Below are 57,671 nucleotides of genomic sequence, written 5' to 3'. Positions count from 1 at the left end.
GACGCCGAGGCCCTCAAGAAGCAGCTCGCGGGCTGACCCGGTAGCGCCGGTCCCGACGGCGGAGGGCGCCCGGACGACGGCGGTCACCGTCGCTGTTACCGTCCGCGCGCCGGGGCCCTGGACGGAGGACCCGGCGCGCGGGCGCTGCCGAGTCGGGGCGGCGCCCCGCGATCTCCAGCGGCAGCAGGATGTTCTCCGAGCCGTTCAGCTCCGGCAGCAGGTGGTACTGCTGGAGGACGAAGCCGATGCAAAGGGGCCAACGGCTCAGTTCTGGAGGTGGATGGAGCACGAGACGATGCCCTTGTCGTCGGGCTCCTTCTGCTCGTCCTTGAGCTTGCCGTCGACATAGATGCGGCAGGCGGTGCCGGGGGGCGCGTCCTTGATTCCCAGGTCGTTGAAGCCGAATCCGACGTTCTGCGCCTTGGACCAGGGCAGTTGCTGCCCCGCGGCGGTCTTCCCGTCGTTGTCGCCGGAGAAGCTGTAGCTGATGTCGGCGGCCCCGGCTCCCGTCACCTCCAGCTTCACGTCCCAGCTTCCGCCGAACAGCCCGCACCCGGTGAGCGACACGGCCGCCACGGCCGCGGCGCCGGCGGCCCCCAGCGACCTGAGGTACGTACGGGAGGAAGGACGGGAAGGCTCAGGGGACGCCTTTCCGGATGCCTCGGGGGATGCGCGGAATGTGGGGAACTGCATCTCGACTCCTGGTGCATGGCCGGGGAGTTGGTCTCGGACGTGGCTCATTCTGGTAGGCGGCGCGGGGCCCCGCTGCCGCCGAAAGTCTGCATTCGCCGCGGCGGCATCGGCCGAAAGTACGTATCCGCCCGCCGCCACGGCCGGCCCCGCGAACGGCCGTCTATCCTCCTCGTCATGCCTCCCTCCCTTCCGCGTCCCGCACCGGAGGCCGTCGCCGTGGCGGGCGTCTGCGCGCTGCCGGTGGTGCTGGACACGGGCGTGGTGAGCCGCAGCGACGTCGGGCTCGCGGTCGTCGCGAGCGGCGTCCTGGCCCTGGGCGCGGCCGCCGCGGTGCCGGCGGCGTACCGGGCCGGCCGGCAGTGGACGGTGTGCGTGCTGTCCGTCACCGCGGCGGTCGTCTCGCTGCTGACCACCTCACTGGTGGAACGTACGGTGCTCCAGCGCACCCCCGGATGGTCCGAACTCCTCGGGCTGCTGGTGCTGTTGTGCCTGGTCTGCCGGTACGGGCGGCCCCTGCCGCTCACCGTGGCGGCGGTGCCGACGGCCGCGGCGGTGATGCTCCTCGAAGGCCGTGCTCCGGCGCTGTCGGAACTGCCGCTGCTCGACGGGGTCGACCGGCTCTTCACCCTGCTCGCGGTGGGCTTCGCGCTGCTGGGTGGCTATCTGCGGACCGAGGACGGCAGACGCCGGGCGGCGGCCGACCGGGTGCGCCAGTCCGAACGCCTGGACCTCGCACGCGACCTGCACGACCATGTCGCCCACTACGTCACGGCCATGGTCGTCCAGGCCCAGGCCGGGGAGCACACCGCAGGGCGTGACCCGGGCACGGCGCGCGAGCTGTTCTCCAACATCGAGCGGACCGGGCAGGAAGGGCTGGTGGCGATGGGCCGGATGGTCCGTCTGCTGCGGGAGACCGGCGACCCCGCGGCGCCCGCACCGGTCACGCCCGTCCTGACGACGATCGAGAACCTGGTCCACCGCTTCCCCACGCCGGGACAGCACGCCTGGCTGGACGTGGCCGACGGCGTCGACAGCGCCGCCTGGTCGCCCGGGCTGGCCAAGACCGTCGAACGGCTGGTCCAGGAAGGGCTGACCAATGTCCGTAAGCACGCGCGTACGGCCAGCACCGTGCACGTCCTGATGGAAGAAGAAGGCGAGGAGTCCGGCCACGCCCTGCTGACCGTCCGCGTACGGGACAACGCCACCGGACCGCAGCGGGTCCGGGGACGGTTCCGGCACAGTGGCTTCGGCATGATCGGCCTGTCGGAGCGCGTGGCCGAGCTGGGCGGCGAGCTCACCAGCGGCCCGATGCCCGAGGGCGGCTGGGAACTGGCGGCCTCGATACCCGTGAAGTGAGGAAGTGGGGAAGCGCGTTGAGCATCTCAGTGGTGATCGCCGACGACCAGGAGATGGTACGGACCGGCTTCCGGCTCATCCTGGAGAGCCAGGAGGACATCTCCGTGGTCGGTCAGGCGTCCGACGGCATCGAGGCCGTGGAGACGGTACGCCGGCTGAAGCCCGACGTCTGTCTGATGGACATCCGCATGCCGGGGCTCGACGGCCTGGAGGCGACGAAGCGCCTGCGCCAGGACCCGGGTGCGCCGGAGTCCGGTACGAAGATCGTCGTCGTCACCACCTTCGATCTGGACGAGTACGTCTACGGTGCCCTGCGCGCCGGCGCCAGCGGCTTCCTGGTCAAGAACTCCGGCTCCCGGCTGCTGATAGAGGCGGTGCGCGCCGCCGTGAAGGGGGACTCCCTCATCTCGCCGTCCGTCACGGTCAGACTCCTGGAACACCTCAGCGGGCCCTCCCGGGCCGAGACCGCCGAGGCCGCCGCGCGCCGCCTCACCCCCCAGGAGCTCAAGGTGGTGGCCCAGGTCGCCCGGGGCCGTACCAACAACGAGATCGCCGGTCAGATGAGTCTTTCGCTCAGCACCGTCAAGAGCCATCTCAGCCGGATCCAGGACAAACTGCCGGCCCGTAACCGCGTGGAGATCGCGGCCTGGGCCTGGGAGCACGGCATCGTCCGCTGACCGGCCGTGACTCCCTGACGCCGTGCGGCCTGGAGCCGGGCGGGCAGCCGGGTGCGGGGCGGATACCCCTCCGAGGGAAACGCCGTGACGCCCGACCTCTGTCGGTCGGTCAGTCGGCCGTCAGATAGTCCCGGAGCACCTGGGAGCGGGAGGGGTGGCGGAGCTTGGACATGGTCTTGGACTCGATCTGGCGGATGCGCTCGCGCGTCACCCCGTACACCTGGCCGATCTCCTCCAGCGTCTTCGCACGGCCGTCGGCGAGGCCGTAACGGAGGGAGATGATGCCGGCCTCGCGCGGGGTCATCGTGGCGAGGACGGCGTGGATCTCGGCCCTGAGGAGCAGGAACGTGACCATGTCCGAGGGGGAGGCCGACTCGACGTCCTCGATCATGTCGCCCAGTTCGGTGGCGGTGTCGTCGCCGAGAGGGGTGTGCAGGGAGATGGGCTCCCTGGTGTAGCCGTCGAGTTCGATGATCCTCTCGACGGACACCTCCATTTTCTCCGCCAGTTCCTCCGGGGTGGGGTGGACCCCCAGATCCTGGAGCAATTCCCGGCGGACCCGGGAGAGCCGGTTGATGACCTCCACCATATGGACCGGGATACGGATGGTCCTGCCCTGGTCGGCGAGGGCCCGGGATATCGCCTGGCGGATCCACCAGGTCGCGTACGTCGAGAATTTGAAACCCTTGGTGTAGTCGAATTTCTCGACGGCCCGGATCAGTCCGGTATTTCCCTCCTGGATCAGGTCGAGAAACATGAGGCCGCGCCCGCTGTAGCGTTTGGCGATGGAGACGACCAGCCGGAGGTTGGCCTCGATGAGGTGGGATTTCGCCCGGCGGCCGTCCTGAGCGAGGATGTCCAGCTCCCTCCGGTACGGGGCGTCCAGGCCCGGGTCCTCCTCCGTCTTCTTCTCGGCGAGCAGTCCGGCCTCGATCCGCTTCGCCAGGTCCACCTCCTGCTCGGCGCTGAGGAGACGGACGCGGCCGATGCGCTTGAGGTAGTCCCGTACCTGGTCGACCGAGTCCCCGCCGGAGGGCAGCCGGAGTGCGGGGGCGTCGGTGTCCTCATCCCTGTCAGTGGCGCGGGTGGTGCCGGGTTCCGTCTTCATCGCGTCAGCTCCCCGTCCCCGGCGCGGTGCGGGGGCCGTCCAGCAGCGGGCGCAGGAACCGGCCGGTGTGGGAGTGCGGCTGCGCCGCGACCTCTTCGGGGGTGCCCTCGGCGACGACGGTGCCGCCCCGGCGGCCGCCCTCCGGGCCCATGTCGACGACCCGGTCGGCGGTCTTGACCACGTCGAGGTCGTGCTCGATCACCACGACCGTGTTGCCCGCGTCGACGAGCCGGTGCAGGACGGTCAGCAGCTTCCGTACGTCGTCGGTGTGCAGCCCCGTGGTCGGCTCGTCGAGTACGTACAGGGTGCGGCCCCTGGTGCGCTTCTGCAGTTCGGCGGCGAGCTTCACGCGCTGCGCCTCGCCGCCGGAGAGCGTGGTGGCGGCCTGACCGAGCTTCACGTACCCCAGTCCGACCTCGTTCAGGGTCCTGAGGTGACGGCCGATGATCGCGTGCCCGGCGAAGAAGTCCTCGCACTCCGCGATGGTCAGGGCGAGGATGTCCGCGATCGACTTCCCCTTGTAGTGGACGTCCAGGGTCTCGCGGTTGTACTGGGCCCCGTGGCAGACCTCGCACGGGACGTGGACGTCCGGGAGGAAGCTCATCTCCACGCGGATGGTGCCGTCGCCGAGGCAGTTCTCGCAGCGACCGCCCTTCAGGTTGAAGGAGAACCGGCCCGGCTGGTAGCCGCGTACCTTCGCCTCCGCCGTCTGCGCGAACAGTCGGCGCAGATGGTCGAAGAGCCCTGTGTACGTGGCGGGGTTGGAGCGGGGGGTGCGGCCGATCGGCGACTGGTCGACCCTGACCACCTTGTCGATCTCCTCGGCGCCGGTGATCGTACGGTGGCGTCCCGGCGCCCGGTGGGCGCGGTGGACGCGCTTGGCCAGGGCCGTGTAGAGGATGTCGTTGACCAGCGTCGACTTGCCGGAGCCCGAGACGCCGGTGACGGCGATGAACTGGCCGAGCGGGAACGAGACCGTCACGTCGCGCAGATTGTGTTCGGCCGCGTCGTGCACGGTGATCTCGCGGCCCTCGGTCCGTGGCCGGCGCCGCTCGGGCAGCGGGATCCGCCGGCGCCCCGAGAGGTACGCGCCCGTCAGCGACGTGGGGTGGTCCAGCAGCTCCCGCGCCGTGCCGGAGTGCACCACGTGCCCGCCGAGCGCGCCGGCCCCGGGACCGATGTCCACCACCCAGTCGGCCACCCGTACGGTCTCCTCGTCGTGCTCGACCACGATCACGGTGTTGCCCCGGTCGCGCAGCCGCAGCAGCGTCCCGATCAGCCGCTGGTTGTCCCGCTGGTGCAGTCCGATGCTCGGCTCGTCCAGTACGTAGAGGACGCCGACCAGCCCGGACCCGATCTGGGTGGCCAGCCGGATCCGCTGCGCCTCCCCGCCGGAGAGGCCGGCGGCCGGGCGGTTCAGCGTCAGATAGTCCAGGCCCACGTCCAGGAGGAAGCGCAGCCGCTCGTCGATCTCCGCGAGGACGGCCTCGGCGACCCGGCGCTCCCAGCCGTCGAGCCGCAGGTCGCGGGAGAACGCGGCGAGTTCGTCGAGCGGCAGTGCGGTCAGCTCCGCGATACCGCGTCCGCCCACGGTGACCGCGAGCACCTCGGGCCGGAGCCGGGCGCCGCCGCAGGCCGGGCAGTCCACCTCCCGCATATAGCCCTCGAACCGCGACGGGGAGGCGTTCTCCTCGGCCTCCGCGTGGCGGCGCCGGATGTGCGGGATGACGCCTTCGTACGGGGTGGTGTGGGAACGGTCCCGGCCGAAGCGGTTCGTGTACGAGAGGCGGAGCCGCGTCGGCGTGCCGTGCAGTACCACCTTCCGTACGGCGGCGGGGAGTTCGCGCCACGGCGTGGCGGTGCTGAAGCCGGTCTCGGCGGCCAGCGCGTCGAGGAGCCGGGAGAAGTACTCGGCGCCGCTGGTCGAGGTCCAGGGGGCGATGGCGCCCTCGGCGAGCGACTTCCCGGCGTCCGGGACGACGAGGCCGGGGTCGACCTCCGCGCGCGAGCCGAGGCCGCCGCAGTCGGGGCAGGCGCCCCAGGGCGCGTTGAAGGAGAACTGCCGGGGCTCCAGCTCCGGCAGGTCGATGTCATGGGCCCGGGGGCAGGCCATCGTCTCCGAGAACGTCAGCTCGCGCCCGGGGTCGGTGGCGGCGAGGTCCACGAACTCGACGGCGATGGCGCCGCCCGCCAGCCCGAGGGCGGTCTCGACGGACTCGGTGAGCCGCTGCCGGACGGCCGGCTTCACGGCCAGCCGGTCCACGACGACCTCGACCGAGTGTTCTCTGCGCGGGTCGAGCGCCGGCGGCCTCGTCAGCGGAAGGACCGTACCGTCCACCCGGACCCGGCTGAACCCGTCGGCCGTCAGCTGCCGGAAGACATCGGCGTGTTCCCCCTTGCGGTCGCGGACGACGGGGGCCAGCACCTGGAGGCGTACGCCCTCGTCGTACGCGAGCAGGCGGTCGACGATCCGCTGGGGCGTCTGCCGGGTGATCGGCTCCCCGCACTCCGGGCAGTGGGGGCGGCCGACGCGCGCGTACAGCAGGCGCAGGAAGTCGTAGACCTCGGTGAGGGTGCCGACCGTGGAACGCGGGTTGCGGCCGGTGGTCTTCTGGTCGATGGCGATCGACGGGGATATCCCCTCGACGGAGTCGACATCGGGCTTGTCCAATTGGCCGAGAAACTGACGGGCATATGCGGAAAGCGATTCGACATAGCGCCGCTGACCCTCGGCGAAAATGGTGTCGAAGGCCAGGCTCGACTTCCCCGAACCGGATACTCCGGTGAAAACGATGAGCGCGTCCCTGGGCAGGTCCACGGAAACGTCGCGGAGATTGTGCTGGCGGGCACCCTTGATTACGAGACGGTCCATCACGAGTTGAACCCTAACCCACCCGGGGCCGTGGCGTTATGGGATCGTTATGGGTTTTTTCGTTGCTCACGCTTTCATGGAAAAAGCAAGTGCCGTGAAGGGGAAAGGCGAAGGGGGAAAAGGATGTGCCGGATCCCGCCGGATCCGGCACATCCCTATTCCGGCCTGTTCCGGCCGCCCGAGGGCGGGGGGCGCTCCCGGCCGGCCGGTCAGAGGGGGACGGCCACGGCGTTGAACGTCGTCTCGGGTGTCTGCGGCGTGGTGAAGCGGGCGTTGACCAGATAGAGCCGGTCGCCCCAGCGCGCGACGGTGGTCGGCACGTCGAAGCGCGGGTCGGTGATCGTCCGGCGCAGGGTGGCGGAGCGCAGCCCCGCGTCGAGTTCGAACACGCTGATCACGTTCTGCCGGTTCTGGACGACGTACAGCGTCCGCCCCAGCCGGAGGAGGCCGTCGCCGTTGGAGACGTCGGCCGCGCCGTTCAGCGCGAGTTCCGTGGCGTGACCGGTCTTCAGGTCCACGTGGTAGAGCCGGCCGGGCTGGCTGCTCACGACGATCAGTCCTCGGCCGCCGGGGGCGGAGACGATGCCGTTGGCGTTGTTCACATCGGGCGTCTGCACCCAGTCCCCGCCGAGGGGAAGGCTGCGGATGTCGGCCTTGTGGCCTGTCATCGCCGCCCGGCCGCGCGGTATCCCGTACAGCACGCTGTCGCGCGAGTCGGTGAACCAGGCGCGGTCGCCGAGCAGGATCACATCGTTGACGAAGTGACCGGTCGCGGGCGTCGGTCGGTACGTGGCCACGAGCCGGCCGGTGCGGGTGTCGACGACCCGCGCCGTCCCTCCGCCGCCCCCGGCGACGTAGAGCAGCCCGTCCTCGTCCAACTTGACCCCGACGGCCGCCGTGCCGGCCTCGCCCGGGTGGACGACCGTGCCCTCGCCGGTGCGCAGATCGGTGCGGAGGATCGCACCGTTGGCGCGTGAGCCCATGTAGGCGTACGGGCGGCCGCCGATGGTGATCCCCTCGGGGAGGAAGCCGTCCGGCAGCGGGAACTCGGTCGGCCACGCGCCGCTCGGCCGTACGCGGTCGGGCTGTGCGGCGCCCGGCCGCGCGGCACTCGGCCGGGCGGCGGCGCTCGCGGGGCCGGCGCCGGCCGCGAGGGCGAGGGCCGCGAGGGCGGTGGTGCCGAGCACGACGCGCCGGGACGGCGACTCCGTGGCGCGGGCGTGGGGGTGGGGGTGGTTCCGGGTCATGGTTCAGGGCCTCCGTGAGCGGGGGTGGGGAAGCGGGAACGCTGCGGACTCGGTGACTCCATGGACGCGATCGGCGGAGCGGGCGCGACGGGTGTAGCGGGCGCGGATCCGGCGGGACGCGCGGCTTCCGGGCCGTGTCAGCTCGATGTCAACTCGCCTTCTCCTGGCGTTGGTTGCTCTGCTCGAAGCTCCATTTCGTTCGTAACGAGCTGCCATGTGCCGGAGTTCCCCGCTTGTGAAGTGGGCATGCCAATACCGCCGTCGGCCCCACGTCGCGGTCCACCAGGAGGACGCAGTGAAGAAGAGCTCGCGCATACGTAAGGCCGCACTCACCCTCGGCAGCGCCGTCGCGCTGGTCGTCGCCTTCCCGGGCAGTGCTTTCGCCGCGCCTCCGACGGCCCTGCCGGGGAACGCGGACGAGTTGGAGCGTACGTACCAGCCGGCCTACGACTACGACACCGACGGCTGCTACCCCACCCCCGCCATCGGCCCCGACGGCACCCTCAACGGCGGCCTCAACCCGTCCGGGGCGCCCCAGGGCGAGTGCCGCGACCAGTCGGACCTGGACAACACCAACGGGTACGCGCGGTCCAAGTGCAACAACGGCTGGTGCGCGGTCATGTACGGCCTCTACTTCGAGAAGGACCAGGCCACGATCGGCGGGCACCGTCACGACTGGGAGCACGTCGTGGTGTGGGTACAGAACAACCAGGCGCAGTACGTCTCCACCTCGGCCCACGGCGGCTTCACCGTCCACGGCCGGGACCAGATCCGCTGGGACGGGGCGCACCCCAAGATCGTCTACCACAAGGACGGCCTGAGCACGCACGCCTTCCGCGCCGCCAACGCCAACGACGAGCCGCCGGAGAACCACTACCGCGTGTGGCAGTACCCGACCCTGGTGGGCTGGAACGGGTATCCCGCGGGCCTCCGCGACAAGCTCGGCCAGGCCAATTTCGGCAGTGCCAACTTCGGCCTCAAGGACGGCAGTTTCAACAGCCACCTGGAGAAGGCCAAACCGGCCGGTATCCCGTTCGACCCCAACGCCTGACGAACGCCCCACGCTTGGGGCCCCATGCCTGGGGCCTCATGCTCGGGGCCTCATGCTTGGGGCCCGGACAGCGGATGATCTCCGGCCGTTGCAACGCGTCCCGCCGGTCGGATCGCTTTCGGGTCGCTTCGCATCACTGCGCATCACTGCGCATCACTTCGCGTCGGAGTAGCGCTCCACCGTCGCCGTCGTGAACGAGAACCGCACCGGTGTCTCGCCGAAAGCGATCCTCCCAGCCAGCTCGCCGGCCGCGCGGATCGCCGCCGCCACCTCCTCGGCCTCCTCCAGCGGGCAGTGCACGATCACCTCGTCGTGCTGGAAGAAGACCAGCTCGGCGCGCATCCCCGCGATCGCCCGGCGCAGCGCCGCCAGCATCAGCAGGGCCCAGTCGGCCGCGCTGCCCTGGACGACGAAGTTACGGGTGAAACGGCCCCGGGCCCGGCCGGCCGACGACGCGTATCCGGGGGTGAACTCCCCGCCGGAGAAGCCCCCGGAGCCGCTGGGCGCCGGTCCGTCCGGCTCCGGTGTCTCCTGCGGGATTCCGGCCTCGTCGTCCTCCGCCCCGGCCGCGCGCGGGCTCGTCCGCCCGAGCCAGGTCCGTACGATCCTGCCCTCCTCGCCCGCCCGGGCCGCTTCGTCCACATACGCCACGGCGAGCGGGAACCTCCGGCGCAGTGCGGCCAGATTCTTCAGCCCGTCACCGGACGTCTGTCCGTAGATCGCCCCCAGCAGGGCGAGCTTCGCGTGCTCCCGGTCGCCCGAGAAGGCCCGGTCGGAGAGCGCCGTGTACAGATCGCCGGGGTGCCCCGCCACCTGCATCAGCCCCGGGTCGCGGGAGATCGCGGCCAGGACGCGCGGCTCCATCTGGTCGGCGTCCGCGACCACCAGCCGCCACCCGGTGTCGGCGACGACCGCCCGGCGGATCACCCGGGGGATCTGCAGCGCCCCGCCGCCGTTGGTGGTCCAGCGGCCCGAGACCGTACCTCCCGGCTGGTACTCCGGGCGGAACCGGCCGTCCCGCACCCAGTCCTGGAGCCAGCTCCAGCCGTGCGCCGTCCAGATCCGGTACAGCTTCTTGTACTGGATCAGCGGCTCCACCGCCGGATGGTCGATCTCCTGCAGCTCCCACCGCCGGGTCGACCTCACCCGGATGCCCGCCTGCGCGAACGCCTTCACCACGTCCGCCGGCAGGTCCGGTCGCACCCGCCGGCCGAACGTCTCCGAGACCGCGTCCGCCAGCTCCGCCAGCCGCCGGGGCTCGCCCCCGCCCGCGTACCGCTCGCCGAGGAGTTCGTGCAGCACCTCCCGGTGCACGTCCGCCCGCCAGGGCAGCCCCGCCCGGTGCATCTCCGCGGCCACCAGCATGCCCGCGGACTCGGACGCCGTGAGCAGCCGCAGCCGCCCGGGATGCCCGGCCGCCCCATGCCTGCGCTGCTGCTCCGCGTACACCTCCACCAGGTCCTCGAAGGGAATCTCCGCCCCCGCCCGCGGCTCGAAGAGCGAGGACTGGGAGCCCGGCTCCGCCGAGCGGGGCGGCGGATCGGGCGGCACCGGCCCGTTCCGCAACCGGGCCAGCGCCGCGGCCGCCGACCGGGGCTCGCCCAGCCGCCCCTCGTGGGCCAGCAGCAGGGACTCGCTCGCCTCGATGTCGTAACACCGCTCGACGCGGACCCCCGCCGCCAGCAGGCGGGGATACACCGCGGAGGTGGCCCGCCACACCCATCGCCCCACCTCGGGCAGGCGTGACCCGACCGCCGCGACGAGATCCGGCTCCCGCAGCACGGGACCGGCCGCCCGGCCGTCCTCGCCCAGCGGAACGAGCAGCGCGCCACCGCCGTCCGTCGGAGCCACCGCCCATCGTTCGGTCATGGGAGCGAGTCTGGCAGGAGGGTCTGACAACGGCCTGTGACGACGGCCCGTCACCGCCCGCCGTCCGCCCGGGAGGCGGGCACGGCCGGTCGCCGGGAGGATCGGTCCTGAAGCCGGAACAGGGAAGCCCGCCGAGGTGTTGATGGCTCCCGGGCCCGGGGGACCCGTACGGCACGCAGGTCACGTGAAGAACATGAGATCTCTGGAGGTTGAGATGCGCGCGGTCGTTTTCGAGGAGTTCGGCGGTCCCGAGGTGCTGCACGTCAAGGACGTGGACGAGCCTCACCCGGGCCCCGGCCAGATCCGGGTGGCCGTACGGGCGGCAGGCGTCAACCCGATGGACTACAAGATCCGCCACGGATGGATGGACGCGTTCGTACCCACGACGTTCCCCGCCGTCCCCGGACTGGAGCTCTCCGGAGTCGTGGACGAGACCGGCGAAGGGGTGACCGACTTCGCCGTCGGCGACGAGGTGCTGGGCTGGTCCGCCACCGGCGCCTACGCCCCCTACGCCCTGGCCGATGTCGTCGTCGCCAAGCCCGCCGGTCTGAGCTGGGACGAGGCCGCGGCGATCCCCGTGGCCGGCGAGACCGCGCTGCGGGTCCTGGACTTGCTCGGCGTCCGGGACGGCGAGACCCTGCTGCTGCACGGCGCGGCGGGCGCGGTCGGCGCCATGGCCGCGCAGCTCGCGGTGGCGCGCGGCGCCACCGTGATCGGCACGGCCTCCCCGGCCAACCACGAGTACGTGGCCTCGCTGGGCGCCGTCCCCGTGGCGTACGGCGACGGCCTGGTCGACCGGGTGCGCGCGGCCGCGCCCCAGGGGGTGGACGCGGTCTTCGACACCTCGGGCAAGGGGGCCCTGCCCGACTCGATCGAGCTGCGCGGCGGCACGACGGACCGGATCATCACCATCGCCGACCCGGCGGCCGGGGAACTGGGGGTGACCTTCTCCTCCGGCGGCACGACCCCCGAGGCGAAGCGCGCGGGGCTGGCCGAGAACGCCCGGCTGGCGACGGAGGGCGCGCTGCGGGTGCGGGTCGCCGGGACCTTCCCGCTCGCGGAGGCGGGCAAGGCGCAGCAGACGAGCGAGGAGGGACACGCGGGCGGAAAGCTGGTGATCACCCCTGAGGGCCGCTGACAGGGCCCGGAAACGGTGATGTGGCACGGCGGCACTCCTCTCGCGCACGCCGGAAGCGGCCCGGCGGGCCCGCCGTCACACCCGCGAGGTGCTCGCGCTGCGCCGGGTGGGCGGCGGGTCCGCGGCCACCGCTGAACTGGCGGTCGGCGAACTCGTCGCCTACCGACCTACCCCCTGCTCCGTCTCCCGCGGCTCCGGCCGCTGGTCCGACGCGGTCAGCTCGCGTATCACCCGCGCCGGATTTCCCACGGCCAGCACGCCCGCGGGCAGGTCCTTCGTGACGACCGATCCCGCGCCGACCACCGTGTTCTCGCCGATCGTGACCCCGGGGCAGACGATGACCCCGCCACCGAGCCAGACGTTGTCCCCGATTGTCACCGGAGACGCCTTCTCCCAGCCCGCGCGGCGGCGCTCCGTGTCCAGCTCGTGGGTGGGCGTGAGGAGCTGGACGTTCGGGCCGATCTGGACGTCGGAGCCGATGGTGATCGGCGCGGCGTCCAGGAAGACCGCGTTGAAGTTGACGAACGTACGGGCCCCGATGGTGATGTACGTCCCGTAGTCGCACTGGAACGGCGGCCGTATCCGGACGTCCTCGCCCACCGAACCCAGCAGCTCCGCGAGGATCCTGGCGCGATCGCCCGGCGCGGCGCCGCCGTTCCCGTTGTACGCCGCGCAGAGCGCGAAGCGGCGCTCGGTCTCCGCCCCCAGCTCCTCGTCGTCGGGGAGATACCACTCTCCGGCCAGCATGCGCTGCTTGTTCTCGCCCATGGGCGCCCCTCCGCGGATGAATGCCCTCGCTCATCGACTGGAGGCACCAGCCTAATCCCGGCACACGGACCGGCAGTTCGCTGTCCACAGGCTGTGGACAGCGAGGCCGAATGGCAGGGCGGATGCGATCGCCCGGCCCGGACCTGGGACCATCAAGGGCGCGAGACGGAGGAGACGCACCCATGGCCATGGAGCACCGCGAGGCCGCGGCATGAGTGAGAAGCGTGCCGCCGGCGACCCCGTGCGCACGGTCGAGCGCGCCGTGGCCGCGATGCTCTCCACCGGCGCCGGAGTCCCCGGTCCCGACGGCATCGACACCGGCGCCTCCCTTCTTGCCGCCGACCCGGCCGCCGACCCGGAACTCCGGCGGCGCGGTGAGCGGTTCCTGCGGCTGGCCTGGGAGCGGGGCTGGCAGCCCGCCGATGTCGCCCGTCTCGTCCGCCGCGACCTGGGCGCCCCCCACCTGCGGATTCTCGCCGAGCTGGCGACCGGGGAGGCACGGCGCTACGAGCGGCTGACGCCGCGCTGGAAGGCCCAGCTGGCCGAACTCGACCAGGAGTCGGGCCCGGAGGCGGGCGGCGGTCCGCACCGGGCCGACCGGTTCTCGTACGCCACCACCGTTCTGCAGCTGTATCTGCTGCTCGCCCGGCTGCCCGCGATCGAGCCCGTCGGGCCGGTGCCCGGCGCGCCCCTCCATCTGCCGCCCGCCGAGGGCGAACCGCGCATGCTCACCCGGATCCGCGCGCTGCTCGCCAAGGCGGAGGCGACCGGTTACCCGCAGGAGGCCGAGGCGCTCACGGCCAAGGCGCAGGAGCTGATGGCGCGCCACAGCATCGACGAGGCGCTGCTCGCGGACCGGACGCACCGGGGCGATGTGCCCGGCGCCTGCCGGATCGGCGTGGACGCCCCCTACGAGACGGCGAAGGCGATTCTGCTCGACGCGGTCGCCGCCGCCAACCGCTGCCGCGCGGTCTGGAACAGCGCGTACGGTTTCTCGACGGTCGTCGGGTTCGAGCCCGACCTGGAGGCGGTCGAACTGCTCCACACCTCCCTGCTGGTGCAGGGCACCTCGGCGATGACCCGCGCGGAGGCGGCCCAGCGCGCGGGCGGCCGCAAGCGGACGAAGACCTTCCGGCAGTCGTTCCTGATGGCGTACGCGCACCGCCTCGGCGAGCGCCTGGCGGCGGCCACGGAGCAGGCGACGGAGCAGGCCGCCGACGAGGCCACCGAGGGGCGGGCGGAAGGGGCCGCGGCCTCGGGCGCCGGCTCCGGACTGCTCCCGGTCCTCGCGGCGCGGGAAGCCGCCGTGGCCGACCGTACGGACCGGATGTTCCCGGAGACCGTCGCGACGCGGGTGCGTGGGGTGACGGACGTGGAGGGCTGGACCCACGGCATCTCGGCGGCGGACGCGGCCCATGTGCCGGGCGGCGGCACGGGAAGCGCCCGCGGTACGGGCGGCGGTGCGGGCGGTAAGGACCGACGCGGCCGCATCCGCCCCGCCTGACCCGCCCGTACGCGGACCCGCTGATTCCCGATCCGCTGATTCCCGACCCGTTGATTCCCGATCCGCTGATTCCGGAACCGTTGATTCCGAAACCGCTGACTCCCGCGTCGTTCCCTCCCTTAACGCTCTCTTCCGGGAGTAATCGCTACCCTCACCCCATGAGCTGGCTCCGGGCGTTGAAGGTGGTCGTGTTCGGCACGCTCGCGCTCTTCGGGCCGAGCGTCGCCGCCAGCGCCGCGTTCGGCGCGTTCCAGGCGGGGATCGCCACCTTCCAGCGCAGTTGGCGCCCCCGGCCGGTGCTCGCGCTCGCCTCCGGGGCGAGCCTCGGCGTCAGCACGTTCCTCGGCTATCTCACCGGCGCTCACTCCGGGCTGTTCCTCGCCCTGCTCGCGCTCTGGACCTTTCTCGCCGGGCTCGCCTGGACGGCCGGGCCGACCGCCGGGGTCATCGCGTCCTCCAATGTCGCGATCATGCTGGTGACGGTCACGCTGCCGACCTCCGTCGCGACCGCGGCGGGCCACGCGGCCGTGATCGCCGCCGGCGGTCTCGTCCAGGCAGGAATGATCGTGCTCTTCCCCGTCCGGCCCTGGGGGCTCCAGCGCGACGCGCTCGCCGACGCCCTCGCCGCGCTGGGCGACTACGCCCGCCGGCTGCGCCAGGACCCGACCGCCCCCTTCGACCCGGAACCGCTGATGACGGCCCGCAGCGCCGCCGCCGTCACCGCCTGGCAGGCACGCAGGCGCCCGGCCGAACTGCACGGCGCGCGCGGGCTCGCCGAGCGGATCAGGCCCGTACTCGCCTCGCTCGCCGATCCGGAGGTGGGCGGCGCGGCCGAGGGCCCGGAGCGGGACCGGGTGCGGGAACTCCTCGCCGCGGCCGGTTCCGTACTGGACTCCACCGCGCGCGCCGTACGCCACGGCACGCCGGTCCATCTCGCGCCGGCCGCGGTCGCCGTTCTGCGCAGCCCCGACACCGAGGCGCTGCTCAAGGGCCCGGCCCGGCGCGCCGCCGCCCGGCTGGCCCCGCTGCTCGACCTGCTGCACGACGTGGTCGAGGCCGACGTCGTCGCCGTGGACGCGACCCCGACCCCGCCCCCCGCGCCCTCCGCGCCGCAGCGCCCGGGCGCGGAGCCCGGTCCGGATTCCGGTGGCGGCGACCGCGGCGCCGCGTACCGCGACCGCCCCGGTCTGCTGCGTCTCCTCCCGCTCGTCCTGCGCGACATACGGGGCGAGCTGCACCGCGACTCGCCGATCCTGCGCCACGCGGTGCGCGTCACGGCCGTCACCTGCGCGGGGGACGTCCTCGGCGCCGCGTTGCCGCTCGGGCACGGCTACTGGGCGCCCATGACCGTCGTCATGGTGATGCGCCCCGACTTCGCCCAGACGTACGGGCGTTCCGTGGCCCGCTTCGGCGGCACCCTCGTCGGGGTCGCGCTGGCCACCGGCATCGTCCAGGCGGCCCATCCGGGCGGTTACGTCTCCGCCGCGTTCGCCGTCGTCAGCGCCGGCCTGATGTATCTGCTGCTGCGCACGGGTTACGCGATCAGCCAGGTCTTCGTCTCCGCCTATGTCGTCTTCCTGCTCGGCATGGCGGGGGCCGGCGTCTCGCAGACCGTACGGGAACGGGCCCTGCTCACCCTCCTCGGCGGGCTGCTCGCGATGATCGCGTACGCGGTCTTCCCCGCCTGGGAAACCCCGCGGCTGCGCGCCCGCCTCGCCGACTGGCTGCTCACGGACGGGCGGTACGCCGCGGCGGTCGTCGGCCACTACGCCCGGCCCGGCGACCGCGGGGGGCCCGAAGGGCGCGAGGTGCGCGAGACCCTCCTCGCGACACGTACGGCGCGGGTCGCCTGGCACACGTCCGAGGAGCAGGCCGCGCACGAACCGGTGCGGCACCGGGGCCTGTCGCACACCACGGCCGACCGGGCGGAGCACGCCCTCGCCCAGTTCGCGCGGGTCGCCATGCTGATGGAGGCGCACCTTCCGGGGCGCGGCGTCACGCCCGTACCGGCGGCCGCCGGGCTCGCCGAGGTGCTGCGGGAGACCACGGAAGCGGGCGCGAAGGCCGTACGGGAAGGGCGGGTTCCGCGCTGGGACCGGCTCCGCGACGCACTGGCGCGCTGGGACGGTGAGGGCGTACCCGACCAGGTCGTACGGAGCGCGGCCGACCGGCTGCTCGAAGCGCTGGAGGAACTGTCGGCGGCCCTGGAGGAGGACAGCGGCGGGCCGCGGTCCCCTGGGGGATCCGCGGCCCGAGCACCGGAGCAGGGCCCGTCGGCCTGATCCGTCGGCCTGACTCTTCGGCCTGACCCTTGGGCCTGACCCTTCGTCCTGATCCGGCGACCGGCCGTGCCAACTGCCCGCGGCCGGTGTGCCGTCAGCCGGTCGGAAGCTCGGTCGGCAGGCCCGACGGGAGGTCGGTCGGCAGATTGGTGGGCAGCGCGTCGGACGCCGTCTTCTTCAGCGTGTCCTTCGTGCCGCCGGTCCAGGAGATGACCAGCGTCTTGCCGTCGTTGGACTCGATCGAGCCCATGGTGCGCTCGGTGTCGCCGTCGCCGCACTTCAGCGCGAACATCGGCGCACCGCTCATCTCCTCCACCGCGCCCTGGCAGACGTGTTCGGCGGCGACGAGCGCGACCTTCCCGGAGGCGACGGCCAGCGCCACCGACTTGCCGTCGGTCAGCCCGGCCCACGTTCCCTCGACACTCGCGGCGTCCGCGCCCGAACCGGAGCCGGAGGCCGGACTCGATCCGCTGTCGCTCGGCGCGGTGGCGCCGGTCTCCTTGTCCGAGTCGCCCTTGTCACTGTCACTGCCGCACCCCGTGAGCGCGAGTGCGACGACGAGCCCGGCCGCCGCGGCGCCGATTCGTACGAGCTGGTGCACGTTCATGTCCCCCTAGTCGGTAGCAGACCGCGCCAAGCTACCAGGACGACGTGCGCGCACCTCGGGCAGGAATTCCAGGTGCGAGGCGTCCGCCCTGCACCAGGACGGGATCGGGCGGTTGCCCGACTCCTGGAGTCTTCCGTGCGGACCGGGGTAGCCGGTGCCAGAGGTGGCCCCGGTGCGGCGGACTGGACCAATACCTGGAGACTGTGCAGGAAGAGGGATCCTTACGGCCCTGTTTCGCGTCTCTCTCCATAGAAGGGGACGCACGTCTCCGCACGCGGGCGCGGGTGTTCATGAGGGCACCTGTAACCGAGGGGCCACCCCGCGTGCACGTGCATCTGCTCATGCATCGGCACATGAAACACAGCTATGATCCGAGACAGTTGACACCTGCACCTTGCAACTCGGGGAGCGACCTGTGCACCACGTGTACAACGGCATAACGGCCACAGAGCTTCACGGAGTCGTCTGGCAGAAGAGCAGGCACAGCAACTCCCAGGGATCCTGCGTGGAGTTCGCGAAGCTGCCGAGCGGCGAGGTGGCGGTACGCAACTCACGCCACCCCGACGGACCCGCGCTCGTCTACACGCTCGCCGAGATCGAGTCGATGCTCATCGGCGCCAAGGCGGGCGAGTTCGACCATCTGGTGGCGGGCGCCTGAGGGCCCTTGGCTCCTATGGCCTGTTACCGACGGTCGCACCCTCTGTCGACGGTTCGTCGCGCATCAGTGCGATCAAAACGCGCCATTTTCTGCTGCGTTATGGCCGGATAATCATGGATCAGGTCTGGACCATCCGGGATTTTGATCATGGGATATGACTTACCGGCGACGATTTTCGGCCACTGGCCGGCTCATGAGTCGACCGGTCCGGCCCCGGGTTCGCGTCAGACTCGCCTCTGGTCTGCCTCGGGCCCGTCGCCGGTCCGCCTCAGGCCCGGTCGGTCCCCAGCTGGAACAGGGCCCAGACCACTTTGCCGTGCAGCGATCCGGCCAGCGGGTGCCACCCCCACGTGTCGCTGAACGACTCCACCAGGAAGAGCCCCCGGCCGGACTCCGCCGCGCAGTCCTCGTCCGCGTCCCGCGTCGCGGGGCTCATGAGGCTGGGGTCCCGTACCGCGCACACCAGCCGCGACGACCAGCGCATCAGGTGCAGGCGGACGGGCGGCTCGTACGGCTCGCGCGGGGTGTCGGCGGGCAGCGCGTGCCGCAGCGCGTTCGTGACCAGTTCGGAGACGACCAGGGCGACGTCGTCGAACCGCTCGCTCAGCTCCCACTGGGAGAGTGTGGTCCGGGTGAACTGCCGGGCCCCGCGCACCGCCTCGTACCGGGCGGGCAGGGCGCACGAGGCCGAGCCGGCCGCTCCTGCGGGATCGATCGGGGGGAGCCCTTGCCTCAAGGGCTCCAGCATGGTCGATCCATTCATCCCCATGCGAGCACTCCCGGGGTTCGCGGCCGTAGCGATACTGCGGGTGGTTCAGCGGCACAACGCGTCAAACACGATCCAGCACGCAGGTGCGCGGGGCCCATGGTTCCGAATGCGTACGGCAGATGCAAGGGCAGATGCACGTGCACGTGACTGCCTTCACCCCTATCATGCCGGTTATGGCGCATTTCTTCCTGTGACCAGTTTCGCCCTCTCCGCAAAGCCTTCTTATTTCAGTAATCGAATGAGTACGGGGCGAAGCGTTTTGATGGCAGAATCCGGCACTTGGAGTTCGGGGGTGCTCCGAGCGAACCACATGCGATGGGGAGGGTTGGAGACGTGACCGCAGCCGAATCGGGCGGTTCCGTGGTGCGGCGCATCCTGCTGGGCTCACAACTGAGACGGCTGCGCGAATCGCGCGGCATCACACGTGAGGCCGCGGGCTACTCGATCCGCGCATCCGAGTCCAAGATCAGCCGTATGGAGTTGGGACGGGTGAGCTTCAAGGCCAGGGACATCGAGGACCTGCTGACTCTCTACGGGGTCGCCGAAGAGGGCGAGCGCGCAGCCCTTCTCGGCCTCGCCCGGGAGGCCAATGTCGCGGGGTGGTGGCACAGCTTCGGTGATGTGCTGCCAGGCTGGTTCCAGACATACATCGGTCTCGAAGGCGCCGCCTCCCTCATCCGCATCTACGAGGTGCAGTTCGTGCACGGGCTGCTCCAGACCGAGGCGTACGCGCACGCGGTCGTCACCCGCGGCCAGCCGGACGCGCCCTGCGCCGAGGTCGAGCGCAGGGTGGCCCTGCGGCTGGAGCGGCAGAAGGCCCTCGTCTCCGAGCGGGCGCCCCGCTTCCACGCCGTACTCGACGAGGCGGCGCTGAGACGGCCCTACGGCGACCGCACCGTCATGCAGGGGCAGCTCAAGCACCTCATCGAGATCTCCGAGCAGCCGAACATCACGCTCCAGGTGATGCCGTTCAGCTTCGGCGGTCACGCCGGCGAGAGCGGTGCCTTCACCATGCTGAGCTTCCCCGAGTCCGATCTCTCCGACGTCGTCTTCCTGGAACAGCTCACCAGCGCGCTCTATCTGGACAAGGGCGAGGAGGTGGCTCAGTACGAACGCGTGATGGAGCGGCTACAGGCCGACAGCCCGGGGCCGGAAGAGAGCCGCGATGTCCTTCGCGGACTGCTCCAACTGATCTGAATACATCAGTACGATGACATCACATCAGGAGTTCGCACCTGCCGTAAGGGATCGCACCGTAAGGGATCGCATGTCCTACTTCACCGACCTGGCCCACCAGTACATCGACGGCGAGTGGCGGACCGGCAGCGGCTCGTGGGACATCATCGACTTCAACCCGTACAACGGCGAGAAGCTCGCGGCCATCACGGTCGCGACGTCCCTGGAGGTCGACGAGGCGTACCGCGCCGCCGAGCGCGCGCAGCGCCTGTGGGCCGGCACCAACCCGTACCAGCGCAGGCCGGTCTTCGAGCGGGTGCTCAGACTGGTCGAGGAGCGCGAGGACGACATCGTCGAGGCGATCGTCGACGAACTGGGCGGCACCCAGCTCAAGGCGCGGTACGAGGTCGGCGCGGCACGCGAGTTCCTGCGCGAGGCCATACAGCTCTCGCTGCGCCCGGAGGGCCGGATCCTGCCGTCCCCGGTCGACGGCCGGGAGAACCGGGTCTACCGGCTGCCGGTGGGTGTCGTCGGTGTGATCAGCCCCTTCAACTTCCCCTTCCTGATAACGATCAGGTCGGTGGCGCCCGCGCTGGCGCTCGGCAACGCCGTGGTGATCAAGCCGAACCAGAACGCGCCGGTCACCGGGGGCGGCCTGGTGGCCAAGCTCTTCGAGGACGCGGAGCTGCCGGCCGGGCTGCTCAACGTCGTCGTCACGGACATCGCGGAGGTCGGCGACGCGCTGATCGAGCACCCCGTCCCGAAGGTGATCTCGTTCGCGGGCTCGGACCGGGTGGGCCGCCATGTCAGCGCCGTCGCGGCCGGCCACTTCAAGCGGACCGTGCTGGAACTGAGCGGCAACAGCGCCCTCGTGGTCCTCGACGACCTGGACGACGAGGGTCTCGACCACGCGGTGGACGCGGCGGTCGTCAGCAGGTTCTCGTACCAGGGCCAGGTCTGCACGGCCGCCAACCGGATCCTGGTGGACCGGAGCGTCGAGCAGGCGTTCACGGAGAAGTTCGTGGCGCGGGTGGCGGCGCTCAGGACCGGAGACCCGCGCGATCCCGAGACCCAGATCGGCCCGGTCATCAACACCTTCCAGGCGGACGCCCTGACGGCGCTGGTGGACCAGGCGCTCGCGGAGGGCGCGACGGCGCTCGTACGGGGGCGCACGCGGGGCAATCTCGTGGAGCCGACGGTGCTGACCGGGCTGCCGGAGGACTCGTCGCTGCTGCGCCAGGAGATCTTCGGGCCGGTGGCGCTGCTCATCCCGTTCGACGGTGAGGAGGAGGCCGTACGGATCGCCAACAACACCCCGTACGGGCTGAGCGGCGCCGTGCACACGTCGAACGTCGAGCGCGGCGTCGCGTTCGCGCAGCGCGTCGTCACGGGGATGATGCACGTCAACGGCGCGACCGTGCCGGACGATCCGATGGTGGCCTTCGGCGGGGAGAGGTCCTCGGGGCTCGGCAGGCTCAACGGGGACTCGACGGTGGAGGCGTTCACCACCCTGAAGTGGATCTCCGTGCAGCACGGCCGCACGGAGTTCCCTCTCTGAGTCTTCCGCGTCGCGTGGTACATCGAGGACAGGAGCTGTCCTCGATGCCTCGTAGCGTCGTACGTGTCGGTCCGGGACGGACGGACCGGCACAGCACCGTACGACGAGAGGCGGCAGCCCATGGTCACCGGGAACCTCCGAGGATGCCCCGGTCCTCAGGGAGGAAGTCGGACTCCTGCGGAGCAGAGCGGGAAACGGGGTTTCGCCCCCAGGGCGAAAGACCGCCCGTATCGTCGGGTGGCCTGGATGCCGTGCGTTGCGAGGACCAAGCGCGTACGACGTGTTGAGCGAGAACCAAGCCAACACGATGATCTCCTTTGCTTTGCTGTGCAAACCGGGCAGGTTCCGTCCCGGCCGGCGCTGAGGGAGTAAGACCTTTCAGGTTGTCAATCTGTGAGGCTTCCTGAGTCAGGAATCCCCCTGCTTTAGCTGGGGGAGGGTTCAAGGAGATGTCCCGGCACGCGGGCCACGCCGACATCCTCCGGGAGACGCTCGACGGGAAGACCGCGTTCGAGCTGGTCGCGCTGGAACGCGGGGAGAGCCGGGAGGGCTGAGCCGCGCCCGGGGGCGCCGTGGGGGCGTCATAACCTGGCCCCATGTCAGCGATCCGTTTGCTTGTGCTCGCCGCGGTCCGCCAGCACGGGCGGGCCCACGGCTACCAGGTCCGCAACGACCTGGAGTACTGGGGCGCCCACGAGTGGTCCAACGCCAAGCCCGGCTCGATCTACCACGCGCTGAAGCAACTGGCGAAGCAGGGCAGCCTGCTGGCGCACGAGGTCGCGCCGAGCACGGCGGGCGGGCCGCCGAGGACCGAGTACGAGATCACGGACGCCGGCGACGCGGAGTACTTCAGGCTGCTGCGCGCCGCGCTGACCACGTACGACCAGAAGATGGACGTCCTGTCCGCCGGACTCGGCTGCATGCTCGACCTGCCGCGCGCCGAGGTGGCCGAGCTGCTGAGGGAGCGGGTCCGCGCGATCGAGGCGTGGCGCTCGGCGGTGACGGAGGCCTATGTCCCGGAGGACGGCCCGGAGCAGCTCGGCCACATCGGCGAGATCATGAACTTCTGGGTCCACTCGGCGGACTCGGGCGCGGAGTGGACGCGCGGCCTGATCAAGCGGATCGAGGGGGGCGCGTACTCCTTCGCGGGGGAGGGCGAGCCGTTCGTCGGCGTGCTGAGGAAGGGCGAGGAGAACCCGTACGCGACGGGGGTCCCCGATGAGGGCGATCTCCTCTAATCAAGTTTGACTAACGAGTGGGCCGGGGTTACCTTCGCTCCCTGGGTGTAGTCAAGTTTGACTACCTGCCCTGAGTGGTGCGTAACGGGTGAGCGGCTGGAGGCGAACGGCATTGACCGGTGCGACAGACGGTACGACGGGCGATATGGCGGGTGACGTGACGGGTGACGTGACGGGGGAGAGGGACGTGATCGTCGCGGAAGGGGTACGGAAGCGCTACGGCGCGAAGCGCGCCCTCGACGGGTTCGACCTGCGCGTGCGGCGCGGGACGGTGCACGGGGTGCTCGGCCCGAACGGCGCGGGCAAGACCACGGCCGTACGGGTGCTGAGCACGCTGCTGCGGCCCGACGAGGGGGTGGTCCGGGTGGCGGGCCACGACGTGCGGACACAGGGGCGCGAGGTACGGCGCCGGATCGGGCTGCTCGGCCAGCACGCGGCGCTGGACGAGGACCTGAGCGGGCGGCAGAACCTGGAGATGTTCGGCCGCCTGTACCACCTCGGCGCCCGGCGCGCGGGGGCGCGCGCCGATGAGCTGCTGGCGCGTTTCGGGCTGCGGGAGACCGGGCGCAAGGCGGTCGAGGAGTACAGCGGAGGGATGCGGCGCCGGCTCGACCTGGCCGCGTCCCTGATCACCGAGCCGGAGGTGCTCTTCCTCGACGAGCCGACGACCGGGCTCGACCCGCGCGGCCGGGCGGAGGTGTGGAGCGCGGTGCGCTCGCTGGTCGGCGGCGGGACGACCGTACTGCTCACGACGCAGTACCTGGAGGAGGCCGACCAGCTCGCCGACCGGATCTCGCTGGTGGATCACGGCCGGGTCGTCGAGGAGGGCACGGCGGACGAGCTGAAGGCCAGGATCGGCGGGGACCGGATCGATGTCGTCCTGCGGGACGCGGACCGGCTCGCGGACGGGGCGCGGCTGCTGGCCCGTACGGCCGGCACGGCGTCGGTCCGTACGGACGCCGACCGGAGGCTGCTGAGCGCCCCCGTCGCGGACCGTACGGCCGCGCTCACCGCGACCGTACGGGCCCTGCACGCGGAGGGTGTCGAGGCGGAGGACATCGCGCTGCGCAGGCCCACGCTGGACGAGGTCTTCCTCCGGCTGACGGGTGAGGCCGACGGGGCACGGGGTCCGTCGGAGCAGGAACGGGATCAGGGACAGGATCAGGGGCGGGAGCAGGAACGGGAGCAGGCGGCGCGGACGGGGGTGCGGGCATGAGTACGGCGACCCCCGCGGCGGTGTCCGCGAAGGGCCCCGGCGCGGCCGGGGGCAGTGGGCTCGGCTGGGCGCTCGCCGACTCCTGGACCATGACCCGGCGCGAACTCGCCCGCTGGGCCCGCCGGCCGGTCCAGGTCGTCGTCGGGCTGGTCTTCCCGGTGATGCTGCTGCTGATGTTCGGCTTCCTGATCGGCGGCGGACGCGGGATCGAGGGGGAGTACGTCGCGTTCCTCGTGCCCGGCATGCTCGCCCTGACCATGGCCTTCGGGCTCGAATCGACGATGCTGGCCGTCACCCAGGACCTCAACAAGGGCGTGGTGGACCGGTTCCGCTCGATGCCGATGGCGTCCTCGGCGGTCCTGGTGGGCCGGAGCGTCGCGGACATGCTCCAGTCGGCGCTCGGCCTCGGCGTGCTGATCGGGGCCGGGTACGCGATCGGCTGGCGCTGGGGCGCCGGCCCCGTGGACTTCCTGGCCGCCGTCGGGCTGCTGCTCGTGTTCCGGTTCGCGATGCTGTGGATCGGCATCCAGCTCGCCATGGTGGCGGGCCGCCCCGAGATGGTGCAGGCGGTGCAGATCCTGGTCTGGCCGATCGGCTTCCTCTCCAACGCGATCGCGACGCCGGAGTCGATGCCGGGCTGGCTGGGCGCGGTCGTGGAGTGGAACCCGATGTCGGCGACGGCCACGGCGGTTCGGGGCCTGTTCGGCGCCCCGGACGGGGGAGCGGCCGCCGCGACCGGCTCCTGGGCGGCGGAGCACGCGGGGGCGCTGGCGGTCCTGTGGCCGGTGGTGCTGCTCGCGGTCTTCTTCCCGCTCGCGGTACGGAGATTCGGGCGGCTGAGCCGCTGAGCCGCTGAGCCGTTGAGCTGCTGAGTCGCCGAGCTGCTGAGTCGCTGGGCCGCTGGGCGTGTGCCGGGTACGGAGCGGCGCGGCCGTCGGCCGGTGGCCCCGTACCCGGACCGTCAGTGGTGGAAGGCGGTGGCGGCCGATCTGTCGCGGTCCAGCGGCCGTTCCTGCGCGCGCAGTTCCGGCAGGATCCGCTTCAGATCGGCCACCAGCAGCGCGGCCAGGTCGGCGGAGAAGCCGTTGCGGCAGACCACGCGCAGCACGGAAAGGTCCTCGCGGTGGGCGGGGAAGGTGTACGCGGGAACCAGCCAGCCGTGTTCGCGCAGCCGCCGCGAGACGTCGAAGACGTCGAAGTTCTTCACGTCGGGAGCGGTGGTGAAGGCGAACACGGGCAGTTGGTCCCCCCGGGTGAGCAATTGGAAGTCGCCCAGTTGCTCGATGCGCGCGGCGAGGCTGGTGGCGATGGACCGCGCGGTCTGCTGGACGGCGCGGTAGCCGTCCTTGCCCAGCCGCAGGAAGGTGTAGTACTGCGCGACGACCTGCGCGCCCGGCCGGGAGAAGTTCAGCGCGAAGGTGGGCATGTCACCGCCCAGGTAGTTGACGCGGAAGACCAGCTCTTCGGGGAGTTCGGCGGACGAACGCCACAGCGCCCAGCCGACACCCGGGTAGACCAGGCCGTACTTGTGCCCCGAGGTGTTGATGGAGGAGACCCGTGGCAGCCGGAAGTCCCAGACCAGGTCCTCGTCGAGGAAGGGCGCGATCATCGCGCCGGACGCCCCGTCGACATGGACGGGGATGTCGAGCCCCGTACGCTCCTGCAGCGCGTCCAGCGCCGCGCACAGCTCGGCGACCGGTTCGTACGAGCCGTCGAAGGTGGAGCCCATGATGGCCACGACGCCGATGGTGTCCTCGTCGCAGAGGTCGGCGGCGGCCTGCGGGTCGAGGTGGAAGCGGTCGCCCTCCATCGGCACCAGCCGCGCCTCGACCTCCCAGAAGGCGCAGAACTTCTCCCAGCAGACCTGGACGTTGACGCCCATGACCAGATTGGGCCGGGCGGTCGCCGGATAGCGCGCCGCGTTCCGCCCGGCCCAGCGGCGCTTGAGCGCCAGCCCGGCGAGCATGCACGCCTCGCTCGACCCGGTGGTCGAGCAGCCGACGGAGGCCGCCGGGTCCGGGGCGTTCCACAGGTCGGCGAGCATCGCGACGCAGCGCCGCTCCAGCTCGGCGGTGCGCGGGTACTCGTCCTTGTCGATCATGTTCTTGTCCCGGCACTCCGACATCAGCACCGCGGCCTGCGGCTCCATCCAGGTGGTGACGAAGGTCGCCAGGTTGAGCCGCGAGTTGCCGTCGAGCATCAGCTCGTCGTGGACGAGCTGATACGCCGTGTGCGGCGGGGTCGGTCCCTCGGGCATCCGGTGGGTGGGCGGCGCCGAGGTCATCTCGCTGACGGGATCCGCCTCCCCGTAGAACGGGTTGAGCGACAGCCGCCGCAGCTCGGCGAGTTCCTTCTCGGGTACGTCGGCTGCCCTGTCCGCGCCTCGGTGGAGTGGCATCGGCGGATCTCCTCGGGGTGGGTGGGTACGTGCGTACGGCCCCCTTCGCGAGAATACGGACGGCGGCCGTGCACCGCCTGTCGGCGGACGGGGAAGTCCTGTCCGGGCCGGTCCGCCGGTCACCGCAACGGCGTCCCGTCCTCGTGGAGCTGCATCTGGACGCGCCCGGTGACGAGCAGCCAGGCCGGCAGCACGGCCACGCAGAGCAGCGGCAGCACGGCGGTGTCGGCGGCCAGGACCGCCGCCGCGAACAGGCTGAGCCACCCCTGCCGGGTGATGGCGAGCAGGATGCCGAGCACACCGCTGACCACTCCCACGGTGGGGTGGACGGCCGGGACGAGGGCGTGCGCGCACAGGCCGAGCGCCACCCCGACGAAGATGGCGGGGAAGATCCGGCCGCCCCGGAAGCCGCAGGCCGCGGCGGTGACCAGGGCGGCCAGCTTCACCACCGTCATCAGCGCGAACGATCCGGCCGACCAGCCGTCGGGGTCGCTCGCCAGGGTCTTCACCTCGTCGAGGCCCTTGAAGAGCGTGAGATGGCCGCCGAGCGCCCCCAGCAGCCCCAGCGCCAGCCCGCCCGCGGCCAGGGCGGGCACCGGGCGCCCGATCCGCAGGAAGAGGGCGTGGAGGTACGGGAAGGCCCGCACCGCCGCCATGCCCAGTGCCGCGGCGAGCGGGGCGATCACCAGGGCCGCCAGCAGGTCGCTCCAGTGGGTGCCGGGGTACGGCGGCAGGTTCAGATCGAAGGTCGGGTGCGCGATCAGTACGGCGGTCAGCCCGCCCGCTCCGGCCGCGACCAGCGGGCCGAACAGCTTGTCCCACAGCGAGCCGGGGCCCGGCCGCCCGGCGAACGTCTCGGAGAGGATCAGCGCGGCGGCCACCGGGGTACCGAAGAGCGCCCCGATCGTGCCCGCCGCGCCGAGCGGAACCCAGAGCGCGGCCGGGGCACGCGGCGCCGCCTTGCGGCCGAGCCAGTACGCGAGGGCGATGTTGGTGGCGGTGATCGGGTTCTCCGGGCCGAGGCTCACCCCGCCGGCCAGCGCGAGCACCGTGACGACCAGCAGCCCCGGCAGGACCCCGGGGGCCATCGGCGCGTCGACCAGCCCGGTGGTCGCCGGGTCGGGTCCGGCGTGCCCGTACACCTGCCGTACGACGACGCCCACCGCCAGTCCGACGGCCGTGAGCATCACGATCATCCAGAGCGCCGAGTAGCGCCCGATGCCGAGGGCGTCGGGCAGCGTCCCCCAAAGAACGCCCTGCAGCTGCCCCGCGACCGCGTCCACGCCCAGCAGCACCAGCGCCGAGACCACCCCGACCACCAGGGAAGGCACGACCAGGGGCAGCAGGGCGCGGGCGGAGAGCGAGGCGGGAACCGGGCCGGCGGCCGGGTCGGGAGCGGAATCGGGGTCGGGAGCGGAGGCGGCGGGTACCGCGTCATCGGCCACGCACTCACCTCCGCTGCCTCCGGACCGCTCCGCCGTCCCCGTACGGCCCGTGTCACGCACAGCTTTGTACCCGTCTGCCCGGTGTGCATCCCGAGCGCATTTGCTGGACGCTGGGTGGAACCCGGGGGAGCGGCCGGCCGTTGATAACTTGTGCGCGGCCGACCATGCCGAATCGCCGATCGACAGACCAAAGACTCAGGAGTCCGGAACCCGTGACCACCCTTGCGCTCGGACCAAGCTGGCTGGACCCGGACTATCTGATCGGGACCTTCGGGCTGATCGGTGTCCTGGTCATCGTCTTCGCCGAGTCCGGTCTTCTCATCGGCTTCTTCCTGCCGGGTGACTCGCTGCTCTTCACCACGGGCCTGCTGGTCACTGCCGGCACCCTGAAGACGCCCCTCTGGATAGTCTGCGGGCTGATCGTGCTCGCGGCGATCGCCGGTGACCAGGTCGGATATCTCTTCGGCCGGAAGGTCGGTCCCGCGCTCTTCAAGCGCCCCGACTCCAAGCTCTTCAAGCAGGAGAACGTCGAGAAGGCGCACGACTTCTTCGAGAAGTACGGCCCCAAGTCGCTGGTCCTGGCCCGCTTCGTGCCCGTCGTGCGTACGTTCACGCCGATCATCGCCGGTGTGAGCCGGATGAACTACCGCTCGTTCATCACCTTCAACATCGTCGGGGGCATCCTCTGGGGCGCGGGCGTCACGCTGCTGGGCGCGGCGCTCGGCAAGATCGACTTCGTGCACGAGAACATCGAGATGATCCTCATCCTGATCGTGGTGATCTCGGTCCTGCCGATCGTGATCGAGGTCCTGCGCGCACGCTCGCACTCCAAGAAGTCGGCGGGCCAGGAGCCCGCGGTCGACGACGGCCTGGTCGGCCCCGGTACGGAGGCCATGGAGGGATACGGCGCCCCCGTCGCCTCCGGCGCGCCCGCCCCCGGTACGCCCGGTGCGGAGACGATGCGGTTCCCGAAGATCTCCGGCGCCTCCGGCCCGAGCGGCCCGAGCGGCCCGAGCGGTGTGCCTCAGGCCCAGGCGCAGGCCCAGGAGCCGGGTGGTTACGGTCAGCAGGCTCCCGGCGCGTATCAGCCCGCCGGTGGCTACCCGGCCCAGGGCGGCTACGGCCAGGCGCCCGGCGGGTACCAGACCCCTGGCGGGTATCAGACCCCCGGCGCTCAGCAGAACCCCAACCCGTACCAGACGCCCGGCGGCTACCAGGAGCAGCAGGGCGGATATCAGGGCCCCGGCGGGTACCAGAACCCCCAGAACCCCCAGGCGCACCAGAGCCCCAACCCGTACCAGCAAGGACAGCAGGGGCAGCAGGGGCAGCAGGGCGGCTATCCGGCCCCCGGCCCCTACCAGGCCGCCCCCGGGGCGTATCAGGATCCCGGCCCGTACCAGACGCCCCACCAGCACCGGGGGCCCGGCGCGCCCGACGACGCGCCCGAGGGCCCCGGCGACCCGCACGGCCGGCACTGACACACCTCCACCGGGCCCCAGCCCCAGCTCCGCACGGGGCTGGGGCTCTGTCGTGTCCGGGCGGGAAGGGCCGCCGGAAGGGCCGCCCAGATTTTTTTCGGGGAGCCTGACAACCCACTGGCCGGGTCGATGCGCTCTACCCGGCATGACAGAGAAAACGCGTTCCCTCGCGGTCACCGTTCTGGCGGTCGGCCTGCTGCCCCTCCTCGCCGCCTGCGGTGGTGAGGGCGCCGACTCCGCGAGCTCCGCTTCCGGTGCCCGTTCCGGCGCCACCGCCGGCGACGGCGCCGACGCGTCCTCCGGGTCGGGCGGCGGTGAGCTCGCCGTTCCCGCGGGAGCCGACCAGGAGACCAAGCAGCGGTACCTCGTCGAGAACGCCGTCGCGGCCTGCATGAAGAAGCAGGGCTTCACCTACACCCCGTACGTCCTGGACGAGTCCGAGTCCTCGAAGGCGCTCGACGGGCGCGACTACGAGCTGGCCAGGCAGTACCGGCAGAAGTACGGCTTCGGCCTCTACGCGGGCGCCGTCTACCCCGACGACCCCCAGGCCCCGAACAGCGCGGCCGAGGAGAAGAAGCTGGCCAACCCCAACAGCGCCTACCGCGACAAGCTCACCCCGGCGCAGCGGACCGCCTACTTCAAGGCACTGGGGCAGCCCGAAGCCCTGGAGGTGGGCGACACGGTCAAGGACACCGGCTGTATGAAGGAAGCCAACACGGCGGTGTACGGGCCGGAGAAGAGCGCCGCGGAGCTGGCCAAGGAGCAGACCGCCAAGAACGAGGAGAACGCGCGGGCAGGGCAGCGGCTCAACGGCGACCCGGAACTCGTACGGCTCGCCCAGTCGTACGCCTCCTGCCTGACCGGTGAGGGGCTGAGGCCCGAGACCACCCAGCCGACCGGCATCGTCGACACGGTCAAGTTCGGGCTGAGCGCCGGGATGCCCCCCGAGGGCACGGACGGTCTGGCCGGGGACGCGCTGAAGTCCCTGTTCGCCACGGAGGTCGATGCCGCCATGAAGGACCTGAAGTGCGGCAGGGAGTTCCGGGCCGCCTACTTCCCCAAGCTCAAGGCGAACCCCCACTCCGAGGGGCAGGGGTGAGCGTCGGCCGCAGGGACAACCGCAGGAAGCTGGGAGTGCTCGTCGGGGTGGTCGTCCTGGTCGGCGCGGGCGGCTGGTTCGCCGGTACGCAGGTAAGGTCGCCCGCCGACGTGGCCGCCGACCGCAAGCCCCCGGAGGCGGGGCCGGTGACCGTGGCGGTCGAGGAGCGTCCCCTCACGGCGACCGTGGTGTCGACGGGCTCCCTGGAGTACGGCTCCCCCCGGCCCCTCAGGCTGGCGGGCCCGGTCGGCTCCCCGGGCGGTCCCGAGGAGGAGACCACCCAGCAGCGTGTCACCAAGGCGCCCGTCGCAGGGACGGTCCTCAAGGAGGGCGATGTACTGATGGCGGTGAGCGGCCGTCCCGTACTCGTCCTCAAGGGGAGCGTCCCGATGTACCGGACGATCGCACCGGGCACCACCGGTGATGACGTGACCCAGCTTCAACGGGCGCTGCGGCGGATCGGCTTCGAGCCGGGGGCGGTCAGCGGCACCTACCGGTCGGGGACGGCCTCGGCGGTCACCCGCTGGTACAAGAGCAAGGGGTATCCGGCACACGAGCCGACCTCGGCCGACCGGCAGAGACTCGCCGAGCTGCGGCAGGCGGTGACCGGCGCGCAGGTGGCGCTGCTCAACAGCGGTGGCGACGGCGGCGGCGAAAGCGGCAGCGGGAGCGGTGGCGACAGCGGAAGTGGCAGTGGCAGCGGCGAGGGGGTGTCCGGAGGCTCGTCCGAGCGGGTCAGGGAGTTGGAGCGGAAGGCCGCGCGGGAGGCGCTGGACGCCGCCAACGCCGCGCTGAGCGACTTCGAGGCTTCGTACGGTACGAAGATCCCGTCCGGGGAGGTCGTCTTCCTGCCCGAGCTGCCCGCCCGGCTCGACAAGGCGGCGGTGCGGTCCGGGGACGCCGCGACGGGCGACATCGGTACGGTCACCAGCTCCGAGCTGCTGGTCCGGGCGGTCGTCCCCGGCGTCGACGCCCAACTGCTGCGGCCCGGACTCGCCGTGGCGGTGGAGACCCCGGACGGTAAGAAGGCGACGGGCCGACTGGACGCGCTCGGGTCCGGCGCCGACGCGGCGGGATCGGGCGCCGGGGGCCAGGCCGGGTCCGGCGACGGGGGCGGCGGCTCCGGAGACGCGCCTTCGGGGGACCAGGACCAGGACGAGGGCCGGAGCGAGGAGGCGGGCGCGGCCCCGGCCGATCCGTCGGCCCCGGTCCAGCTCCGGATCACCGTGCCCACGGGGGGTGCGCTCGGTGACCGGGCCGGTGGATCGGTGAAGACGACCATCAAGGTGGGCGCGTCGAAGGGCAGGGTCCTCGCGGTCCCCGTCGCGGCCGTCCACACCTCGGCGAACGGCCAGGCCCGGGTACGGGTGCAGCGGTCCGGCCGGATCACGGACGTGCCGGTCAGGGTGGGCATCGCGGCGGACGGGCTGGTCGAGGTGGCGCCGAAGGGCGGGGACGGCGGTCTGGGCAAGGGCGATCTGGTGGTGGTGGGCGAGTGAGGGGCACCCCGCAGGGGCACCCCGCCCTGTACAGCGCCACCGCCACCACCGCGCCCGATGCCGTCCTCCAACTGGCCGGCGTGACACGCTCCTTCCCCACCGACCCGCCCGTGTACGCGCTGCGCGGGGTCGACCTGACCGTGCGTCGCGGGGAGCATGTGTCGATCGTCGGGCCCTCCGGGTCCGGTAAGTCGACCCTGCTCAACACCTTGGGCCTGCTGGACCGGCCCACCTCCGGTTCGTACCGGCTGGACGGCGTGGAGACCACCGGCCTGGGCGACCTCGAACGTACGGCGCTGAGGGGCGGCCGGATCGGGTTCGTCTTCCAGGCGTTCCACCTCCTGCCGTACCGGACCGTGGACGAGAACGTGATGCTCGCCGAGACCTACCGCAGGCCACGCCCCGGGCGGGACCGGCGCGGCCGCCGGGCACGGGCCCGTGAGGCGCTGGAGCGGGTGGGGCTCGGGCACCGCGTCGGCTTCCGGCCCGACCGGCTCTCCGGCGGGGAGCGCCAGCGGGTCGCCATGGCGCGCGCGTTGATGAGCGACCCGGCGCTGCTGCTCTGCGACGAGCCGACCGGGAACCTGGACAGCGAGAACACGCTCTCGGTGCTGGAGCTCTTCGACGAGCTGCGCGCGCAGGGGATGACCCTGGTGGTGATCACCCACGAGGAGGAGGTGAGCCGCCGGGCCGGGGTACGGGTCCGGATCACCGACGGCCGCCTCACCAGGGAGGCCGGGTGACCACGGTACGGAGGGCCGCCCGCCGGGGTCCGGCGAGGGCGGAACGCCCCCGGATGGATCCGCGTGACCTGTGGACCGAGGCGCTCTCGGGGGTGCTGGCCCGGCCCGTACGATCGGCGCTGACCACCCTGGGCACCGTTCTCGGGATCGCCACACTGGTCATCACCATCGGCGTGGCGGCCACGGCGGGCAACCAGATCGAAGGCCGGTTCAGCGCGCTGGCCGCGACCTCGGTCACCGTGACGGTGCCGCCCCCGCCGCCCGGACCCGACCCCGTACCGCTGGTGGAGTGGTCGGGCACCGACGCGGTGCGACGGCTGGCCGGGGTGGAGTCAGCCGCCGCCCTCGCCGACTCCAGCGCCACCGCCAACGTCCAGGTCAGGGCCAACGACATCACGTCGCCCGGGGGCGTCTCCGGCCAGGGCCTCGCGGTCGTCGCCGCCTCGGCGGAGCTGCCGGCGGCCGTACGCGGCCGGATGACCGCCGGGCGCTTCTACGACGAGGGCAACATCGCCCGGCGCGACCGGGTCGCGGTCCTCGGCGACCAGGCGGCGCGGCTGCTCGGCGTCCAGCGGGTCGACGGCGCCCCGGCGGTCTTCATCGAGGGCCAGTCGTACACCGTGATCGGAATCCTCGGCTCCGTACGGCGGGAGGAGCGGCTCTCCACCGCCGTGATCCTGCCGCCCACGACGGCCGCGGAGCGGCTGGACCTGACGACGGTCACCCGAGTGCTGGTGAACACCTCGCTCGGCGCGGCGGAACAGGTGGCCCGGCAGGCGCCGATCGCGCTGGCCCCCGGACACCAGGACTCCCTCGCGGTGACCGCGCCGCCGGATCTGACGAAGGCGCGCGGCGCGGTGCGCGGCGACGTCGACGGAATGTTCCTGGTGCTCGGACTGGTCTCGCTGGTGGTGGGGGCGATCGGCATCGCGAACGTGACCCTGGTGACCGTGATGGAACGGACCGGGGAGATCGGCCTGCGGCGCGCGCTGGGCGCGTCGCGGCGCCAGGTGGCCGGCCAGTTCCTGCTGGAGTCGACGACCATCGGACTGCTCGGCGGGACGATCGGCTCGGTGCTGGGGATCGTGGTCGTGGTCGCGGTGGCGGCGGCCCAGGAGTGGACGCCGGTGCTGGATCTGGCCCCGGCGCTGGGCGCTCCGGTGGCCGGGGCGCTGGTCGGACTGCTCGCCGGGCTCTATCCGTCGCTGCGGGCCGCCGCGATGGAGCCGGTCGACGCGCTGCGCGCCACCTGACGGCCGTTGAGGAGGAGGCACGTACGGAGGGAGGGGCACGTGCCGAGGGGGGCGCTCCGTGCCGGAAAATTTCTCGCCGGGCCTGACAACCCTTCCGCGACCCCGTCCCGTCTGGAGGACATGACCCTTTTCCCGCCGCCCGACGGTGACGGTGATGGTGACGGCCGGTGTCTCTGACCCTTGAGCAGCGGGGCGTCACCTTCGACGAGTTCGCACGCAGCCGCCAGGCCCAGCTGCGCCGGACGGCGTACCTGCTGTGCGGCGACTGGCACCTGTCCGAGGACCTGGTGCAGCAGACGCTGGCCAAGCTGTACGCCGTCTGGCGCCGGGTGGGCCGGACGGAGTCCCCGGACGCCTACGCCCGTACGGTGCTCTACCGGACGTTCGTCGACGAGACCCGGCGGCGCCGCTGGTGGGAGCGTCCGTCGGCGCGGGAGTACGACGTGGCGGCCCCGCCGCACGACCCGGATCTGCGGATGACGCTGCTGGCCGCGCTGCGCCAGGTGCCGCCACGCAGCCGGGCGGTTCTGGTGCTGAGATTCTGGGAGGACCGGAGCGTGGAGGAGACCGCTGCGGCGCTGGGGTGCGGGACGGGGACGGTGAAGAGCCAGACCTCCCGGGGCCTGGCCGCGCTGCGCCGCATCCTGGGCGACACACCGCTGGCGGGGGCGTCGCACCTTACCGGCGACAGGACGGGGGAGTGATGAGGATGACAGAGGAGACAGGCGAGAACGAGGTCGTGCGGGCGCTGGAGCGGCTGAGCGTCGGGGCGGAGCCGCCGATGCCGGATCTGGTGCCGGGCGCGATCGTCCAGGGGCGGCGGCTCAAGCGGCGGCGCCGGATCGGTACGGCGCTGGGCGCCGCCGCGGCCGTGGTGGTCCTGGCGGGCGGAGCGGCCACGCTGCCTTCGCTGCTGGGCTCCTTCCACGGGCCCGTGGAGCCCGCCGCGTCCGGGTCCTCGGGGGCGTGGGAGAGCCGGTTTCCCCCGCTCGCGTCGCTGCGGCCCCTCGTACAGGACCGGGGCACCCTGGAGACGTGGACGCCGCGGGATCCGCCGGTTCCCGGTGGTTACTTCCGGCTGATCGAGCCGGAGGGGGACGCGGTCTGGATGTACGTGGCCGTCACCAGGACCGCGGGGACGCCCGGCGCGGCAGGGACGCGCGACACGGCGGCCGCGTGCCGGACCGCCGGTGGCACCCCGGTCGGCACGCCATGGGACGGCTCCATCAAGAACTGCCGACCGGTAGGGAGCGGCACGGACGGAAGGAACGGCACCGACGCCACGAACAGCACCACCGACCCGAACGGGACGGGAAGCCCGAACGGGACGGGAAGCCTGGACGGGACGGGGAGCCCGGACGGCGACGTGCTGGCCTACTACGTCGACGCCCCCGCGCTCCCGCCCGCCTTGGGGATCACCCGGCTGACCACCGACGGCTGGACCGTCCAGATCCTCGCGGGCGGCGCCGAGCAGTCCCCCGATGCCACCCGGTCACCGCGGGACGATCCGAGCCGGGCGACCACCGACGGGGCGACCCCGGCGAATCCGCAGGGCGGTGGAGGAGACGGGGGAGACGGGGGAGACGGGGTCTTTGACGGAACGGGCTATCCGTCGGGCGCGGGTACTCCCGAGGTGGCCGGCGGGCTGTCCTGGGAGGCGCTGCACGCGCTGGCCGTGGACCCCCGGCTCCTCGAAGCGGTCGCACAGCGCCGCTAGCCTGCGCGGTCACGGGCGGTCCGCCGGTCCCTCAGCCGCTCGTCGTATCAGAAGCCGCGCGTCCGCTTGGCCGCGCGGCGGCTCGACGCCCGGCCCGAGCCCGGCACCTTGAGGAACAGCCGGGAGATCTCCCCGCCGAGGTTCACCCCCACCGCGATCGCCAGCGCCAGCGCCACCGCCTTGGAGAGCGAGGCGAGCCCGCGGTCCAGCTCGTTCTGCGCGAAGCCCAGCAGACCGAAGTAGGTCGCGGAACCCGGCAGCAGCGGTCCGATCGCCGCCGTGACGTACGGCAGCGCCGAGGCGAACTGGTAGCGCGAGAAGAGCTGTCCGAACAGGCCCACCACGCCCGCCGCGACCGCCGTGGCGGCCACCGGGGAGATCCGGCCGATGTCGTGCATCGCCCCGTACACGACCCAGGCGACACCCCCGTTCAGCGACACCATCAGCACGGTGGAACGTTCCTGCTGGAGCAGGATTGCGAAGGCGAAGCTCAGCGTCACCGCCGCCAGGGTCTGCGTCACCGGGCGTACGTCCGCGTGCAGCGCCGCCTCCGGGTTCAGCTCGGCGTGGAGCTGGACCCCCAGATAGAGCACGAGCAGGACGCCGATGACGATCGCGATGAAGAAGTACATGACCTCCAGCAGCCGCGCCGCCGCCGTGATGTAGTACCCCGTCAGTCCGTCCTGCACGCCGGCCACCAGCGCCCGCCCCGGCAGCAGCGCGAAGAGACCACCGGTGATCACCGCCGAGGGGCGGCCCTCCCAGGGCACGTGCGGGCCCAGCAGGGTCAGCGCCACCCCCATCGCGGCGGGCGGCATCGCCGCCACCACGAACTGGTAGAACTCCGGCAGCCCGCGCCCGGCGCAGAGCCACGCCAGCCGGTCCCCGAGCATCGCGCCGAGCGCCGCGACCACGAACACCAGCACACTGCCGCCGACCAGTACCGAGGCCGCGCCGGCCAGCAGCCCGCTCGCCACGGTCAGTGCCCAGCCGGGGTACGGGTGCCGGTTGCGGCGGATCTCCGCGAGCCGCCGGTACGACTCCTCCAGCGTGGTGTCCGTGTCCTCGGTGGTGATGTCGTCGATGAGCGTGTAGACGGCCGACAGCCGGGTGTAGTCGGTGCCCCGCCGCCGTACGGTCCTGCTCGCCGTGACCGGGTCCTCCACCAGCGACGGCTGGTGCGAGATCGACAGCAGGGTGAAGGTGACGGTCGGCTCGCAGCGGTCGAGCCCGTACGCCCGGCTGACCGCGAACATGGCGGCCTCGACGTCCTCGGCGCCCTCACCACCCGCGAGCAGCAGCTCGCCGATGCGCAGCGTCAGGTCGAGGACGCGCGGGACGGCGGGTCCCTGGTCGTCGTGGCGCTGCACTGTCTCCGGTACGGGGCGGTCCCCGACCGGCATCCGCAGCAGCGTCCGCATCCGGTCCTGCCAGGGGGCCTCCCGGCTCAGCGCGAGCATCGGCACCCCGTGCGCGGGCGTGAACGCCGTGCTCCCGCTCAGTCCCGCCCCCGCGCCCGCCCCGGGGGCCGTTCCCGGCTGGGGGCGGGTCCCGCCCGGCAGGTTGAACGCGGAGCCCTCGGGCTCCGCGGGCGGCTCGGTCGTGGTGCCGTCGGGAAGCGCGAACTCCGACGTCGGATGGTCGTCCTCGGGGACCGGCGGCTGTTCCACCCCGAGCGGCGGGGTGAACGCGCTGTGTGCCTCGTCCGACGGAGGCTTACGGTCCTCTGACCGGTCCGGCTCGGCCACCACGGTCTGCGTCCTCACTCCCTGTCGTACCGCTGGTTGTCGTACCGCTGTTTGTTGTACAGCTGTTTGTCGTACAGCTCGTTGTCGTACCGCTGTCTCGTACCCACTCGTCGCCGTACCGCTCGCCCTGGGCGGCATACGGTTCCCGGCGTACGGTCCCTGGCGCCCGGCACGTACGGCACCTCATGCCGTCCGGAGGGCCGGCCGCTCGGCCCACGGGCCCGCCGTCCGCTCAGTATGGGCACGGGTAGCGGGCGGGCACACGCGGACGGGCGGCGCACCCCCGAGGGGTACGCCGCCCGTCGTCCGCCCGGCGGTTGCCCGCCGGTCACACGGTGGAACGCACGCGTCAGTGCGCGCCGCCCTGCGCCTCCAGGCGCTTGTACGACGCCTCGATCTCGGCCTCGGCCTCGGCGCGGCCGACCCAGTCGGCGCCCTCGACGGACTTGCCGGGTTCCAGGTCCTTGTAGACCTCGAAGAAGTGCTGGATCTCCAGGCGGTCGAACTCCGAGACGTGGTGGATGTCGCGCAGGTGCTCCACCCGGGGGTCGGAGGCCGGGACGCACAGCAGCTTGTCGTCGCCGCCGGCCTCGTCCGTCATCCGGAACATGCCGATTGCGCGGCACTTGATGAGACACCCGGGGAAGGTCGGCTCGTCCAGGATGACCAGCGCGTCCAGCGGGTCGCCGTCCTCGCCCAGGGTGTTCTCGACGAATCCGTAGTCCGCCGGGTAGCTGGTCGAGGTGAAGAGACGACGGTCAAGGCGGATCCGACCGGTCTCGTGGTCCACCTCGTACTTGTTCCGCGAACCCTTAGGGATCTCGATGGTGACGTCGAACTCCACGGGTGGCTCCTCCATGATCAACACAATGTCCGGGTGGTGCTGCGGTTACCGGTCCCCACCCCCGGCCTGACAGGCCGTTACTGGCCGGGCTGGCATGCTCGGGGCGAGGCGCAGTGGTTAAGTGTCCCCCACGCAGCAGTGTGATCGCGAAAGGGGCTGGTCAGCCGTGGTTGAGCCGAAAGCATGGCAGGTCGCGGCGGGTTCCGCCGCGATCGGTCTCGCCCTCGCCGCCGTGGCGGTGGTGGCGGCGGGCCCCTGGGACTCCGGACAGCGTAAGGCCGAGCGGGAGTGGGCGGTCGCACAGGGCCGCGCGGGTGGCGCACATCACGATCCGTCCGCGCCGCGCACGCCCGCGCCCGCCCCCAGCGCCGCCGGAGTGCTCAGCGCGCTCGCCCCCGACACCACCCGTTCCGGCACCACCCGTTCCGGCACCGCGCACCCCGAGTCCGCGCACCCGGAGTCCACGCGCCCCGAGGCCGCGCGCGGGACGGCCTCCCCCGACTTCGGCCGGACGCTCGGCAGGCTGCTCGACGCGGACGCGCTCGGCCCCTCCCGTACGGCCTCCGTCGTCGACACGGCCACCGGCGAGGTCCTGTACGGCAGGGGCGCCGCCACCCCGATGACCCCGGCCTCCACGATCAAGATCGCGACCACGGCCGCCGCGCTCTCCGCGCTCGGCCCCGGCCACCGCATCCCCACCATCGTCCTGGCCACCCCGGACCGGCGCCGGCTCACCCTGGTCGGCGGCGGGGACGCCACCCTCGACCGGAAGCGGCTGGCCGCCCTCGCCGGCGACACCGCCCGCGCACTGCGCGACAGCGGCGTGACCAAGGTCGAGCTGCGCTACGACACCTCGCTCTACACAGGCCCCCGGGAACACCCCATCGGCCCCAACGACAACATCGCTCCCGTGGTCCCCCTGATGGCCGGACAGGGGCGGCTCGACGCGTCCACGACCGGCCCCGCGCCCCGCAGCGGCAACCCGGCGGGCGACGCCGCCCGCACCTTCGCGAGCCTGCTGCACGACCGGGGCGTACGCACCGCCGAGCCGCCCTCCGCGGGCAGGGCGCCCAAGGGCTCGGAACGGCTCGCGCGCACCTTCTCCGCGCCCCTGTCCGACCTCGTCGAACGCGCGCTGACCGAGTCCGACAACGACATCGCGGAATCCCTCGCCCGGCAGACCGCGATCGCCGCCGGGGAACCCGCGAGCTTCGCGGGCGCGGGCCGGGCCGTCACGGCGGAGCTGGCGCGGCTCCGGCTGCCCCTCAAGGGGACGCGCTTCGCCGACGGCAGCGGACTGAACCGCAAGGACAAGGCCAGCGCCGCGCTGCTCACCGCCCTGCTGACCCGTGCCGCCGACCCGGACCACCCGGAGCTGCGCCCCGTCCTCACCGGGCTGCCGGTCGCCGGGTTCACCGGCACCCTCAGGAGCCGGTACGGGGACGCCTCGCCCGCCGCCGGGCTCGTCCGGGCCAAGACGGGCACGCTCACCGGCGTGAACGCCCTGGCCGGCACGGTCGTCGACGGGGACGGCAGGCTCCTCGCCTTCGCCTTCCTGGCCGGGCGGACGGAAGCCCCCGACACCGCCCAGACGGCCCTGGACCGGCTCTCCGCCGCTCTGGTCCCGCCCACGGCCCCCTCGGAGCCGCCGGCACCGCTCCCCGCCGGGGAATCGGCGGCCCCCTAGCAGGGCGGTCACCCGTCCCGTAGGGGGCCCCTAGGGGACGAACCAAGGGAAGAACCGGGCGCCCTACACCTCACCGCTCTCCGGGCCGACCACGTACGGTTGACGCATGACGAGCATCGGTGGTGCAGAGATGGTCGACTGGAACCTCGCGGTGGCCACCGCGACCCGCCTCGCGCGGCCGGGACCCGAGGTCACCCGCGACGAGGCGCGCGAGATCGTCGCGGAGCTGCGGCGGCACGCCAAGGCGGCCGAGGACCACGTCCGCGGGTACACGAAGATGATCCCCGAGGGACACGAGCCACCGGACACCCCCGTCCTGGTCGTCGACCGGGCCGGCTGGATCAAGGCGAACGTGGCGGGCTTCCGCGAACTGCTGAAGCCGCTGTTCGAGAAGATGCTGGAGCGCCGCCCCGGCGGTCCCGGCGGCGCCGTCATCGGCGCGGTCGGCGGCAAGGTCACCGGCGTCGAGGTGGGCATGCTGCTCTCCTTCATGTCCTCCCGGGTCCTCGGCCAGTACGAGACGTTCGCGCCCGCCACCCGCGACCTCCCGGCGGCCGCGGACGGCGGCCGGCTGCTGCTCGTCGCCCCTAACATCGTCCACGTCGAACGGGAACTGGACGTCGACCCGCACGACTTCAGGCTCTGGGTCGCGCTCCACGAGGAGACCCACCGCACGCAGTTCACCGGCGTGCCCTGGCTGCGCGACCATCTCCAGGGCGAAATCCAGTCGTTCCTCGACCAGACCGACGTCGACCCGATGACCGTCGTCGAGCGGCTGCGCGAGGCCGCGCAGTCCCTCGCGGGCGGCCGTCCCGAGGGCGAGCGGGACGAGGACGGCAGGAGCATCGTCGAGCTGGTGCAGACCCCGGGCCAGCGCGAGATCCTGGGCCGGCTCACCGCCGTGATGTCCCTCCTGGAGGGCCATGCCGACTTCGTGATGGACGGCGTGGGGCCGCAGGTCGTGCCCTCCGTCGGCGAGATCCGCGAGAAGTTCCAGCAGCGCAGGGCCCGCGGCGCCAGCCGGCTCGACCTCGCGCTGCGCAAGCTGCTCGGCCTCGACGCCAAGCTCCGCCAGTACCGCGACGGGGAGCGGTTCGTACGGGCCGTGGTCGACCAGGTCGGGATGGACGGCTTCAACCGGGTCTGGACCTCGCCGAACACCCTCCCCACCAAAGCGGAGATCGCCAAACCGGCGGACTGGGTCGCGCGGGTGCACCGTAAGGCGGATTCGTGAGCGGGAGCTGACATGTGGCAGGAGGACGCCTCGCGTATCACCCATCCGAGGGACCGTGAGTGAGGGATAGGCGTGCAATGCTCGGGTAATGGCTCGGTTCTGTCACCATCGACGCACTCTGAGTGACGCTCTCCGTCCTTACTCCGACCGAGGCACCCCCCAAATAACATCACGAAGGGCACCGGATATGGGTCCCCATCCTGCGGTCGCGGCGATACGCCTGGCGGTCCGCCGCGTACTTCACGAGGTCCTCACCGACCACGCCGAACTCCTCTCCGCCACCTCGCACGCCTCCCCGCTCCCGCACCCCTCCTCGACCTCGCACACCTCCCCGACCCCGCACTCCCCCCTCGCCGACGACGCGTACCCGCTCGTGCTCGTCGCCTGCTCCGGCGGCGCCGACTCCATGGCGCTCGCCTCCGCCCTCGCCTTCGAGGCGCCCAAGCTCCGCGTACGGGCGGGTGCCGTCACCGTCGACCACGGCCTCCAGGCCGGCTCCGACCTCCGCGCCGCCGAGGTCGTCGCCCGGCTCCGCGCCATGCGCCTCGACCCCGTCGAGTCCGTCGCCGTCACCGTGGGACTCGAATCGACGAGGGTGGCGCACAGCGGACCGAACGCGGGAGGCGGCGGGCGACGGGCGGGCGGCCCCGAGGCCGCCGCCAGGGACGCGCGCTACGCCGCCCTCGACGACGCCGCCGAACGCCATCGCGCCGCCGCCGTCCTCCTCGGCCACACCCGGGACGACCAGGCGGAGACCGTCCTCCTCGGCCTCGCCCGGGGCTCCGGCATCCGCTCCCTGTCCGGCATGGCGGCCGTCTCGGGGACGGCCGGACGCTACCGGCGCCCCTTCCTCCAGCTCGACCGGCAGACCGCCCGCAAGGCCTGCCTGGTCCAGTCCATCCCCGTCTGGGACGACCCGCACAACGCCGACCCCGCCTACACCCGCTCCCGGCTGCGCCACGAAGGACTGCCGGCCCTGGAGAAGGCCCTCGGCAAGGGCGTCGTCGAGGCCCTCGCCCGTACCGCACAGCTCTCCCGCGACGACGCCGACGCCCTCGACGCCTGGGCCGCCGACGCGGAGGGGACCGTACGGGACGAGACGGGGCAGCTCGCCTGCGCGCGGCTTTACGCGCTGCCGCCCGCCGTCCGCCGCCGGGTGCTGCGCCGGGCGGCCATCGCCGCGGGCGCCCCGGCCGGTTCGCTGTTCGCCCGTCACATCGAAGAGGTCGACCGCCTGATCACGGGTTGGCGCGGCCAGGGAGCCATCAATCTGCCCGGCCGCGTGGAGGCCAGGAGGCAGGGTGGCAGACTGGTCATCCGGCAGGGCTGAAGCGCTGATGCACTACGGCTGTGTCTCCCGGGCCGCCAGGACGTGTTCCCGCACGTCCGTCCGGCCCCGGACCCCTGGCCGACAACGAAAGTGATGCGGGTGGACGACAAGGACATGGGCAGCGACCTCCAGTCGGTGCTCATCACCAAGGAAGAGATCGACGCGAAGCTGGCCGAACTGGCCGCGAAGATCGACGCGGAGTACGCAGGCAAGGATCTGCTTCTCGTCGGTGTCCTCAAGGGCGCCGTGATGGTCATGGCGGACTTGGCGCGGGCCCTGTCCACCCCCGTGACGATGGACTGGATGGCCGTCTCCTCGTACGGGGCGGGCACCCAGTCCTCGGGCGTGGTCCGGATCCTCAAGGACCTGGACACCGACATCAAGGGCCGGCACGTCCTGATCGTCGAGGACATCATCGACTCCGGACTGACACTGTCGTGGCTGCTCTCCAACCTCGGTTCGCGGGAGCCGGCCTCGCTGGAGGTCTGCACCCTGCTCCGTAAGCCGGATGCCGCAAAGGTCGCGATCGACGTCAAATGGATCGGCTTCGACATTCCCAATGAGTTCGTCGTCGGATACGGCCTGGATTACGCGGAGAAGTACCGCAATATTCCCTTTGTCGGCACTCTCGCGCCGCATGTCTACGGCGGCTGACACCGGACCTGGGACGGGCCGCGGCGACCGCCGCCGGGAACCTCTCCCCGGCGCGCGCCGTTGGAGCAGGGGAAGACGGGTTCGCCAGCCGTCCCGTGCGGTCGCGGGCCATGATGCTGGGGTACCTTCCCAGGAACAGTCTTTTCTCACAGCAGCATTTACCTACGGGCAGGAGGGACGGGGCGACTTCGCTCCGTATGGATGGACGTGAAGCGATACTTCCGTGGGCCGGTCATGTGGATCGTGCTGGCCGTCCTCGCCGTGGTCGTGTTGATGCAGGTCGTCGGCTCTTCGGGCGGCTACAAGACGGTGGACACCGGTGAGGTCGTCCAGGCGATCGACAAGAACCAGGCCGAGCAGGTCAAACTGACCACCGGCGATGACCAGATCATCAAGGTCGACCTCAAGGACGGCCTGAAGATCAAGGGCAGCGACAAGATCCAGGCCAGCTACATCGGCAATCAGGGATCCTCGCTGGCCGCAACGCTCCAAACGAAGTTCCAGAACGGTGACATCACCAAGGGCTACACGGTCTCGCCTTCGAAGCAGAGCCCGTTCCTCTCGGTGCTGTTCTCGCTGCTGCCCTTCGTGCTGATCGTCGTGGTCTTCCTGTTCCTGATGAATCAGATGCAGGGCGGCGGATCGCGCGTCATGCAGTTCGGGAAGTCCAAGGCCAAGCTCATCACCAAGGACACCCCGAAGACGACCTTCGCCGACGTGGCGGGGTCCGACGAGGCGGTCGAGGAACTCCACGAGATCAAGGAATTCCTCCAGGAACCGGCGAAGTTCCAGGCCGTCGGCGCCAAGATCCCGAAGGGTGTGCTGCTCTACGGCCCGCCCGGTACGGGCAAGACGCTGCTGGCCCGCGCCGTCGCCGGCGAGGCCGGAGTGCCGTTCTACTCGATCTCGGGCTCCGACTTCGTCGAGATGTTCGTCGGTGTCGGTGCCTCCCGGGTGCGCGATCTCTTCGAGCAGGCCAAGGCGAACGCCCCGGCGATCGTCTTCGTCGACGAGATCGACGCCGTCGGCCGGCACCGCGGCGCGGGCCTCGGCGGCGGGCACGACGAGCGCGAGCAGACGCTGAACCAGCTCCTGGTGGAGATGGACGGCTTCGACGTGAAGGGCGGCGTCATCCTGATCGCCGCTACCAACCGGCCGGACATCCTCGACCCGGCGCTGCTGCGCCCGGGCCGGTTCGACCGGCAGATCGCCGTGGACCGCCCGGACATGCAGGGCCGTCTGGAGATCCTCAAGGTTCACCAGAAGGGCAAGCCGGTCGCCCCGGACGTCGACCTGGGCGCCGTCGCCCGTCGTACGCCCGGCTTCACCGGCGCCGACCTGGCGAACGTGCTGAACGAGGCCGCGCTCCTGACGGCGCGTGGTGACGCGAAGCTCGTCGACAACCACGCCCTGGACGAGGCGATCGACCGCGTCGTGGCGGGCCCGCAGAAGCGGACCCGGATCATGTCCGAGAAGGAAAAGAAGATCACCGCGTACCACGAGGGCGGTCACGCCCTGGTCGCCGCGGCGTCTCCGAACTCCGACCCGGTGCACAAGATCACGATCCTGTCCCGCGGCCGGGCCCTGGGTTACACCATGGTCCTGCCCGACGAGGACAAGTACTCGACCACGCGCAACGAGATGCTCGACCAGCTCGCCTACATGATGGGCGGGCGCGCGGCGGAGGAGCTGGTCTTCCACGACCCGACCACCGGCGCGGCCAACGACATCGAGAAGGCGACGGCCACGGCGCGGGCGATGGTCACGCAGTACGGCATGACCGAGCGGCTCGGCGCGATCAAGTTCGGCGGCGACAACACCGAACCGTTCCTCGGCCGGGAGATGGCGCACCAGCGCGACTACTCGGAAGAGGTCGCCGCGCTCGTCGACGAAGAGGTCAAGAAGCTCATCGAGACCGCGCACAACGAGGCGTGGGAGATCCTGGTCGAGAACCGTGACGTACTCGACAATCTGGTCCTGGCGCTCCTGGAGAAGGAGACGCTCAACAAGGAGCAGATCGCGGAGATCTTCTCGACCATCGTGAAGCGCCCGTCCCGTCCGGCGTGGACCGGCTCGTCGCGGCGTACCCCGTCGACGCGTCCGCCGGTGCTCTCGCCCAAGGAGCTGGCGCTGACCAACGGCGCCTCGGGGTCCAACGGCGGGATGCCCGCCGTGACTTCCGGCGAGACGCCCACCGAGGCGGTTCCGGAGGAGCGTCCGGAGAGCTGACAGCGGACCGGGCCGTCCGAGGGCCCGGAATGGATGCCGCGTCCCCCAGGTTTTAGCCTGTGGGGGCGCGGCATTCGTATGACCGCACACGAGGACGGCACAGGAACGAGGCACACATGACCGACCCGGTGACGCTGGACGGGGAGAATCCGGTCCGCGAGTTCGACGAGAAGCGGGCCGAGAATGCCGTGCGTGAGCTGCTGATCGCGGTCGGGGAAGACCCGGACCGCGAGGGGCTGAGGGCCACTCCGGGCCGGGTGGCCCGCGCCTACAAGGAGATATTCGCCGGGCTGTGGCAGAACCCCGAGGACGTGCTGACGACCACGTTCGACCTGGGCCACGACGAGATGGTCATGGTGAAGGACATCGAGGTGACGTCCACGTGTGAGCACCACCTCGTCCCGTTCGTCGGGGTCGCGCACGTCGGCTACATCCCGTCGACGGACGGCAAGATCACCGGACTGTCGAAGCTGGCCCGCCTCGTGGACGTCTACGCCCGCAGGCCGCAGGTCCAGGAGCGGCTGACGACGCAGATCGCCGAGTCCGTGATGGAGATCCTGGAGCCGCGCGGGGTGATCGTGGTCATCGAGTGCGAGCACATGTGCATGTCGATGCGTGGCGTACGGAAGCCGGGTGCGAAGACCATCACGTCGGCCGTACGCGGCCAGCTCCGCGATCCGGCGACCCGCGCCGAGGCGATGAGCCTGATCCTGGCCCGTTAGGGCCTCTCGTTCGGCGGGCGCTGCCGTGGCCCCGGGGCCGGGTCAGGCGGGTCCGGCCGGGGCGGCGCCGTTCTTGTGGCCCTCGCCGTTGCCGTCCTCCGGGAGCTTGCAGACCCGTTCGAGGAAGAACGCCGCGACGATCACCGCGATGCCCGCCAGCACGGAGAAGGCCGCGTAGATGGCCTGGTCGCGGCGGGCGGGGATGTCGAGGGAGCCGAGCAGGAAGACGCCCGTACCGCCGTACAACCCCGAGACCAGGGCCGCGACCAGCGCGCTCGCCTGGCCGAAGACCACGGCGCGGGCCGCCATCAGCGGATCGACGCCCCGCGCGCCGGGACGGCGCTCCCGCTGGGCCTTGAGCCGGGAGCGCAGGGCGAGGGCCGTCGCGGCGAGGACCGCGGCGATCGCGGCGAGCACGATGGGCGCCGCGAGCGGCACGCTCGGCAGGGTGCCGAACGCGTCCCAGAGGCGGGCGGCCGCCCAGGAGAGCACACCAGCCACCACGAACAGGCCGGCGAGGACGCCGATCCGCAACTGCTTCACCGAGAAAGCCGCCCTTCACTTCGCTCCGCCGGGTCGATCCGCCCCGAACCGACCCGCCCCGACCGGGACCCGCCCGAGCCGGCCCGCCTCGCAGAGCCTAACGGGCCGTCCCGTACGACTATTCGGGCAGGCGCAGTTCCAGGTCGGAGCGGGGCCGCACGCCCTCCTGTCCGACATCGGTCAGCAGGTCGGCCACCGGGCCGCGGCCCGGAACCTGTGCCTCCGGATCCACGTCGTGCCACGGGGCGAGGACGAAAGCGCGCTGGTGGGCACGCGGGTGCGGGAGGGTGAGCCGCGGGTCGTCCGAGACGACGTCCGCGTACGTCAGGATGTCCACGTCGATCGTGCGCGGCCCCCAGCGCTCGTCGCGGACCCGGTCGAAGGCCTCCTCGATGGCCTGGCCGCGCTCCAGCAGCGAGGACGGCGGCAGCGTCGTCTTGATGACCACCACCGCGTTGAAGTACGACGGCTGGGAGCCGGCGTCGACGCCCCAGGGCTCCGTCTCGTACACCGGGGAGACCGCTTTGACCCGGACGCCGGGGGTGTCCTCCAGGGCGTCGATGGCGCCCTGGATGGTCTCCAGCCGGTTCCCGAGGTTGGAGCCGAGGGCCACCACGGCCCGGTGCGGGTTGGACAGGGTGCTGTCCGCGGCGTCCACCTGGGCGACCACGGAGGCGGGCACCGGCTGGACCGTGGGGTCGCTCTGCGGCCCGTTCGGTGGAAACAGACTCATACTCGACTCCGGGTGATGGTGATGGTCACGTCGTCGAAGGGCACGGTGATCGGGGCGTCCGGTTTGTGCACGACCACCTCGACCTCCTGGACGCCGTCGTGTTTCAGGCAGCTCTGGGCGATGCGTTCCGCCAGGGTCTCGATCAGGTCGACGGGCTCCCCCTGGACGACCTCCACGACCTCCTCCGCCACGATGCCGTAATGGACGGTCTTCGCCAGGTCGTCGTCGGCCGCCGCGGGCCGGGTGTCGAGGCCGAGCACCAGATCCACGATGAAGGTCTGCCCCTCCTCGCGCTCCCGGGGGAAGACGCCATGGTGCCCGCGGGCCTTGAGGCCGCGCAGCGCGACACGATCCACGCGAATCACTCCTGCTGTCGTTGGTCGTCGGGGCACCCGGTCGCGAACGGGTGCGGCCCTGTGCCCACATTTGAATCTACCTGCGGGCACCGACAGTGCTGCCCCGCGGGGTGACGGGGAAGGGCGCCGCACAACTGGTAGGCGCCCCTACCCGCGGGTTCTCGCGGTCAATCCACACGGACCCCTTACCCACTCACGCGGGTGGCACGTCGTCTGTGTTCGCGTCGTTCTCTCCGTGCCCGCCGTTCGCGCCGGCATCGTCAGTCTCGGTCAGAACGGGTGAACCGTGGTGCGACCAGATCTTCCACCCTTCCGGTGTGCGCCGGAACACGTTCGTCGCGACGACGAGCTGGCCCACCAGCGGTCCCAGCTCATTGCCGTCCTCGGCGGGGCCGCCGCTGAGGATGTTCTCGGTGCAGGTCACCAGGGCGGTGTCGGTGCCCACGGAGACCTCGACATCGGTGAGGAAGAATTGAATGTACTCGGTGTTCGCCATGATCAGGGCGTACGAGCGCAGCACGTCACCGCGCCCGCTCAGCACCGGCCAGCCCGGGTGGACGCAGGAGACGCCGGAGTCCTCGCCGTCCAGCCAGAGCCCCGACAGGGCCTCGATGTCGCCGTGTTCCATCGCCTCGTAGAACGTGGTGTTGGCCTGCTCGACCCGCTCGCTGTCCGTGGGCCCGCTGTCGTCCGGCACCCCGCTGTCCATCCGCGCGGTCACCGCTCGGCCCCGGCCGCGCCTCGGTCGTCCCGGGCCGGGCCGTGGGCTCCCTCGACGGCGCGGGCCACCCGGACCGCGTCGGCGGTCGCCCGTACCTCGTGGACCCGGACCGCCCAGGCGCCCCGGTGGGCGGCGATCGCGGAGACCGCGGCGGTGGCCGCGTCGCGCTCCCGGGCGGGTGGCGGGGCGCCGTCGCCGCCCGCGAGGACATGGCCGAGGAACCGTTTACGTGAGGCGGCGACCAGCAGTGGCCGGCCCAGCGTGCGCAGCTCGGGGAGGTGGGCGAGGAGCTCCAGGTCGTGCTCGGCCCGCTTGGCGAAGCCGAGTCCGGGGTCGACCACGAGGCGCTCGGGGGCGATACCGCCCGCGACCACCGCGTCCATCCGTGCGCGCAGTTCGGCGACGACCTCGGTGACGACGTCCTCGTAGACCGCGCGGCTGTTCATCTCCTCGCTGAAACCGCGCCAGTGCATCACGACGAACGGCACCCCGGCGGCGGCGACCGCGGGCACCATCGCCGGGTCGGCGAGCCCGCCGCTGACGTCGTTGACCAGCGCCGCGCCCGCGGCGACGGCCTGCTCGGCGACGGAGGCGCGCATCGTGTCGACGGACACGGTGACGCCCTCGGAGGCCAGGCCCCGCACGACGGGGACGACGCGCCGCAGCTCCTCGTCCTCGTCGACCCGCGTCGCACCGGGCCGCGTCGACTCGCCGCCGACGTCGACCAGGTCGGCGCCCGCGGCGACGAGATCCAGGCCGCGTTTGACGGCGGCCGTGGTGTCGAACCAGCGGCCGCCGTCGGAGAAGGAGTCGGGCGTCACATTGATGACCCCCATGACCGCACACCGGTCCCACTCCGGCAGCCCCTGGACCGTGCCGCGCCCGCGCAACGTACTCATATGCCCCACCCTAGGGCCTGCTCATACGCCCCACCTTGGGGCCGGTCGTTCCGCGGGCCCCGTGGGGAACCCCTACGCCATCTCCCGCGCGGTACGGACCCCGGGATCGGGACGGCGGCCGGCGGGGCCGGTGCCGGGGGTGCGGCCGCCGCCGGGCGGGTGGCGCCTGGTGCGGCCGAGGCGGCGCAGCGGGCGCGGGAGCGACAGCGTCACGAAGCCCTCCGCCTGCATCGCGGCGAACCCGATCCGCGGCAGGTCACCGGGGGAGCGGAAGACCACGTAACGCGGCTCCCAGCGCGGTTGGAACTTGGCGTTGAAGCGGTAGAGCGACTCGATCTGGAACCAGCGCGAGAGGAAGACCAGCAGCCCGCGCCAGCCGCGCAGCACGGGGCCCGCGCCCAGGCGTTCGCCGCGGGCCAGTGCCGAGCGGAACATCGCGAAGTTGAGCGAGACCCGCACCACGCCCAGCGCGGGTGCGGCGCCCAGCGCGGCGACGATCAGCAGCTCGTTCATGCCGGGGTCGGCGGAGCGGTCGCGGCGCATGAGGTCCAGGGACATCCCGTCCGTCCCCCACGGGACGAAGTGGAGCACGGCCTTCAGGTCGCCGTACGGGCCCGTCGCCTCCTCGTCCGGCCGGTGCGCGGTGGCGATCACCGAGTCGCCGTCGGCGGGGTCGCCGATCCGGCCCAGCGCCATGGAGAAGCCGCGCTCCGTGTCCGTACCGCGCCAGTCGTCGGCGGCGTCGCGGATCCGCTCCACCTCGTCGTCGGAGAGGTCACCGACGCGGCGTACACGGGTGACGTAGCCGGCCCGCTCGATGCGCGTCACCATCTGGCGTACGTTGCGCATCGCGCGGCCGCGCAGGGAGAAATCCGGCACGTCCACCACCGCTTCGTCGCCCAGCTCCAGCGCGTCGAGCCCCGTCTCGCGGGTCCAGACCGCGCCGCCGGTCTCGCTGCACCCCATCACGGCCGGGGTCCAGGAGTGGGCCTTCGCCTCGTCCATGAACCGTTCGATGGCGCCGGGCCACGCCTCCACGTCGCCGATGGGGTCGCCGCTGGCGAGCATCACCCCGGAGACCACGCGGTAGCAGACGGCCGCCTTGCCGCTGGGCGAGAAGACCACGCCCTTGTCGCGGCGGAGCGCGAAGTGGCCCAGCGAGTCGCGGCCGCCGTGCCGGTCGAGCAGGGCGCGCAGCCGCCGCTCGTCGTCCGCGGTGAGGTGCGCGACCGGGTGTGCGGGCCGGAAGGCGAGATAGGCGGTGGTGAGCGCGGTGAGCAGGCCGAGCGCGCCGAGGGAGTAGCCGACCGTGCCGCTGACCATCCCCCGGTAGTCGATGGGGCCGTCGACGCCGAACAGCCCGTACAGCACGTGTTCGAGCCGTTCCGACAGGCTCGGGTTACCGATGGTGCGGTGCGGGTGGACGCTGACGATGACCAGGCCGAGGCCGATGGACCCCGCGCCCATCACGACGAAGTTCGCCAGCGCCCGCCAGCGGCTGCGCGGGTCGGGCAGGGCGGCGAACTCCCCGCGGTGGCGCACCACCAGGGCGAGCAGCCCCAGCGAGAGCAGCGCGCCGATGAGGGAGTGCCGGTAGCCGAACTGGGCGACGGTGCCCACCGGCAGCAGGAACACGGTGGCCCGCCAGGCGCGGCGCTTGCGCCGTTTGAGCCCGTGCGCGAGCAGCAGCAGGAGTACGCCGGCGCTCAGTGAGAGCGCGGCGGCGAAGGGGCCGAGCGCCCCCGGCAGCACCTCGGCGAGGGAGTGCATCCGGCTGTGGCGGAAGCGCGGGAAGACGCCCGCGGCGATGTCGACGAGACCGATGAGGGCACAGGCCGTGCCGACGAGCCGGGGGACCGATTCGGGGTGAGGGCCGCGGAGCAGGCGGCGCGCGACGGACGGTGGGTGCTGTGGGTGCTGTGTGCGTCGCGGGTGCTGCGGGGATTCGGGCGACCGGAGTGCCTCTGGTGCCTGAGGTGTCCGGAGTGACGTGACGGGCGGGGTTGCCGTGGGTGCCTCGGGTGACTTGTGGGAGGGCGCTCCGGTGGAGTGCCCCGCCCGATCCGGAACCGATCCTGATTTATCCCCATCTAGCGTCACAGACATCGCTTCCCGTGGCTCCGCGAGAGAGTGTGGTCCCGAGTCCGCTTCTTCTTCGCGGGCCCGGACATTTTGCGCCCTCTAGGACGGGGCTTTCGGGGGGAGGGTTCCTCTGCATCCGGGAAAATCTCCCGGAAGAAAGCTCGGTCGACATGGGTCTCACCAGTCGTAAGGTCCTGGCCTTGGCCGTTCTGCTGGCCGTGGCGCTGTTCGTCGTGACCATCTGGCTCTGGCCGCGCCTGTCGCGGCGTACGGCGCGGGCCGTGCTCGGCAGGATCGGCCTCACCTTCGCCACCCAGGTGGCGATCTTCGCCGCGGTGGGCCTCGCGGCCAACCAGTACTTCCTGTTCTACGGCACCTGGGGAGACCTCTTCGGCCAGGAGCAGGAGCTGGGTTCCGTGGTCGGTCACGCGGTGGCGGACGGCAGGCATGTGACGATCATGGACACGCAGCGCCCGGCCGTGCCCGGCGCGGTCCGGCCGGCGAGGGCGGGGGAGATCCAGAAGGTCGCGGTGGCGGGAGCGGCGTCGGGGATCGACACCACCGCGTACGTCTATCTGCCGCCCGAGTACTTCCAGCCGCAGTTCGCGCGGCAGACCTTCCCGGCCGCGGTGGTGCTCACCGGCTACCCGGGCGTGGCCGAGAACCTGATCAAGGGCCTGAACTACCCGACGACCGCCTGGCAGCTCGCCAGGCGCGGTGCGATGCAGCCGATGGTCCTGGTGATGCTGCGGCCCACCGTGGCGCCGCCGCGCGACACCGAGTGCGTCGACGTGCCCGGCGGCCCGCAGACCGAGACGTTCCTCGGCACGGACCTGCCCCGGGCCGTCTCGGCGGCGTACCGGGTCAAGGACGCGCCCCGCAACTGGGGGATCATCGGCAACTCCACCGGCGGTTACTGCGCGCTGAAGATCGCCCTGCACCACCCGGAGCAGTACGCGGTGGGCGCCGGACTCTCCGCGTACTACAAGGCGGCGGAGGACCCGACGACCGGCGATCTCTTCCACGGCGACCAGCGGCTGCGGGACCGCGCCGACCTGCTGTGGAGCCTGGACCATGTGCGCCAGGGAGACTCGTCGCTGCTCGTCACCAGCTCCAGGAAGGGCGAGCGGAACCTCCAGGACACCGAGCGGTTCATCCGGAAGGTCAAGGCGCCCGCGCAGGTGTCGTCGATCATCCTCAAGAGCGGTGCGCACAACTTCAACACCTGGCGCCGGGAGATCCCGCCGGCCCTGGAGTGGATGTCCGGCAGGCTCAGCGCGAACTGAGGCGCCGCCTGCGCGGACCGAGGAGCCTCCTGCGCGGACCGGGGCGGCTCCTCACGGTGCGACGAGCTTGCTGACGGTCTCCAGCTCGACCTCCGTACGGTCGATGGCCTGCGCGTCCGCGTCGATCGACCGGCGCAGCGCCTCGTGCAGCCGCGCCGGGGTGAGGACCCCGAGGAACCGTCCCGTCCCCTCCCGGTCGATGACCGCTATCCACCCGGCGTCGTGCTGGAGCATCGTGGCGAACGCCTGCTTGAGCGAGGCGCCGACCGGCAGCCACGCCTCCATCCGGCGGGCGTGCTCCCGTACGGTCCCCGCCGCTCCGGGGCCACCGCCGGCGGCCCGGGTCGCCTGCTCGGCGGCGAGCCAGCCGTGCAGGTTGTCGTCGGAGTCCAGGACGACGGCCCAGCGTGCGCCCTGCCCGGTGAGGGTCGCCGCGGCGCGGGCGAGCGGGTCGTCGAGATGGACGACGGGCGGCTGTTCGAGGTCGCCCTCCTCGATGGGCGTGACCGAGAGCCGCTTCAGGCCGCGGTCCGCGCCGACGAAGTCCGCGACGTACGGGGTGGCCGGGGCGCCGAGCACCGCCGCCGGGGCGTCGAACTGCTCGATCCTGCCCTGCCCGTAGACGGCGATACGGTCGCCGAGCCGGACGGCCTCCTCGATGTCGTGCGTGACGAACAGCACGGTCTTGCGCACGGCCGCCTGGAGCCTGAGGAACTCGCTCTGGAGGTGGTCGCGTACGACGGGGTCGACCGCGCCGAACGGCTCGTCCATCAGCAGGACGGGCGGGTCGGCGGCGAGGGCGCGGGCCACCCCGACGCGCTGGCGCTGGCCGCCCGAGAGCTGCTCGGGGTAGCGGTCGCCGTAGACGGACGGGTCCAGTCCGACCAGGTCGAGGAGTTCGGCGGCGCGCGCCCGGCCCTTGGCGCGCTGCCAGCCGAGGAGATGGGGGACGGTCGCGGTGTTCTCCAGGACCGTCTTGTGCGGAAAGAGGCCGACCTGCTGGATGACATAGCCGATACGGCGCCGGAGGCTGACCGGATCGATCGCGGATATGTCGTCCCCGTCGAGGAATATCCGCCCCTCCGACGGTTCGATGAGGCGGTTGACCATTTTCATGGTCGTGGTCTTGCCGCAGCCGGAAGGTCCGACGAGCGTGACCAGTTCGCCTTCGGAGACCTCGAAGGAGAGATCGTCCACCGCGGTGGTGCCGTCCGGGTACCGCTTGGTGACATGCTCGAATCGGATCATGGTTCCCCATTGTGCGGCGCGTTGTGTGAAGGCAATGTTGCTGGAATGTGGCGGGCTTCCGCGAATGTCAGAGGTCGGGGATAGGGTCGCCGGAGTTGGAGGTTGTGGAGGCCGACGCGTGTGGGCGCGGCCGGACGGGGGAGGCGGGGGTGGATGGGTACGCAAGGATGCCTGGCGGCGAACGACTGGATCTGCGGAGAATATCTGCGCTCCCGTAGCCAGGAGTTGATCGACGCCACGGTCCAGCATGTGTGGATCACGGTCGTCTCGGTCGTCATCGGAGTGCTGGTCGCATTTCCGCTCGCGCTGCTCGCGCGGAGCCGGCCGTCGTTCACCGCCCCCGTACTGGGCCTGACGACCCTGCTCTACACGATTCCCTCGCTCGCGATGTTCTCGCTGCTGCTGCCGCTCTTCGGGCTCTCGGCCGGTCTGGTGATCACGGGCCTGGTGCTCTATTCGCTGACCATTCTCGTCCGGAACATCATGGCGGGGCTGGCATCGGTGCCGGAAGAGGCCAGGGAAGCGGCCCGCGGGATGGGGTACGGACCGGGCCGGCTGCTGTGGGAGGTCGAGCTGCCGCTCGCCCTGCCCGCGCTCATGGCCGGTGTGCGGATCGCCACGGTGTCGACGGTCGCGCTGACGACGGTCGGCTCGATCGTGGGGCGCGGCGGGCTCGGCAATCTCATCGAGGACGCCTTGCAGAGCTTCTTCAAGGCACAGGTCCTGACGGCGTCCGTGCTGTGCGTGCTGCTCGCCGTCGTCGCCGACCTGCTGCTGCTCGGGGTCCAGCGGGCGCTGACGCCCTGGACCCGCATACGCACGCGCGAGGCGAAGGCGGTGGGGTGACCATGGGTGTCCTCGGGGACGCGTGGGGCTGGCTGACGACGGGCGCCAACTGGTCGGGCGACGGCGGGGTGTGGCACCGGCTGGAGGAGCACGTCGTCGTCAGCGGGGTCGCGCTGGCGCTCGCCTGCGCGATAGCCCTGCCGCTGGCCCTCTTCCTGGGACACCTCGGCAAGGGCGGCGCGCTCGCGGTCAACATCTCCAACGTGGGGCGGGCGGTGCCCGTCTTCGCCGTGCTCGCGCTCTTCATGGTCTCGCCGCTGCGCAACTCGGGCTCGGTGCCCACGATCATCGCGCTGGTGCTCTTCGCGGTGCCGCCCCTGCTGACCAACACCTATGTGGGTATGCGCGAGGTGGACCCGGCGGTAGTCGAGGCGGCGCGGGGCATGGGGATGTCCGGGCGCCAGGTCTTCGTCCGCGTGGAGTTGCCCCTCGCCTACCCGATGATCATGACCGGGCTCCGGTCGGCCGCCGTCCAGGTGGTGGCCACGGCCACCATCGCGGCGATGGTGGGCCAGGGCGGGCTCGGCCGGATCATCACCGCGGGGTTCAACACGTACGACACCGGGCAGGTGGTCGCGGGCGCGCTCCTCGTCGCGCTCCTGGCGCTGCTCGTGGAGGGCGCGCTGGTGGCGCTGGACCGCCTGATCGACCCGGCGCCGTCCCTCGCCGGAACCCCGGCCGACCCGGGCGCCGACACCCCCGCCGACGGCGGGACCCCCGCGCGCACGCCCGACCGCACGCCCGACCGCGCGACCGACCGCGCGACCGACCACGGTGCGACGACGACCGTGTGAGACAGGCTTTTCGCCCCTTTGGAGAGTGGACATCATGAGCAGAACCTCGCGTTTCGCGAGCGCCGTACTGGCCGTCGCCGCGCTGACCGTGTCACTCGCCGCGTGCGGCGGTGACAGCCTGGAGAAGAACAAGAGCGGCACGGACTCCGGCTCCGGATCCGACGCGGCCGCCGGGTCGGGGAAGAAGGGCTCCCTGGTCGTCGGCGCCGCCGCCTTCACGGAGTCCAAGGTGCTGGCGGAGCTGTACGCCCAGATCCTGGGCGACGCCGGCTACGCCACGTCCGTCACGACCGTGAAGAACCGTGAGCTGTACGAACCGTCCCTGGAGAAGGGCGAGATCGACGTGGTGCCCGAATACGCCGCGACGATCACCGAATTCCTCAACGCCAAGGTCAACGGAGCCGATGCGGCGCAGCAGAAGCCCCTCGCCTCCAGCGACGCCGCCGCGACCGTCGCCGAGCTGAAGAAGCTCGCCGAGCCGCGCGGGCTGAAGGTGCTCCCCGCCGGACAGGCCGTGGACCAGAATGCCTTCGCGGTCAGCAAGGAATTCGCGGACAAGAACAACCTCAAGACTCTTTCCGATCTTGGAAAATCCAAGATCAAGGTCAAGATCGCCGCAGGCGACGAGTGCGAGGTACGGCCCTTCTGCGCGCCGGGTCTCAAGAAGACCTACGGCATCGACGTGGCGGGCATCGACCCCAAGGGAGTCGGCACGCCGCAGTCCAAGCAGGCGGTCAAGGACGGCGTCGACCAGATGGCCCTCAGCTCCACCACCGACGGCACGCTCGACAGTTACGGACTTGTGGTGCTGGAGGACGACAAGAAGCTCCAGAACGCGGACAACGTACTGCCGGTGCTCAATGCCAAGGACGCCGGTGCGCAGGAGATAGCCGATGCCCTCGGCAAGCTGACGGACACCCTGACGACCGCGGATCTCGCGCAGTTGAACCTCAAGGTCGATGCCGAGCGCGCCAAGCCCGAGGACGTGGCCAAGGAGTATCTGGAGTCCAAAGGTCTGGTCAAGAAGTAGCCGAAGCGCGCCGCGTGATCGGTAAACGAGCGGTAAGAGGCAACCGGCAAAACGGAGTTCTGTAGAGGAAACAGGAGACGAACGGGAGGGAAGGGGGCGGAGGGCCGGCAACAGGCGGAGAAAGATTGTCCGACCGGTTCCCCAATCGGCCTCCACGCACGGTAAATTTCAGGCCATGCCACGTGGACGCCACCGCCATTCCCCACCTCTCCACAAGCTTCTGCCGCCGACGGCGGTCGCCGGAGCCGCGGTCCTCTGCGCCGCGGGTGCCTGGCTCTTCGCGGATCCCCTGGTGCTCCGTGGACTGACCGCGGCGGCGGCCGCCGCCGCGGTCGGCGGCGCGGTCTTCATGCGGAGCTGGGACCGGAACGCGGGCCGCCGCGTCGCCGAGCTGACGCGCGGCCGGGAGAGCGACCACTGGAAGACCGAGGAGCGTACGGCCGAGCTGGAGGCCGACGTCGAGGAGTCGCGCGAGCTGCGCGTCAAGCTGGAGGCCAAGCTCCGCTCCAAGCGGATCGAACTGGCGGGCCTGCGCGGCGAGCACGCCGCGCTGCTGCGCCGGTACGCCACCGCCGAGACGGAGCGGGCCACCGCGCTGGAGGGGCGGCGTCAGCTCGCCCTGGAGGCGGCGGCCGAGCCCAAGGCGCTGACCGCCGCGAGCAGTGGACCGGGCAAGGCCGCGTACGTCGGCGCGGCGCGCGCCCTGGACGAGCTGACGCGCAACGGCGTGGCCCAGCAGGTGAAGCGGACCGTCGAGGCGGCCCGCGCCCGCGATCTGGCGGAGCGGGCCGCCGAGGCGGAGGAGGAGCCGCAGGGGAAGCACGCGGCGGCCGCCGGGGCCGAGCAGCACAGCCGCCCGTCGTCCGCCGCCCCCGCGCTTTCCGCACCCCGCGTACCGGTCGCGTCCGCGATCGTCCCGTACTCCCCGGCGGGCCGGCCCGCGCGGCGCCCGGAGGGCGGTTTCGACTTCTTCGGCGCCCAGTGCGCGCATGTCCTGGAGGACCAGCACGACCAGAATGGCGACAAGCCCGCGGACCCGGAGGGCACCGGCACGGGTACGGGCACCGGCACGAGCACCGGAACCGGCGCGGTGACGGCCCCGGGTGAGGAGGCGGAGACCCCGGGCCCCGCGCGGGCCCCGGCCGCCGAGGCGGACGCCCCCGTACCGGCGGACGCCCCCGTACCGGCGGACGCCCCCGTACCGGCGGACGCCCCCGTACCGGCGGACGCCCCCGTACCGGCGGACGCCCCCGTACCGGCGGACGT

The 57,671-nt window shown here is 71.9% G+C and carries 49 protein-coding genes and 1 pseudogene (1 of these 50 running past the window's edge); 31 read left to right on the top strand and 19 right to left on the bottom strand.

Translation table 11 applies throughout. The features are described from left to right. On the top strand, positions 1–36 hold the final stretch of the coding sequence (locus AB0P17_RS00485; RefSeq protein WP_365806213.1) for an ester cyclase. The gene continues 357 nt to the left of window position 1, outside the view; only the last 36 of its 393 coding nucleotides appear in the window; its start codon lies off the left edge, out of view; the stop codon is at positions 34–36. A 228-nt stretch (positions 37–264) separates the two neighbouring features. On the opposite strand, the gene AB0P17_RS00480 is transcribed toward AB0P17_RS00485, so the two are convergent. Next, positions 265–693 carry an MmpS family transport accessory protein gene (locus AB0P17_RS00480; RefSeq protein WP_365806211.1) on the bottom strand — a complete coding sequence of 143 codons (429 nt, stop codon included), beginning with the start codon at positions 691–693 and terminating at the stop codon, positions 265–267. 174 nt (positions 694–867) lie between these two features. Here AB0P17_RS00480 and AB0P17_RS00475 point away from each other — a divergent pair, with 174 nt between their 5' ends. Together AB0P17_RS00475 and AB0P17_RS00470 are read left to right on the top strand one after the other, a co-directional pair. Then, positions 868–2,049 carry a histidine kinase gene (locus tag AB0P17_RS00475; RefSeq protein WP_365806209.1) on the top strand — a complete coding sequence of 394 codons (1,182 nt, stop codon included), beginning with the start codon at positions 868–870 and terminating at the stop codon, positions 2,047–2,049. Positions 2,050–2,066: 17 nt separating this feature from the next. Beyond that, complete coding sequence (locus AB0P17_RS00470) at positions 2,067–2,726, top strand: response regulator transcription factor (protein WP_365806207.1); 660 nt, start codon at positions 2,067–2,069, stop codon at positions 2,724–2,726. 109 nt (positions 2,727–2,835) lie between these two features. Here AB0P17_RS00470 and AB0P17_RS00465 read toward each other — a convergent pair. The 3 genes and pseudogenes from AB0P17_RS00465 to AB0P17_RS00455 form a co-directional block, all read right to left on the bottom strand. After that, positions 2,836–3,804, bottom strand: a pseudogene (locus tag AB0P17_RS00465) (RNA polymerase sigma factor); the annotation flags it as partial. Between the two features lie 34 nt (positions 3,805–3,838). Next, positions 3,839–6,709 (bottom strand): excinuclease ABC subunit UvrA, encoded by a 2,871-nt coding sequence (uvrA, locus tag AB0P17_RS00460; RefSeq protein ID WP_365806206.1) that lies wholly within the window; start codon positions 6,707–6,709, stop codon positions 3,839–3,841. 206 nt (positions 6,710–6,915) lie between these two features. Continuing rightward, entirely contained in the window at positions 6,916–7,953 is a 1,038-nt protein-coding gene (locus tag AB0P17_RS00455) for a superoxide dismutase (RefSeq protein WP_365806204.1), read from the bottom strand. Between the two features lie 295 nt (positions 7,954–8,248). On the opposite strand from AB0P17_RS00455, the gene AB0P17_RS00450 reads away from it, so the two are divergent. Continuing rightward, positions 8,249–9,004, top strand: coding sequence for an NPP1 family protein (locus AB0P17_RS00450; RefSeq protein WP_365806202.1), 756 nt, complete (start codon positions 8,249–8,251; stop codon positions 9,002–9,004). Positions 9,005–9,157: 153 nt separating this feature from the next. Here AB0P17_RS00450 and AB0P17_RS00445 read toward each other — a convergent pair whose 3' ends face one another. Continuing rightward, positions 9,158–10,873 (bottom strand): bifunctional 3'-5' exonuclease/DNA polymerase, encoded by a 1,716-nt coding sequence (locus AB0P17_RS00445; protein WP_365806201.1) that lies wholly within the window; start codon positions 10,871–10,873, stop codon positions 9,158–9,160. A gap of 214 nt (positions 10,874–11,087) precedes the next feature. Here AB0P17_RS00445 and AB0P17_RS00440 point away from each other — a divergent pair, with 214 nt between their 5' ends. After that, positions 11,088–12,011: an NADP-dependent oxidoreductase gene (locus tag AB0P17_RS00440; protein WP_365806200.1), complete on the top strand. Its 924-nt coding sequence runs from the start codon at positions 11,088–11,090 to the stop codon at positions 12,009–12,011. Between the two features lie 159 nt (positions 12,012–12,170). Here the strand turns inward: AB0P17_RS00440 and AB0P17_RS00435 are convergent, their stop codons facing one another. Beyond that, positions 12,171–12,779 (bottom strand): sugar O-acetyltransferase, encoded by a 609-nt coding sequence (locus AB0P17_RS00435; protein WP_365806198.1) that lies wholly within the window; start codon positions 12,777–12,779, stop codon positions 12,171–12,173. A 271-nt stretch (positions 12,780–13,050) separates the two neighbouring features. On the opposite strand from AB0P17_RS00435, the gene AB0P17_RS00430 reads away from it, so the two are divergent. Further along, a complete protein-coding gene (locus tag AB0P17_RS00430; protein ID WP_365806486.1) occupies positions 13,051–14,283 on the top strand; it encodes a DUF2786 domain-containing protein in 1,233 nt (410 codons plus the stop codon). A gap of 158 nt (positions 14,284–14,441) precedes the next feature. Continuing rightward, on the top strand, positions 14,442–16,565 hold the full coding sequence (locus tag AB0P17_RS00425; RefSeq protein ID WP_365806196.1) for an FUSC family protein: 2,124 nt from the start codon (positions 14,442–14,444) through the stop codon (positions 16,563–16,565). Positions 16,566–16,659: 94 nt separating this feature from the next. On the opposite strand, the gene AB0P17_RS00420 is transcribed toward AB0P17_RS00425, so the two are convergent. Then, positions 16,660–17,166 carry a hypothetical protein gene (locus AB0P17_RS00420; RefSeq protein ID WP_365806484.1) on the bottom strand — a complete coding sequence of 169 codons (507 nt, stop codon included), beginning with the start codon at positions 17,164–17,166 and terminating at the stop codon, positions 16,660–16,662. A gap of 421 nt (positions 17,167–17,587) precedes the next feature. Here AB0P17_RS00420 and AB0P17_RS00415 point away from each other — a divergent pair, with 421 nt between their 5' ends. Then, positions 17,588–17,830: a DUF397 domain-containing protein gene (locus AB0P17_RS00415; RefSeq protein WP_365806194.1), complete on the top strand. Its 243-nt coding sequence runs from the start codon at positions 17,588–17,590 to the stop codon at positions 17,828–17,830. A gap of 268 nt (positions 17,831–18,098) precedes the next feature. On the opposite strand, the gene AB0P17_RS00410 is transcribed toward AB0P17_RS00415, so the two are convergent. Next, positions 18,099–18,599: an ATP-binding protein gene (locus tag AB0P17_RS00410; RefSeq protein WP_365806192.1), complete on the bottom strand. Its 501-nt coding sequence runs from the start codon at positions 18,597–18,599 to the stop codon at positions 18,099–18,101. Between the two features lie 333 nt (positions 18,600–18,932). On the opposite strand from AB0P17_RS00410, the gene AB0P17_RS00405 reads away from it, so the two are divergent. From AB0P17_RS00405 to AB0P17_RS00385, 5 genes are all read left to right on the top strand, one after another. Continuing rightward, positions 18,933–19,796, top strand: a complete 864-nt coding sequence (locus AB0P17_RS00405; protein ID WP_365806190.1) for a helix-turn-helix transcriptional regulator — start codon at positions 18,933–18,935, stop codon at positions 19,794–19,796. Positions 19,797–19,866: 70 nt separating this feature from the next. Then, the gene (locus AB0P17_RS00400) at positions 19,867–21,333 is read left to right on the top strand and encodes an aldehyde dehydrogenase family protein (protein ID WP_365806188.1); all 1,467 of its coding nucleotides are present in this window, start codon (positions 19,867–19,869) and stop codon (positions 21,331–21,333) included. Between the two features lie 596 nt (positions 21,334–21,929). After that, a complete protein-coding gene (locus tag AB0P17_RS00395; protein WP_365806186.1) occupies positions 21,930–22,571 on the top strand; it encodes a PadR family transcriptional regulator in 642 nt (213 codons plus the stop codon). Between the two features lie 145 nt (positions 22,572–22,716). After that, entirely contained in the window at positions 22,717–23,787 is a 1,071-nt protein-coding gene (locus tag AB0P17_RS00390) for an ATP-binding cassette domain-containing protein (protein WP_365806184.1), read from the top strand. Further along, complete coding sequence (locus tag AB0P17_RS00385; protein WP_365806182.1) at positions 23,784–24,635, top strand: ABC transporter permease; 852 nt, start codon at positions 23,784–23,786, stop codon at positions 24,633–24,635. Before AB0P17_RS00390 ends, AB0P17_RS00385 begins: the two co-directional genes overlap by 4 nt. 113 nt (positions 24,636–24,748) lie before the next feature. On the opposite strand, the gene AB0P17_RS00380 is transcribed toward AB0P17_RS00385, so the two are convergent. After that, positions 24,749–26,185 (bottom strand): glutamate decarboxylase, encoded by a 1,437-nt coding sequence (locus AB0P17_RS00380; protein ID WP_365806181.1) that lies wholly within the window; start codon positions 26,183–26,185, stop codon positions 24,749–24,751. 119 nt (positions 26,186–26,304) lie between these two features. Beyond that, entirely contained in the window at positions 26,305–27,531 is a 1,227-nt protein-coding gene (locus AB0P17_RS00375) for an ion channel protein (protein WP_365806482.1), read from the bottom strand. A gap of 311 nt (positions 27,532–27,842) precedes the next feature. Between AB0P17_RS00375 and AB0P17_RS00370 the strand changes: the two genes are divergently transcribed. From AB0P17_RS00370 to AB0P17_RS00340, 7 genes are all read left to right on the top strand, one after another. After that, entirely contained in the window at positions 27,843–29,108 is a 1,266-nt protein-coding gene (locus AB0P17_RS00370) for a VTT domain-containing protein (protein ID WP_365806179.1), read from the top strand. Between the two features lie 145 nt (positions 29,109–29,253). Beyond that, positions 29,254–30,207, top strand: coding sequence for a hypothetical protein (locus AB0P17_RS00365; protein WP_365806177.1), 954 nt, complete (start codon positions 29,254–29,256; stop codon positions 30,205–30,207). Next, complete coding sequence (locus tag AB0P17_RS00360; RefSeq protein ID WP_365806175.1) at positions 30,204–31,706, top strand: peptidoglycan-binding domain-containing protein; 1,503 nt, start codon at positions 30,204–30,206, stop codon at positions 31,704–31,706. Before AB0P17_RS00365 ends, AB0P17_RS00360 begins: the two co-directional genes overlap by 4 nt. Positions 31,707–31,777: 71 nt before the next feature. Beyond that, complete coding sequence (locus tag AB0P17_RS00355) at positions 31,778–32,449, top strand: ABC transporter ATP-binding protein (RefSeq protein ID WP_365806480.1); 672 nt, start codon at positions 31,778–31,780, stop codon at positions 32,447–32,449. A gap of 53 nt (positions 32,450–32,502) precedes the next feature. Next, entirely contained in the window at positions 32,503–33,702 is a 1,200-nt protein-coding gene (locus tag AB0P17_RS00350; RefSeq protein ID WP_365806173.1) for an ABC transporter permease, read from the top strand. 167 nt (positions 33,703–33,869) lie between these two features. Next, on the top strand, positions 33,870–34,406 hold the full coding sequence (locus tag AB0P17_RS00345) for a SigE family RNA polymerase sigma factor (RefSeq protein ID WP_365806172.1): 537 nt from the start codon (positions 33,870–33,872) through the stop codon (positions 34,404–34,406). 5 nt (positions 34,407–34,411) lie between these two features. Continuing rightward, entirely contained in the window at positions 34,412–35,419 is a 1,008-nt protein-coding gene (locus AB0P17_RS00340) for a hypothetical protein (protein WP_365806170.1), read from the top strand. A 47-nt stretch (positions 35,420–35,466) separates the two neighbouring features. On the opposite strand, the gene AB0P17_RS00335 is transcribed toward AB0P17_RS00340, so the two are convergent. Together AB0P17_RS00335 and AB0P17_RS00330 are read right to left on the bottom strand one after the other, a co-directional pair. Further along, positions 35,467–37,170 (bottom strand): threonine/serine exporter family protein, encoded by a 1,704-nt coding sequence (locus tag AB0P17_RS00335; RefSeq protein ID WP_365806478.1) that lies wholly within the window; start codon positions 37,168–37,170, stop codon positions 35,467–35,469. A 346-nt stretch (positions 37,171–37,516) separates the two neighbouring features. Continuing rightward, the gene (locus tag AB0P17_RS00330; RefSeq protein ID WP_003968257.1) at positions 37,517–38,011 is read right to left on the bottom strand and encodes an inorganic diphosphatase; all 495 of its coding nucleotides are present in this window, start codon (positions 38,009–38,011) and stop codon (positions 37,517–37,519) included. A 166-nt stretch (positions 38,012–38,177) separates the two neighbouring features. Here AB0P17_RS00330 and dacB point away from each other — a divergent pair, with 166 nt between their 5' ends. From dacB to folE, 6 genes are all read left to right on the top strand, one after another. Beyond that, positions 38,178–39,698, top strand: a complete 1,521-nt coding sequence (gene dacB / locus AB0P17_RS00325) for a D-alanyl-D-alanine carboxypeptidase/D-alanyl-D-alanine-endopeptidase (protein WP_365806168.1) — start codon at positions 38,178–38,180, stop codon at positions 39,696–39,698. 106 nt (positions 39,699–39,804) lie between these two features. Next, entirely contained in the window at positions 39,805–40,932 is a 1,128-nt protein-coding gene (locus tag AB0P17_RS00320) for a zinc-dependent metalloprotease (protein ID WP_365806166.1), read from the top strand. Positions 40,933–41,119: 187 nt separating this feature from the next. Further along, positions 41,120–42,262: a tRNA lysidine(34) synthetase TilS gene (tilS, locus tag AB0P17_RS00315; protein WP_365806164.1), complete on the top strand. Its 1,143-nt coding sequence runs from the start codon at positions 41,120–41,122 to the stop codon at positions 42,260–42,262. A 93-nt stretch (positions 42,263–42,355) separates the two neighbouring features. Beyond that, complete coding sequence (gene hpt, locus AB0P17_RS00310) at positions 42,356–42,916, top strand: hypoxanthine phosphoribosyltransferase (protein WP_365806162.1); 561 nt, start codon at positions 42,356–42,358, stop codon at positions 42,914–42,916. A gap of 201 nt (positions 42,917–43,117) precedes the next feature. Beyond that, on the top strand, positions 43,118–45,145 hold the full coding sequence (ftsH, locus tag AB0P17_RS00305; RefSeq protein WP_365806160.1) for an ATP-dependent zinc metalloprotease FtsH: 2,028 nt from the start codon (positions 43,118–43,120) through the stop codon (positions 45,143–45,145). 116 nt (positions 45,146–45,261) lie between these two features. After that, entirely contained in the window at positions 45,262–45,867 is a 606-nt protein-coding gene (gene folE / locus AB0P17_RS00300) for a GTP cyclohydrolase I FolE (protein ID WP_365806159.1), read from the top strand. A 42-nt stretch (positions 45,868–45,909) separates the two neighbouring features. Here folE and AB0P17_RS00295 read toward each other — a convergent pair whose 3' ends face one another. The 6 genes from AB0P17_RS00295 to AB0P17_RS00270 form a co-directional block, all read right to left on the bottom strand. Next, a complete protein-coding gene (locus AB0P17_RS00295; protein ID WP_365806157.1) occupies positions 45,910–46,410 on the bottom strand; it encodes a DUF3180 domain-containing protein in 501 nt (166 codons plus the stop codon). A gap of 118 nt (positions 46,411–46,528) precedes the next feature. Beyond that, entirely contained in the window at positions 46,529–47,143 is a 615-nt protein-coding gene (folK, locus tag AB0P17_RS00290; protein ID WP_365806155.1) for a 2-amino-4-hydroxy-6-hydroxymethyldihydropteridine diphosphokinase, read from the bottom strand. Further along, the gene (gene folB / locus AB0P17_RS00285; RefSeq protein WP_365806154.1) at positions 47,140–47,499 is read right to left on the bottom strand and encodes a dihydroneopterin aldolase; all 360 of its coding nucleotides are present in this window, start codon (positions 47,497–47,499) and stop codon (positions 47,140–47,142) included. The genes folK and folB overlap by 4 nt, the downstream gene beginning before the upstream one ends. A gap of 193 nt (positions 47,500–47,692) precedes the next feature. After that, the gene (locus AB0P17_RS00280; RefSeq protein ID WP_365806476.1) at positions 47,693–48,208 is read right to left on the bottom strand and encodes a nuclear transport factor 2 family protein; all 516 of its coding nucleotides are present in this window, start codon (positions 48,206–48,208) and stop codon (positions 47,693–47,695) included. Positions 48,209–48,216: 8 nt separating this feature from the next. After that, positions 48,217–49,119 carry a dihydropteroate synthase gene (folP, locus tag AB0P17_RS00275; protein WP_365806152.1) on the bottom strand — a complete coding sequence of 301 codons (903 nt, stop codon included), beginning with the start codon at positions 49,117–49,119 and terminating at the stop codon, positions 48,217–48,219. A gap of 72 nt (positions 49,120–49,191) precedes the next feature. Continuing rightward, positions 49,192–51,225, bottom strand: coding sequence for a phosphatidylglycerol lysyltransferase domain-containing protein (locus AB0P17_RS00270; RefSeq protein ID WP_365806150.1), 2,034 nt, complete (start codon positions 51,223–51,225; stop codon positions 49,192–49,194). Between the two features lie 146 nt (positions 51,226–51,371). Here AB0P17_RS00270 and AB0P17_RS00265 point away from each other — a divergent pair, with 146 nt between their 5' ends. Further along, a complete protein-coding gene (locus tag AB0P17_RS00265; protein WP_365806148.1) occupies positions 51,372–52,487 on the top strand; it encodes an alpha/beta hydrolase-fold protein in 1,116 nt (371 codons plus the stop codon). Positions 52,488–52,538: 51 nt separating this feature from the next. On the opposite strand, the gene AB0P17_RS00260 is transcribed toward AB0P17_RS00265, so the two are convergent. Beyond that, positions 52,539–53,735 (bottom strand): betaine/proline/choline family ABC transporter ATP-binding protein, encoded by a 1,197-nt coding sequence (locus AB0P17_RS00260; RefSeq protein ID WP_365806147.1) that lies wholly within the window; start codon positions 53,733–53,735, stop codon positions 52,539–52,541. A gap of 153 nt (positions 53,736–53,888) precedes the next feature. Between AB0P17_RS00260 and AB0P17_RS00255 the strand changes: the two genes are divergently transcribed. The 4 genes from AB0P17_RS00255 to AB0P17_RS00240 form a co-directional block, all read left to right on the top strand. After that, complete coding sequence (locus tag AB0P17_RS00255) at positions 53,889–54,581, top strand: ABC transporter permease (RefSeq protein ID WP_365806145.1); 693 nt, start codon at positions 53,889–53,891, stop codon at positions 54,579–54,581. 2 nt (positions 54,582–54,583) lie between these two features. After that, a complete protein-coding gene (locus AB0P17_RS00250) occupies positions 54,584–55,375 on the top strand; it encodes an ABC transporter permease (RefSeq protein ID WP_365806474.1) in 792 nt (263 codons plus the stop codon). A gap of 34 nt (positions 55,376–55,409) precedes the next feature. Further along, complete coding sequence (locus AB0P17_RS00245) at positions 55,410–56,405, top strand: ABC transporter substrate-binding protein (RefSeq protein ID WP_365806143.1); 996 nt, start codon at positions 55,410–55,412, stop codon at positions 56,403–56,405. Positions 56,406–56,580: 175 nt separating this feature from the next. Then, on the top strand, positions 56,581–57,671 hold a 1,091-nt coding region (locus AB0P17_RS00240), incomplete at its 3' end, for a hypothetical protein (RefSeq protein WP_365806141.1).

It is taken from the genome of Streptomyces sp. NPDC088124, assembly GCF_040685895.1.
Taxonomy (GTDB): domain Bacteria; phylum Actinomycetota; class Actinomycetes; order Streptomycetales; family Streptomycetaceae; genus Streptomyces.
This window is presented reverse-complemented; position numbering and strand designations above follow the sequence as displayed.

Excerpts from the sequence above, each read along its gene's own strand:
- AB0P17_RS00425 (WP_365806196.1), top strand. The coding sequence starts at position 14,442 with ATGAGCTGGCTCCGGGCGTTGAAGGTGGTCGTGTTCGGCACGCTCGCG.
- AB0P17_RS00255 (WP_365806145.1), top strand. The coding sequence starts at position 53,889 with ATGGGTACGCAAGGATGCCTGGCGGCGAACGACTGGATCTGCGGAGAA.
- AB0P17_RS00430 (WP_365806486.1), top strand. The coding sequence starts at position 13,051 with ATGCTCTCCACCGGCGCCGGAGTCCCCGGTCCCGACGGCATCGACACC.
- AB0P17_RS00390 (WP_365806184.1), top strand. The coding sequence starts at position 22,717 with ATGGCGGGTGACGTGACGGGTGACGTGACGGGGGAGAGGGACGTGATC.
- AB0P17_RS00365 (WP_365806177.1), top strand. The coding sequence starts at position 29,254 with ATGACAGAGAAAACGCGTTCCCTCGCGGTCACCGTTCTGGCGGTCGGC.
- AB0P17_RS00395 (WP_365806186.1), top strand. The coding sequence starts at position 21,930 with ATGTCAGCGATCCGTTTGCTTGTGCTCGCCGCGGTCCGCCAGCACGGG.
- tilS (WP_365806164.1), top strand. The coding sequence starts at position 41,120 with ATGGGTCCCCATCCTGCGGTCGCGGCGATACGCCTGGCGGTCCGCCGC.
- AB0P17_RS00475 (WP_365806209.1), top strand. The coding sequence starts at position 868 with ATGCCTCCCTCCCTTCCGCGTCCCGCACCGGAGGCCGTCGCCGTGGCG.
- AB0P17_RS00350 (WP_365806173.1), top strand. The coding sequence starts at position 32,503 with ATGGATCCGCGTGACCTGTGGACCGAGGCGCTCTCGGGGGTGCTGGCC.
- hpt (WP_365806162.1), top strand. The coding sequence starts at position 42,356 with ATGCGGGTGGACGACAAGGACATGGGCAGCGACCTCCAGTCGGTGCTC.
- folK (WP_365806155.1), bottom strand. The coding sequence starts at position 47,143 with ATGAGTCTGTTTCCACCGAACGGGCCGCAGAGCGACCCCACGGTCCAG.
- AB0P17_RS00340 (WP_365806170.1), top strand. The coding sequence starts at position 34,412 with ATGACAGAGGAGACAGGCGAGAACGAGGTCGTGCGGGCGCTGGAGCGG.
- AB0P17_RS00250 (WP_365806474.1), top strand. The coding sequence starts at position 54,584 with ATGGGTGTCCTCGGGGACGCGTGGGGCTGGCTGACGACGGGCGCCAAC.
- AB0P17_RS00320 (WP_365806166.1), top strand. The coding sequence starts at position 39,805 with ATGACGAGCATCGGTGGTGCAGAGATGGTCGACTGGAACCTCGCGGTG.
- AB0P17_RS00410 (WP_365806192.1), bottom strand. The coding sequence starts at position 18,599 with ATGGGGATGAATGGATCGACCATGCTGGAGCCCTTGAGGCAAGGGCTC.
- AB0P17_RS00445 (WP_365806201.1), bottom strand. The coding sequence starts at position 10,873 with ATGACCGAACGATGGGCGGTGGCTCCGACGGACGGCGGTGGCGCGCTG.
- AB0P17_RS00380 (WP_365806181.1), bottom strand. The coding sequence starts at position 26,185 with ATGCCACTCCACCGAGGCGCGGACAGGGCAGCCGACGTACCCGAGAAG.
- AB0P17_RS00270 (WP_365806150.1), bottom strand. The coding sequence starts at position 51,225 with ATGTCTGTGACGCTAGATGGGGATAAATCAGGATCGGTTCCGGATCGG.
- ftsH (WP_365806160.1), top strand. The coding sequence starts at position 43,118 with ATGGACGTGAAGCGATACTTCCGTGGGCCGGTCATGTGGATCGTGCTG.
- AB0P17_RS00435 (WP_365806198.1), bottom strand. The coding sequence starts at position 12,779 with ATGGGCGAGAACAAGCAGCGCATGCTGGCCGGAGAGTGGTATCTCCCC.
- AB0P17_RS00265 (WP_365806148.1), top strand. The coding sequence starts at position 51,372 with ATGGGTCTCACCAGTCGTAAGGTCCTGGCCTTGGCCGTTCTGCTGGCC.
- AB0P17_RS00455 (WP_365806204.1), bottom strand. The coding sequence starts at position 7,953 with ATGACCCGGAACCACCCCCACCCCCACGCCCGCGCCACGGAGTCGCCG.
- folE (WP_365806159.1), top strand. The coding sequence starts at position 45,262 with ATGACCGACCCGGTGACGCTGGACGGGGAGAATCCGGTCCGCGAGTTC.
- AB0P17_RS00480 (WP_365806211.1), bottom strand. The coding sequence starts at position 693 with ATGCAGTTCCCCACATTCCGCGCATCCCCCGAGGCATCCGGAAAGGCG.
- AB0P17_RS00400 (WP_365806188.1), top strand. The coding sequence starts at position 19,867 with ATGTCCTACTTCACCGACCTGGCCCACCAGTACATCGACGGCGAGTGG.
- AB0P17_RS00440 (WP_365806200.1), top strand. The coding sequence starts at position 11,088 with ATGCGCGCGGTCGTTTTCGAGGAGTTCGGCGGTCCCGAGGTGCTGCAC.
- AB0P17_RS00385 (WP_365806182.1), top strand. The coding sequence starts at position 23,784 with ATGAGTACGGCGACCCCCGCGGCGGTGTCCGCGAAGGGCCCCGGCGCG.
- AB0P17_RS00260 (WP_365806147.1), bottom strand. The coding sequence starts at position 53,735 with ATGATCCGATTCGAGCATGTCACCAAGCGGTACCCGGACGGCACCACC.
- AB0P17_RS00245 (WP_365806143.1), top strand. The coding sequence starts at position 55,410 with ATGAGCAGAACCTCGCGTTTCGCGAGCGCCGTACTGGCCGTCGCCGCG.
- folP (WP_365806152.1), bottom strand. The coding sequence starts at position 49,119 with ATGAGTACGTTGCGCGGGCGCGGCACGGTCCAGGGGCTGCCGGAGTGG.
- AB0P17_RS00280 (WP_365806476.1), bottom strand. The coding sequence starts at position 48,208 with ATGGACAGCGGGGTGCCGGACGACAGCGGGCCCACGGACAGCGAGCGG.